At 71.5% G+C, this 57,671-nt stretch carries 46 protein-coding genes (2 of these 46 cut by a window edge); 32 read left to right on the forward strand and 14 right to left on the reverse strand.

Annotated elements, in window-relative coordinates:
- Positions 1-377: the 5' portion of a helix-turn-helix domain-containing protein gene (locus J5X86_RS51300; protein WP_308124857.1), read on the reverse strand. The gene continues 1,627 nt to the left of window position 1, outside the view; 377 of the gene's 2,004 nt are visible here — the first part of the coding sequence; the start codon lies at positions 375-377; the stop codon falls past the left edge of the window.
- A gap of 246 nt (positions 378-623) precedes the next feature.
- On the opposite strand from J5X86_RS51300, the gene J5X86_RS39775 reads away from it, so the two are divergent.
- Together J5X86_RS39775 and J5X86_RS39780 are read left to right on the forward strand one after the other, a co-directional pair.
- The gene (locus J5X86_RS39775; protein WP_208521516.1) at positions 624-1,286 is read left to right on the forward strand and encodes a hypothetical protein; all 663 of its coding nucleotides are present in this window, start codon (positions 624-626) and stop codon (positions 1,284-1,286) included.
- A 464-nt stretch (positions 1,287-1,750) separates the two neighbouring features.
- On the forward strand, positions 1,751-2,431 hold the full coding sequence (locus J5X86_RS39780; RefSeq protein WP_078640063.1) for a GPP34 family phosphoprotein: 681 nt from the start codon (positions 1,751-1,753) through the stop codon (positions 2,429-2,431).
- 226 nt (positions 2,432-2,657) lie between these two features.
- On the opposite strand, the gene J5X86_RS39785 is transcribed toward J5X86_RS39780, so the two are convergent.
- On the reverse strand, positions 2,658-3,071 hold the full coding sequence (locus J5X86_RS39785; protein ID WP_014056012.1) for an SsgA family sporulation/cell division regulator: 414 nt from the start codon (positions 3,069-3,071) through the stop codon (positions 2,658-2,660).
- 228 nt (positions 3,072-3,299) lie between these two features.
- On the opposite strand from J5X86_RS39785, the gene J5X86_RS39790 reads away from it, so the two are divergent.
- From J5X86_RS39790 to J5X86_RS39800, 3 genes are all read left to right on the forward strand, one after another.
- Positions 3,300-4,787: a hypothetical protein gene (locus tag J5X86_RS39790; RefSeq protein ID WP_208521517.1), complete on the forward strand. Its 1,488-nt coding sequence runs from the start codon at positions 3,300-3,302 to the stop codon at positions 4,785-4,787.
- A gap of 256 nt (positions 4,788-5,043) precedes the next feature.
- Entirely contained in the window at positions 5,044-5,892 is an 849-nt protein-coding gene (locus J5X86_RS39795) for a helix-turn-helix transcriptional regulator (RefSeq protein WP_208521518.1), read from the forward strand.
- Positions 5,871-6,068, forward strand: a complete 198-nt coding sequence (locus J5X86_RS39800; RefSeq protein ID WP_208521519.1) for a DUF397 domain-containing protein — start codon at positions 5,871-5,873, stop codon at positions 6,066-6,068. The genes J5X86_RS39795 and J5X86_RS39800 overlap by 22 nt, the downstream gene beginning before the upstream one ends.
- 34 nt (positions 6,069-6,102) lie before the next feature.
- Here J5X86_RS39800 and J5X86_RS39805 read toward each other — a convergent pair whose 3' ends face one another.
- Positions 6,103-6,399 carry a YciI family protein gene (locus tag J5X86_RS39805; RefSeq protein WP_208521520.1) on the reverse strand — a complete coding sequence of 99 codons (297 nt, stop codon included), beginning with the start codon at positions 6,397-6,399 and terminating at the stop codon, positions 6,103-6,105.
- Between the two features lie 30 nt (positions 6,400-6,429).
- On the opposite strand from J5X86_RS39805, the gene J5X86_RS39810 reads away from it, so the two are divergent.
- The gene (locus J5X86_RS39810; RefSeq protein WP_208521559.1) at positions 6,430-7,176 is read left to right on the forward strand and encodes an endonuclease V; all 747 of its coding nucleotides are present in this window, start codon (positions 6,430-6,432) and stop codon (positions 7,174-7,176) included.
- Between the two features lie 158 nt (positions 7,177-7,334).
- Here J5X86_RS39810 and J5X86_RS39815 read toward each other — a convergent pair whose 3' ends face one another.
- Positions 7,335-7,826, reverse strand: a complete 492-nt coding sequence (locus tag J5X86_RS39815; protein ID WP_208521521.1) for a DUF1203 domain-containing protein — start codon at positions 7,824-7,826, stop codon at positions 7,335-7,337.
- Between the two features lie 163 nt (positions 7,827-7,989).
- Between J5X86_RS39815 and J5X86_RS39820 the strand changes: the two genes are divergently transcribed.
- The 5 genes from J5X86_RS39820 (at position 7,990) to J5X86_RS39840 (ending at position 15,511) form a co-directional block, all read left to right on the forward strand.
- A complete protein-coding gene (locus J5X86_RS39820; RefSeq protein ID WP_208521522.1) occupies positions 7,990-8,928 on the forward strand; it encodes a dihydrodipicolinate synthase family protein in 939 nt (312 codons plus the stop codon).
- Positions 8,925-10,382, forward strand: a complete 1,458-nt coding sequence (locus tag J5X86_RS39825; RefSeq protein WP_208521523.1) for a sialate:H+ symport family MFS transporter — start codon at positions 8,925-8,927, stop codon at positions 10,380-10,382. The genes J5X86_RS39820 and J5X86_RS39825 overlap by 4 nt, the downstream gene beginning before the upstream one ends.
- A 175-nt stretch (positions 10,383-10,557) precedes the next feature.
- The gene (locus J5X86_RS39830; protein WP_208521524.1) at positions 10,558-11,709 is read left to right on the forward strand and encodes a CaiB/BaiF CoA-transferase family protein; all 1,152 of its coding nucleotides are present in this window, start codon (positions 10,558-10,560) and stop codon (positions 11,707-11,709) included.
- A gap of 87 nt (positions 11,710-11,796) precedes the next feature.
- On the forward strand, positions 11,797-13,011 hold the full coding sequence (locus J5X86_RS39835; RefSeq protein ID WP_208521525.1) for an acetyl-CoA C-acetyltransferase: 1,215 nt from the start codon (positions 11,797-11,799) through the stop codon (positions 13,009-13,011).
- Between the two features lie 247 nt (positions 13,012-13,258).
- The gene (locus tag J5X86_RS39840) at positions 13,259-15,511 is read left to right on the forward strand and encodes a 3-hydroxyacyl-CoA dehydrogenase NAD-binding domain-containing protein (RefSeq protein WP_208521526.1); all 2,253 of its coding nucleotides are present in this window, start codon (positions 13,259-13,261) and stop codon (positions 15,509-15,511) included.
- 531 nt (positions 15,512-16,042) lie between these two features.
- Here J5X86_RS39840 and J5X86_RS39845 read toward each other — a convergent pair.
- Positions 16,043-16,981, reverse strand: a complete 939-nt coding sequence (locus J5X86_RS39845) for a LysR family transcriptional regulator (protein WP_208521527.1) — start codon at positions 16,979-16,981, stop codon at positions 16,043-16,045.
- Positions 16,982-17,090: 109 nt separating this feature from the next.
- On the opposite strand from J5X86_RS39845, the gene J5X86_RS39850 reads away from it, so the two are divergent.
- Positions 17,091-17,993 (forward strand): alpha/beta hydrolase, encoded by a 903-nt coding sequence (locus J5X86_RS39850; RefSeq protein WP_208521528.1) that lies wholly within the window; start codon positions 17,091-17,093, stop codon positions 17,991-17,993.
- A 197-nt stretch (positions 17,994-18,190) separates the two neighbouring features.
- On the opposite strand, the gene J5X86_RS39855 is transcribed toward J5X86_RS39850, so the two are convergent.
- Complete coding sequence (locus J5X86_RS39855) at positions 18,191-18,946, reverse strand: MerR family transcriptional regulator (RefSeq protein WP_208521529.1); 756 nt, start codon at positions 18,944-18,946, stop codon at positions 18,191-18,193.
- A gap of 274 nt (positions 18,947-19,220) precedes the next feature.
- Between J5X86_RS39855 and J5X86_RS39860 the strand changes: the two genes are divergently transcribed.
- Together J5X86_RS39860 and J5X86_RS39865 are read left to right on the forward strand one after the other, a co-directional pair.
- Positions 19,221-22,964, forward strand: coding sequence for a glycoside hydrolase family 2 TIM barrel-domain containing protein (locus tag J5X86_RS39860; protein WP_208521530.1), 3,744 nt, complete (start codon positions 19,221-19,223; stop codon positions 22,962-22,964).
- A gap of 19 nt (positions 22,965-22,983) precedes the next feature.
- Complete coding sequence (locus J5X86_RS39865) at positions 22,984-23,844, forward strand: oxygenase MpaB family protein (RefSeq protein ID WP_208521531.1); 861 nt, start codon at positions 22,984-22,986, stop codon at positions 23,842-23,844.
- An 82-nt stretch (positions 23,845-23,926) separates the two neighbouring features.
- Here the strand turns inward: J5X86_RS39865 and J5X86_RS39870 are convergent, their stop codons facing one another.
- Positions 23,927-25,417, reverse strand: a complete 1,491-nt coding sequence (locus tag J5X86_RS39870; protein ID WP_208521532.1) for a M1 family metallopeptidase — start codon at positions 25,415-25,417, stop codon at positions 23,927-23,929.
- 186 nt (positions 25,418-25,603) lie between these two features.
- Between J5X86_RS39870 and J5X86_RS39875 the strand changes: the two genes are divergently transcribed.
- From J5X86_RS39875 to J5X86_RS39890, 4 genes are all read left to right on the forward strand, one after another.
- Positions 25,604-27,643: a Xaa-Pro dipeptidyl-peptidase gene (locus tag J5X86_RS39875; protein WP_308124858.1), complete on the forward strand. Its 2,040-nt coding sequence runs from the start codon at positions 25,604-25,606 to the stop codon at positions 27,641-27,643.
- Positions 27,644-27,768: 125 nt separating this feature from the next.
- Positions 27,769-29,091 carry a M14 family metallocarboxypeptidase gene (locus J5X86_RS39880; RefSeq protein ID WP_208521533.1) on the forward strand — a complete coding sequence of 441 codons (1,323 nt, stop codon included), beginning with the start codon at positions 27,769-27,771 and terminating at the stop codon, positions 29,089-29,091.
- A 168-nt stretch (positions 29,092-29,259) separates the two neighbouring features.
- Positions 29,260-31,002 (forward strand): BCCT family transporter, encoded by a 1,743-nt coding sequence (locus J5X86_RS39885; protein WP_208521561.1) that lies wholly within the window; start codon positions 29,260-29,262, stop codon positions 31,000-31,002.
- A gap of 200 nt (positions 31,003-31,202) precedes the next feature.
- Positions 31,203-32,246, forward strand: a complete 1,044-nt coding sequence (locus tag J5X86_RS39890) for an oxidoreductase (RefSeq protein WP_208521534.1) — start codon at positions 31,203-31,205, stop codon at positions 32,244-32,246.
- Between the two features lie 552 nt (positions 32,247-32,798).
- Here the strand turns inward: J5X86_RS39890 and J5X86_RS39895 are convergent.
- From J5X86_RS39895 to J5X86_RS39910, 4 genes are all read right to left on the reverse strand, one after another.
- Complete coding sequence (locus J5X86_RS39895) at positions 32,799-35,213, reverse strand: Tex family protein (protein WP_208521535.1); 2,415 nt, start codon at positions 35,211-35,213, stop codon at positions 32,799-32,801.
- A 141-nt stretch (positions 35,214-35,354) separates the two neighbouring features.
- Positions 35,355-35,495, reverse strand: a complete 141-nt coding sequence (locus J5X86_RS39900) for an LPFR motif small protein (protein ID WP_162953156.1) — start codon at positions 35,493-35,495, stop codon at positions 35,355-35,357.
- A 317-nt stretch (positions 35,496-35,812) separates the two neighbouring features.
- Positions 35,813-36,676: a hypothetical protein gene (locus tag J5X86_RS39905; protein WP_208521536.1), complete on the reverse strand. Its 864-nt coding sequence runs from the start codon at positions 36,674-36,676 to the stop codon at positions 35,813-35,815.
- Positions 36,677-36,823: 147 nt separating this feature from the next.
- Positions 36,824-37,582 carry an enoyl-CoA hydratase/isomerase family protein gene (locus J5X86_RS39910; protein WP_208521537.1) on the reverse strand — a complete coding sequence of 253 codons (759 nt, stop codon included), beginning with the start codon at positions 37,580-37,582 and terminating at the stop codon, positions 36,824-36,826.
- 296 nt (positions 37,583-37,878) lie between these two features.
- Here J5X86_RS39910 and J5X86_RS39915 point away from each other — a divergent pair, with 296 nt between their 5' ends.
- Positions 37,879-38,385, forward strand: coding sequence for an ATP-binding protein (locus J5X86_RS39915; protein WP_208521538.1), 507 nt, complete (start codon positions 37,879-37,881; stop codon positions 38,383-38,385).
- Here the strand turns inward: J5X86_RS39915 and idi are convergent.
- From idi to galE, 3 genes are all read right to left on the reverse strand, one after another.
- Complete coding sequence (gene idi, locus J5X86_RS39920; RefSeq protein ID WP_208521539.1) at positions 38,360-38,971, reverse strand: isopentenyl-diphosphate Delta-isomerase; 612 nt, start codon at positions 38,969-38,971, stop codon at positions 38,360-38,362. The genes J5X86_RS39915 and idi overlap by 26 nt on opposite strands.
- A gap of 64 nt (positions 38,972-39,035) precedes the next feature.
- Positions 39,036-39,959, reverse strand: coding sequence for a cation diffusion facilitator family transporter (locus J5X86_RS39925; protein ID WP_208521540.1), 924 nt, complete (start codon positions 39,957-39,959; stop codon positions 39,036-39,038).
- Positions 39,960-40,169: 210 nt separating this feature from the next.
- Complete coding sequence (gene galE / locus J5X86_RS39930) at positions 40,170-41,156, reverse strand: UDP-glucose 4-epimerase GalE (RefSeq protein ID WP_208521541.1); 987 nt, start codon at positions 41,154-41,156, stop codon at positions 40,170-40,172.
- Positions 41,157-41,502: 346 nt separating this feature from the next.
- Here galE and J5X86_RS39935 point away from each other — a divergent pair, with 346 nt between their 5' ends.
- The 13 genes from J5X86_RS39935 to J5X86_RS39995 form a co-directional block, all read left to right on the forward strand.
- Positions 41,503-43,446: a DUF5941 domain-containing protein gene (locus J5X86_RS39935; RefSeq protein ID WP_208521542.1), complete on the forward strand. Its 1,944-nt coding sequence runs from the start codon at positions 41,503-41,505 to the stop codon at positions 43,444-43,446.
- Complete coding sequence (locus tag J5X86_RS39940; protein ID WP_208521543.1) at positions 43,443-44,195, forward strand: sugar phosphate nucleotidyltransferase; 753 nt, start codon at positions 43,443-43,445, stop codon at positions 44,193-44,195. Before J5X86_RS39935 ends, J5X86_RS39940 begins: the two co-directional genes overlap by 4 nt.
- Positions 44,183-45,256 (forward strand): iron-containing alcohol dehydrogenase family protein, encoded by a 1,074-nt coding sequence (locus J5X86_RS39945; RefSeq protein WP_078640025.1) that lies wholly within the window; start codon positions 44,183-44,185, stop codon positions 45,254-45,256. The genes J5X86_RS39940 and J5X86_RS39945 overlap by 13 nt, the downstream gene beginning before the upstream one ends.
- Positions 45,222-46,013 carry a CDP-alcohol phosphatidyltransferase family protein gene (locus tag J5X86_RS39950; protein ID WP_208521544.1) on the forward strand — a complete coding sequence of 264 codons (792 nt, stop codon included), beginning with the start codon at positions 45,222-45,224 and terminating at the stop codon, positions 46,011-46,013. The genes J5X86_RS39945 and J5X86_RS39950 overlap by 35 nt, the downstream gene beginning before the upstream one ends.
- An 11-nt stretch (positions 46,014-46,024) precedes the next feature.
- A complete protein-coding gene (locus J5X86_RS39955) occupies positions 46,025-46,897 on the forward strand; it encodes a glycosyltransferase family 2 protein (protein ID WP_208521562.1) in 873 nt (290 codons plus the stop codon).
- A gap of 79 nt (positions 46,898-46,976) precedes the next feature.
- The gene (locus tag J5X86_RS39960) at positions 46,977-47,912 is read left to right on the forward strand and encodes an ABC transporter permease (RefSeq protein WP_208521545.1); all 936 of its coding nucleotides are present in this window, start codon (positions 46,977-46,979) and stop codon (positions 47,910-47,912) included.
- Positions 47,905-48,738 (forward strand): ABC transporter ATP-binding protein, encoded by an 834-nt coding sequence (locus J5X86_RS39965; protein ID WP_308124859.1) that lies wholly within the window; start codon positions 47,905-47,907, stop codon positions 48,736-48,738. Before J5X86_RS39960 ends, J5X86_RS39965 begins: the two co-directional genes overlap by 8 nt.
- 179 nt (positions 48,739-48,917) lie before the next feature.
- Positions 48,918-49,727, forward strand: a complete 810-nt coding sequence (locus J5X86_RS39970; RefSeq protein WP_308124860.1) for an IclR family transcriptional regulator C-terminal domain-containing protein — start codon at positions 48,918-48,920, stop codon at positions 49,725-49,727.
- A gap of 261 nt (positions 49,728-49,988) precedes the next feature.
- Complete coding sequence (locus tag J5X86_RS51305; protein ID WP_308124861.1) at positions 49,989-50,219, forward strand: helix-turn-helix transcriptional regulator; 231 nt, start codon at positions 49,989-49,991, stop codon at positions 50,217-50,219.
- Positions 50,220-50,311: 92 nt separating this feature from the next.
- Entirely contained in the window at positions 50,312-51,775 is a 1,464-nt protein-coding gene (locus tag J5X86_RS39980; protein ID WP_078640016.1) for an MFS transporter, read from the forward strand.
- An 81-nt stretch (positions 51,776-51,856) separates the two neighbouring features.
- Positions 51,857-53,230, forward strand: coding sequence for an NAD(P)/FAD-dependent oxidoreductase (locus J5X86_RS39985; protein ID WP_208521547.1), 1,374 nt, complete (start codon positions 51,857-51,859; stop codon positions 53,228-53,230).
- Positions 53,231-53,549: 319 nt separating this feature from the next.
- Positions 53,550-55,079, forward strand: coding sequence for an acyltransferase domain-containing protein (locus tag J5X86_RS39990; protein ID WP_208521548.1), 1,530 nt, complete (start codon positions 53,550-53,552; stop codon positions 55,077-55,079).
- A 38-nt stretch (positions 55,080-55,117) separates the two neighbouring features.
- On the forward strand, positions 55,118-57,671 hold the 5' portion of the coding sequence (locus J5X86_RS39995) for an SDR family oxidoreductase (RefSeq protein ID WP_208521549.1). Its footprint extends 3,446 nt past the window's final position; the window shows 2,554 of its 6,000 coding nt (coding positions 1-2,554); it begins with the start codon at positions 55,118-55,120; its stop codon lies beyond the right edge, outside the window.

Here is a 57,671-nt window from a genome sequence, read left to right on the forward strand (position 1 = left end):
GCCTCGGGTTCGGGCGCGGTGCCGTCCGCTGCCGGGCGGTCGGCCACGCCCCCGCGCGGGGCCGACGCCGTGCCGTCGGCCGCCGGTCGGCCGGTCGCGCTCTCGCGATCGGCCTCGCGTGCGCGGCGTCTGGAGGCGTCCGCGAGGATCCAGCGGCGGTGGAGGGCGAGCAGTTCCTCCGGGGTGGCGCCGCACAGCCGGGCGAAGCGCTCGACGGAGGCGTACTCCGCCGGGACCGCGTCGCCGTTGCAGTAGCGGTGCAGCGTGGACGTGCTGACGTGCAGTCGTGTGGCCAGTGAGCCGTAGCTGCGGCCCGAGCGCTCCTTCAGCGCCCGCAGTCTCTCGGCGAAGTCCTCAACCTCTTTGGCGTTCCCCACGCCACCACCCCCCCATATCGTCCCCGGCACCGCGACTTCGTCCCGTGGGCGTTCCACGGGCGCGTTCCAGGGTGTTGTCATACCCCCAAGTCAGCGTACGTGCAGGCATTCCAGCGTCCCGTATGCCCCGCCGGTCGTAGCGGCCACGGCCAGGTGGCGCACACGCTTGTCCTCCCGTCGCGACCTCCCGGTGCGGCGGCGGACCTGCACAGATCCTGAGATCGGGAAGAGACGAGGAAACACCTCATGCGCAAGCCCACGCACTCATTCCGCGGCGCCGCGCTCGGCGTGGTGGCCGCAGCCGCCGTCGTGGCCGTGGCCGGGACCGGGCCGGCCCAGGCCCACGCACCATCGGCCCGGGCGGAGGCGCAGGCGGCCGTAGCCCAGGGCACCCCCGGCCACCTCGTGCCGAGGGAGCTCCCGCCGCACCCGAGTTCGGACTGGTACGCGAGTGATGTCACTCGGGGCCTGCCCGAGACCGCTCCCTTCTGCGTGGAGAAGACCCTGCCGTCGGCCGGGGCGACCCATCGCACCTTCTGGACCGAGTACGACACCAGCGCCACCCAGATCGTGGTCAGGACCGGCACGGTGGAGGCGGCCCGCAAGCTCGCCGCCGCGGCCGAGAAGAAGATCCAGAACTGCGCCGCGGACTGGGTGCGCGACTATCCGGAGGGCACCGCCTCGGGGCGGGACTACGGCGCGCTGACGGCCGAGGACGGCGCCCATGTCTACGGCGTCCACACCTCGTACCCGGACTCGGAGCCCGGCATCCACCTCTTCGGGGTGGGGCGCGACGGCCGGACCGTCACCGTCGTGTCGTGGGGCGAGATGGGCGGCTACGACCAGGCGCCGGTGGCCGACTTCAAGCGGACCACCACGACCGCCGTGGTCAAGCTGTACCACCCGTGAGCAGGGCCTGACGGAGTCCTGACGGAGCCCTGACGGGGGCGGCGCGGGGGCCGAGGGGCCGAGGAGCCGAGGGCCGACGGGGGTGACAGGCCCGAGCGGGCCAACGGGGGGATGGGGCCGATGGCGGCTACGCGTACACACGGGGGTACGCGTGGCCGCCATCTCCGCGTGTCCCGGGCCCTGCCCAGCCCCGTACGGAGGCGACGGACCCTGGAGTGGCCGGGACCCAGTGGCGGGCCTGCCGTATCCCGTACGGAGGCGAAGAGCCCTGGAGTGGCCGAGACCCGGGGCCGGGTCTGCCGTGTCCCGTACGGAGGCGAGGGGGCCTGGGGCGGCCGAGCCCCGGGGAGGATGACGTGTCCGACGCCGCCGGAACCTCGTGGTGGAGGGTCGATCATGGGGGCGCGTGGCCGATATGGTCGAGGTACGCCGCCCCACCGGACGCCCGACCGTCGGAGGTTCCCATGCCGAACGGCTCGCTCTCCCTCGCCGCCTCCCTCTACCTGCTCTCCTACGATCCCGAGACCGGTCGGCCCACCGGTGCTCACACCGCCCTCCTCGTCCGCGCCGCCGCCCTTACCGAACTCGTTCAGCGGGGCATGCTCACCGACACCGACGGAAGCCCCTGTCCGGTGGCCGACGCCGCCACGGGAGACCGGGCGCTCGACGGGCTGCTGGAGCTGATCGGCGAATCCCGGCCGCGCAGTTGGCAGATCTGGGTGGGACATCAGCCGCGGCTGACCGAGCACGCGGTCCGCGACCAGATGGTGGCGGCCGGTTATGTGCGGGCGAAGGGGAGGCGGGTGCTGGGGCTCTTCCCGGCCAAGGAGTACACGCTGGAACGGCCCGATCAGGTGGCCGGGATGCGGGATGACGCGGTGCGCGTACTGCACGGCGAGCAGCCGGCGGCCGAAGTGTCCGAACGGGACGCGGCGTTGGTCACCCTGGCGGCGGCAGGCGAGCTGCGGGCCGTCGTGACGGCCACGGACGCCAAGGTCCGCAAGCACCGGATCCTCGAACTGGGCGAGCGCTGCGGTGGCATGGGGCCGGTACTGGAGAAGGTGATCGCCCAGGTGCGGACGGCACTCGCCGCCGCCGTCGCCACGGCCATGCTGGCGGCGACCACGGCCGCGACCGCCACCTGACCCCCTCACCGTAAGGGCGGGCTCAAGCGCTTGTACGGGCTCGCGGGTGTCCGCCGTACGGGCTTCACGGGTGTCCGCCGTACGGGCTCACGAGGTCCGTAAGGGCGGCTCACAGGTGTCCGTACGGACGGGCTCCAGGTTGTCCGTACGGGCGGTCTCACGGGTGTCCGCACGGACAGGCTCACTGGTCCGTACGGGCGGGCGGGCTACGGGTATCCGTACCGGCTCAGGCGTCTCTCAGCAGCGACGCCAGCCCCTGGTCCAGGTCGAGCTCCCCGGCCTCGCTGCCCTCGGGAACGATGGCGTACGAGCGGCCGAGGAATCTGCGGAGATCCGCGGTGTCGAACTGGACCATGGCCATGCCCTCGGGGGCATGGAACTCCAGGACCGTCCGCCGCGGTCCGCACGGCCACATCTGCACGTCTCCGCTCCCCGCCGGGCCGCGCAGCCCGGCCGAGAGCAGCTCCCGCCCGAACGTCCACTCCACGGCGGAGCCGTCGAGGGACGCGGAGGGCGGGAAGGAGACGCGGACGGCGAACGGGTCGTCCCGCTCATAGCGCAGGCACGCCGGAATCGCGCGTGACTCGGGCGTCGACGCGATGAGCTGTGCCTGGACGGCTTGATCGATGACAGTGGTCACGTCGGCTCCCTTGCGATAGGTGCGGGGCGCGTCGCCCTTTCGAGAGTTAAGACGTTTGGGCGATCAGGGCAGTGCACCCGCTTTCGACGTGACGTGCGTCACGAGTGTTTTTTCGAGGGGACATAGGGCATTTAGGCTTGCCAAACCATGCAAGGTCTCGGGGCGCCGTGCGGAGCTGTTACAGAACGGCGGCAATGACGAGGCACCCACCCCAGGGGTTGTTCCACCATGACCGAAGGTCACGCACCGCTCGACGCGGCCGCCTACACCCGTATCTACGAAGCCGAATATTCGCGTCTGCGCGGATATGCCCGAACTCTTACCGGTAACCCCTGGGTTGCCGGGGACCTGGTGGCCGAGGCGCACTACAGCGTGTGGCGCCGGCTGCGTGCCGGGCACCCGCTCGGTGCCGACGCCGTCCCCGCCGAGCTGACGAGCGCCGTAAGGGAGCTCTCGGCCGGGGCGGGGGGCTGGGGCCCGGCACAGCAGGCGTCGTACCTCGAACCGCTTGTGCAGGTCCTCCATGAGCTGCCGCAGCGCTGGGTGAAGGCGCTCTGGCTCGCCGAAGTGGACGGGCTGCCGCCGGAGGAGGTGGCGTGGCGGACCGGGGTCAGCCCGGACGGCGCGGCGGCCCTGGTGGAGCGGGTCCGTGGCAGCGTGCGCCAGGAGTTCCTGCGCGCCCAGCCCGGCTATCCGGCGAGCGCCGCGTGCGGTGAGCACTGGGAGCGGCTGCCCGGCCATGTGCAGGGCGCGGACTCCCCGGATCAGGCCGAGCGGATCGCCGTGCACATCGACGGCTGCCGGGACTGCCGGGGCCGGATGGAGCAGCTCGTGGCGGCCGACGACCGGCTGCCCGCGCTGACCGGCCCGGCGCTGCTGGCGCTGTACGACCGGGGTATGGCGCGCTTCCTGGCGCCGCTGGCGGCCGCCGCCGCGGTGGGGGCCGTAGGGGCGGCCGGAGTGGGTGCCATGGCATCCGGCGGTGCGCATGCGGCTCCCTCGAACGGGCCGCTGGTCTCGTCCCGCCGTTCCATGCACCACCTCGTCCGCGGACAGGTGCGCCAGGCGGGGCCGGTGGCGGCCGCGGCGGCCGCGGGCGGGGTGCTGCTGGTCGCGGGAGCGGCGGTCATGACGGGGCTCGCGCTGACGGACGGAGGCTCGGCGGAGGCCCAGCAACCGGCCGGGGTGTCGGCGCCGTCCATATCGGACACGTCCGACTCCTCTGATTCATCTGGCTCTTCCGCTTCATCCGGCTCGTCGTCGGCTTCGGGTACGTCCGCCACGTCCGGGGCCTCGCGGCACTCGGACGGGTCGCGGGCGGGCGCTCCGGGGGAGGCGTCCCGGAACCGGCCGTCCACGTCGAGCGTGCCCACGGGACACTCCCCGGCGGATGTGCCGTCCAGCGCCGTATCGCCCTCGCGGAAGGCGCCGTCGTCCTCTTCCTCCGCTTCGCCCTCGTCCCGGCCGTCTTCGTCCGACTCGCCCTCTTCGTCCGCTTCTTCCTCCCCGTCGGGCAGCCCGTCGCACCAGCCGACCGACGAACCGACCGGGAAGCCGACGGACGGCGGGACCAAGGACCCGGAGGGAACCCCGAGCGGGCAGCCCACGGATGAGTCGACGCAGCGGCCCACGGCCAAGCCGGCGGACCCCGGCTTCGGCTCCGGCGACTCCCGGGGCTGCGTCTCGCTCGTGGTCCGGCTCTGCGTCTCCCATTAGGCCCAGTGGGGGTGCCCGCCGGGTCTTGATGCCTGCGGCGGGCTGTTCCCCTCCCCGCCCCTTCCCTCAACTGGGGCTCCGCCCCAGACCCCGGAGTCTGGGGCGGAGCCGCCGCGTGGTCCACCGGACGCCCCGTAGCGCGTGCGGTCACCGGGGCTCAATTACGGAACGTGTCAAGTGTGTTGCCCTCCGGCGCGTAAGCTCGAAAGAGACCAATCGTCCCCGTGGGATCACCGGGGGCATGGAGGGATGACCCATGTCTTTTCGGTCACGCGAACTCTTCCCCGACCGCTCCGCACGCGATCTGTTCGGTGCGGAGATCCGCCGCCACCGCGAGAAGGCGGACATGTCGCTGCGGCGGCTGTCCGAGGTGCTGAACTACAGCAAGTCCCACCTCGCGCGGATCGAGGCGGCGGAGTCTCTGCCGTACGACGACCTACCGGCGAAGCTGGACGCGTGCTTCGGCACGGATGGGTTATTCGCGAGGCTGTACGCGCTCGCGAAGAACGAGCCGTTCCCGGGCAAGTACCGGCGAATGATCGAGTTGGAGAGCCAAGCGGTCATCATCGAGCAGTACGTGAGCGCACCGTTCCCCGGCCTTCTTCAGACACCCCAGCTCGCCGAACGCGCCCTGCGATGTGGGCACCCCCATGCTCAGGACGCGGAAATCCAGGCCATGGTGAAGGCCCGCCTAGATCGTCAGGCGGCGCTGGATCGACCCAAACCACCGCGCTGCTGGTTCATCCTCGACGAGGCCGTACTGCGCCGTCCCGTTGGCGGACATGAGGTGATGGGAGAGCAGTTGTTGTCTCTCATCAAGCGTGGGACACAGTCACACGTGACCATCCAAGTGCTGCCCTTCACCGCTGGAGACCATCCTGAGAGGGGCGGCTCTCTGACGCTGTTCACTATTCCTGGCGAGCCATTGATGGCGTACGACGAGGGCAGCCAATCCGGGATGATCATTGAGGAGCAAGAGGCTGTCGCACGACGCAGGGAGAACTACGATCTGCTCAGGGCCATGGCCCTCTCGCCTCTCGACTCGGGGGCGATGATCCGAGCCGTCATGAAGGACTGGACCCCATGCCAACCACCCCGGACCTGAGCTGCGCCGCTTGGCGTAAGAGCAGCTACAGCAACAACGACGGTGGCAATTGCGTCGAGATCGCCGACAACCTCCCGGGTCTCGTCCCGGTCCGTGACTCCAAGAACCCCGACGGCCCCGCCCTCCTGTTCCCCGCCGGATCGTGGGGCGCGTTCATAGCCTCGCTCAAGGCATAAGCTCAAACGGCTCCTTACGGTCGCCGCGCGGTCCTTACGGCCGCTGTTGGCGGTGTTCGGCCAGGGCCGGGGCCGTGCGGGTGGCCAGGAACTCGGTGATGGTGTACTCGCCGACCCCCGCGACGATGAAGGGGTCGCTCGCCACCATCTCCTCGATCCTCGCCCGGTCGTCGCCGAGCGTCAGGATGACCCCGCCGTCGCGGGGGTTCTTGGGGCCGGAGGCGAGGAAGGTTCCCTTCGCGAAGTGGTCGTCCACCCAGACGAGGTGTTCGGGGAGGGCGGCCTCGACGCGGTCGGCCGAGGCGGTGTATGTGATCTCCAGTACGAACATGACCCGCAGGCTAGTAACGTGAGTCACACGATGACCAGCGCCGTCGATCCACGATATGAGCTGCCCCGCGACTGGCCCACGACCGAGGCCGAGGCGATCGCCGTCCAGGAGCGGACGCGGGCGTCCGTGGTCGTCGGCGGGGAACTGCCCGAGCCGGGCACCGGCACCGGCACCGGCGTGGTCGTCGGGGTGGACGTGGCGTACGACGACGAGCGCGACCTGGTCGCGGCCGCCGCCGTGGCCCTGGACGCCGGTGGCCTCGCCGTCGTGGCGGAGGCGACCGCGGTCGGCCGGGTCACCTTCCCGTACGTCCCGGGGCTGCTGGCGTTCCGTGAGATCCCGGCCGTCCTCGACGCGCTCGGCGACCTCGACCGGCGGCTCGGCCGCCGCCCCGACCTGGTGGTGTGCGACGGCTACGGACTCGCCCACCCCCGCCGGTTCGGGCTGGCCAGCCATCTCGGGGTGCTCACCGGGCTGCCCACCATCGGCGTCGCCAAGAACCCCTTCGGCTTCCGCCACGCCGACCCGGGGCCGCGCCGCGGCGACTGGTCGCCCCTGCTCGACGGGGACGAGGAGGTCGGCCGGGCACTGCGCACCCGCGACGGTGTGAAGCCGCTCTTCGTCTCCGTCGGCCATCGGGTGACCATCGCCGACGCCTGCGCGTACACCTTGCATCTGGCCCGCGACTTCCGGCAGCCCGAAACGACACGGCGCGCGGACGCGTTGTGCCGCCGGGCCCTGAAAGCCGCCGGGGCCGAAGCCGCCGCGGAGATGTGAGGCGGCCCTCGGGGCCGAAGCAGCCCCGGGCGCGTGATGCAGCCCCCGGGGGCGTGATGCAGCGGCCGGGGCCTGAAGCAGCCCCGGGGGCGTGAAAGGAGCCGCCGGGCCTGAAGGGGCCTGGTCGGCCTCTCCGTCGGAGCGCCCCCAGAGCGTCGTCAGACCCGCCGCGTCTCGGCCAGGAAGCAGCCGAACTCGACGGCGCGCACATGCACCACCGCCACCTGCGGGTCCGCGTACAGCTCGGCCAGCCCCTCCTCGATCGTCGGTTCGCCGTTGTTCAGCAGTCGGCCGCGGAGGATGTTGCCCTCGGCGGAGTACGCCCGCAGCACCCGCAGCTCGCCCGGGATGCCTTCCGCGATCCCGGGGCCGGTCCAGCCGTCGCACTCCTCGGGGTGGATGAAGACCGGGCCGACCTCGTCGTACGGGCCGGGCGTGGCACCCGTCTCCTGGGCCCAGCGGCGCAGCGGGGCGTAGGAGACGAGCACGATGGTCTCGTGCGGCCGGCTCCGGCCCAGGCAGCAGCGCATCGGGTTGCCACCCTCCTCGTCCTCGACCACCACGCGCGGCGGGTTTCCCGCGTCGTCCGCGATCCGCAGTCGCTTCAGCACCTCGGGCGCGATGGCCCGCATCTCGTAGTTCTCGCTCATGCGTTCCAGACTGGCCGGTGGGCTCCTGGAGTGCTGGCGGGATTCGGACGAGGAGCTGAGGCGGGAAGGTACTTGACAGCGCGATGGCACTCCGTCAGATTCGGCCCCGAACATAGGACGTCCCACGTCCTAATTGCCCTGCTATCCAGAAGGCTGGGTGTTGATGAGTCTTCCGGCTCCCCTTACCGGTGTCGTTCCGCCCCTGTGCACCCCGCTCACGCCCGCGGGCGAGGTCGACACCTCTTCCCTCGCCGCGCTCGCCGAGCGGCTGATCGACGCGGGGGTGAGCGCGCTGTTCGCGCTCGGCTCCAGCGGAGAGGCCGCCTACCTGAACGACCGAAGCCGCCGTACGGCACTTAAGGCGGTCATCGAGGCCGCAGGCGGCCGGGTGCCCGTCCTCGCGGGGGCGATCGACATGACGACCGCGCGGGTCCTCGATCACGCCCGTACGGCGGCGGAGCTGGGCGCGGACGCGGTCGTGGCCACCGCGCCCTTCTACACCCGCACCCATCCCCTGGAGATCGCCGACCACTTCCGGCGGCTGCGCGACGGCGTGGACGTGCCGCTGTTCGCGTACGACATCCCGGTCTCCGTCCACTCCAAGCTGACGCCCTCGATCCTGCTTCCGCTGGCCGCCGACGCCACCCTGGCGGGGGTCAAGGACAGCAGCGGGGACGACGGGGCGCTGCGGCGGATGCTCGTCGAGGTCCGCCGTCGCGGCCTGGGCGACTCCTTCACCGTGCTCACCGGCTCCGAACTGTCGGTGGACGGCGCCCTGCTGGCGGGGGCCCATGGCGTCGTCCCGGGGCTGGCCAACGTCGATCCGGCCGGGTTCGTCCGGCTGTACGAGCACGCGCGCGCGGGGCGCTGGGAGCAGGCCGCCGCCGAACAGGACCGGCTGGCCGCGCTCTTCGCCATCACCGACGCCGGGGACCCGGCGCTGATGGGCGGCAGTTCGGCGGGGCTGGGCGGCTTCAAGGCCGCGCTGCGGCTGCTGGGCGTAATCGACTGCGCGGACACCGCCGTGCCCCAGGTGCCGCTGCGCGAGGCGGCCGTGAAGACCGTGCGTCAACTTCTGGAGGAGGGAGGGCTGTTGCCGTGACCGAAGCCACCACGGTGCCCTGGTACCGAGAGGTCTCGCGGGGCCAGTGGAAGTCCATGTTCGCCGCCTGGATCGGCTATCTGCTCGACGGTTTCGACTTCGTGCTGATCACGCTCGTCCTGACCGAGATAGCCGACGAATTCGACCTGAGCACGGCGTCGGCGGCGAGCCTGGTCTCGGGCGCCTTCATCACCCGCTGGCTCGGCGGGGCGGTGCTGGGCGCCCTGGGCGACCGCTACGGCCGTAAGGCCGCCATGATCGTCAGCATTCTGCTCTACTCGCTCGGCACCTTCGCCTGCGGGTTCGCCTGGAACTACATCAGCATGTTCACGGCCCGCCTAGTGATTGGCATGGGCATGGCTGGTGAGTACAGCGCCAGCGCCACCTATGTCCTGGAGAGCTGGCCCGCGCGGCTGCGCAACCGCGCCTCCGGCTTCCTCATCTCGGGCTACTCGGGCGGCACCATCATCGCCTCCGAGCTCTACAAGTGGGTGGTGCCCCACTGGGGCTGGCGCTGGATGTTCTGGATCGGCGTGCTGCCGGTGCTGGTCGCGCTGTGGGTGCGGCGCGCGCTTCCCGAGGCCGGGGACTGGCACGAGGAGGTGGCGACGGCGAAGGCGCGGCCGAACCCCTTCCGGCCGCTGTTCGCCGGAGGCTCCCGAGCAAGCGTCAACACGGCGCTGGCCGTGGCCGCGAGCGTCGCGCTGTTCCTGGTCTTCACCCCGATGGGCGCGGGCTGGCGCTGGCCGCTGTCGCTCCTGGCGGCGGGGTGTCTGGTCGCTTTCGCGGCCCAGCTCGGCGGACGGCGCCGCTGGCCGCTGTATGTGGCCCTGACCTGCACCGTCTTCTGCGCGTTCCTCTACAGCTGGCCGATCCAGGCGCTGCTGCCCACCTATCTGAAGGAGCAGCTCGGGTACACCCCGTCCGAGGTCACCGATGTGATGTTCTACGCCGGGTTCGGGACGATGGCCGGCTGCTGGCTGGCGGGGTTCGCGGGCGACTGGCTCGGCACCCGGCGTGCCTACGTCTACACCCTGCTCGCCTCGCTGGCCTTCGTCTTCCCGGTGTTCGCGGTGCAGGACACCCTGGTCGGGCTCGGAGTGCTGCTGTTCTTCCTGCTCGCGCTGAGCCAGGGGATCTCCGGCATCCTGCCGAAGTACATCGCGGGTCACTTCCCGACCCGGACCCGGGCGGCCTCGCTCGGCTTCGTCTACAACACCGGGGCGCTCGGCGGGGCGGTGGCGCCGGTGCTCGGCGCCCATCTGGCCGAGGGCATGTCCCTCGGGCGGGCGCTGGCGGTGCTCACCTTCGGGCTGACGCTGGTGGTGATCGTGCTGGTCGGCTCCGATCTGCCACGCCGACTGGGCCGGCTGACCGATCCGGCGGGCGACGAGGACCACCTGGTGCCCGAACAGCCGCTGTCGATGGCGGGGCCGGGTATGGAGAAGACCTGACCCGGAAGGCCGGTCGGCGCCACACCCGGCCCGCCGTGCTGCCGCAGGGGCCAAACCCGCTTGCCGGGCAAGGGGCTTGGTTGTCCACAGGCCCATGGGAGGGCTTGTGGAATGCGGGACGCGTTCTTAGCATCGGCGGTGTTACAGCGGTGGTGTCACACGATTGGGGGACGGCATGACGGTGGCGGCGGAGGACGGGGCGACGGCGGCCGGTCCGCTGGCCGGGGTGCGGGTGGTGGAGCTCGCGGGGATCGGGCCGGGTCCGTTCGCCGCCATGGTCCTCGCAGACCTCGGCGCCGATGTCGTCCGCGTCGACCGCCCCGGAGGCGCCGGCGGCCTGCGGATCGACCCGGACTACGACCTCACCAACCGCAACAAGCGCTCGGTGCTCCTCGACCTGAAGGCCGAGGGGAGCGTGGCCGCCGTGCTCGACCTCGTGGAGCGCGCCGACATCCTCATCGAGGGCTACCGCCCGGGGGTCACCGAGAAGCTGGGCCTCGGCCCGGAGGACTGCCTGGCCCGCAATCCCCGGCTGGTCTACGGCCGGATGACCGGCTGGGGGCAGGAGGGCCCGCTCGCCCGGACCGCCGGCCATGACATCGGCTATATCGCCGTCACCGGCGCCCTCAGCATGATCGGCGCCGCCGACGGCCCGCCCATCGCCCCCGCCAACCTCCTGGGGGACTACGCGGGAGGCTCGCTCTATCTCGTCATCGGCGTCCTGGCCGCCCTGCAGCACGCCCGCGCGGGCGGCCCCGGCCAGGTCGTGGACGCCGCGATCGTCGACGGCACCGCCCATCTGACCTCCGCCATCCACGGCATGATGGCCGCCGGGGGCTGGCGGGACCAGCGCGGCACCAATCTCCTCGACGGCGGCTGCCCCTTCTACGGCACCTATGAGACCGCCGATGGCGGCTATATGGCGGTCGGGCCCCTGGAGCGGAAGTTCTACGCGGAGTTCATCGAGCTGCTGGGGATCGCCGACCAGGCCCCGGCCCGCGATGACTTCGACAGCTGGGCCGCGCTGCGCACCGCCATCGCCGACCGCTTCAAGCAGCGCGACCGCGAGGAGTGGACCGCCGTCTTCAGCGCCTCGGACGCCTGCGTCGCCCCCGTGCTGTCGCTCCGGGAGGCCCCGGCCCATCCGCATCTCGCCGCCCGCTCCACCTTCGTCGACCACGGCGGGATCACCCAGCCCGCGCCCGCCCCGCGCTTCTCCGCCACCCCGGGCGCGGTGCGCCGCGCGCCCGTCCGGCCCGGGGCGGACACCGCCGAGGTGGCCCGCGACTGGGGAGTCACCTCGCTCGTCGAGGGAAACCCGTCATGAACGTCCTGAGCGCCATGAACCCCCGTCCGCTTCCCGCCGGTCCCCTGAGCCGTCTTCGCCCGACCCCTCCCCTGAAAGGCCGCTGAAGTGAGCACCGAAGCGTATGTGTACGACGCCATCCGCACCCCGCGCGGGCGCGGGAAGGCCGACGGTGCCCTGCACGGCACCAAGCCCGTCGACCTGGTGGTGGGCCTGATCCAGGAGATGCGGCGGCGGTTCCCCGAGCTGGACCCGGCGGCCATCGACGACGTGGTCCTCGGCGTCGTCAGCCCGCTCGGCGACCAGGGCTCCGACATCGCCAAGATCGCGGCCATCGCGGCCGGGCTCCCGGACACGGTCGCGGGCGTCCAGGAGAACCGCTTCTGTGCCTCGGGCCTGGAGGCCGTCAACCTGGCGGCGGCCAAGGTCCGTTCCGGCTGGGAGGACCTGGTGCTCGCGGGCGGCGTCGAGTCGATGTCGCGGGTGAAGATGGGCTCCGACGGCGGCGCCTGGTTCGCGGACCCGATGACCAACTACGAGACCGGTTTCGTACCGCAGGGCATCGGGGCCGACCTCATCGCCACCACCGGCGGCTACAGCCGCCATGACGTGGACAGCTTCGCCGCGCTCTCCCAGGAGCGGGCCGCGCGGGCCTGGAAGGAGGGGTACTTCGACCGCTCCGTGGTCCCGGTCCGCGACCGCAGCGGGCTGACCGTCCTCGACCGGGACGAGCACATCCGCCCCGGTACCACCGCCGAGACCCTGGCGGGCCTGAAGCCGTCGTTCGCCACCATCGGCGAGGCGGGCGGCTTCGACGCGGTGGCGCTGCAGAAGTACCACTGGATCGAGGCGATCGACCATGTCCACCACGCCGGCAACTCCTCGGGCATGGTGGACGGCGCCGCCCTGGTCGCCATCGGCAACCGCGAGGTCGGCGAGCGCTTCGGGCTGACCCCGCGCGCCCGGATCGTCTCCGCCGCCGTCTCCGGCGCCGACCCCACCATCATGCTCACCGGCCCGGCTCCCGCCACCCGTAAGGCGCTCACCAAGGCCGGGCTGACGATCGACGACATCGATCTGGTCGAGATCAACGAGGCGTTCGCGGCGGTGGTGCTGCGCTTCGTGGACGACATGGGGCTGAGCATGGACAAGGTCAACGTCAACGGCGGCGCGATCGCGATGGGCCATCCGCTGGGCGCGACCGGCGCGATGATCCTCGGCACGGTGATCGACGAGCTGGAGCGGCGCGACGGGCGGTTCGGGCTGGTGACGCTGTGCGTGGGAGGCGGAATGGGCATCGCGACGGTGGTCGAGCGGCTCTAGGGGGTGACCGACGGACTTTGACGCCTGCGGCGGGCTGTTCCCCTCCCCGCCCCTTCCCTCAACTGGGGCTCCGCCCCAGGCCCCAGGCCCCGGGGTTCAGGGGCGGGGAGGGGAAAGCGTCGATACGCGGCTCCGCCGCGTGGTCCGCCGGACGCCCCCGTAGCGCCGAGCGGCTCTCAGGACGCCGCCGTTCCCTCTCCTTCCCGCCCCCTCCCCGCGCCCTTCCCCTTCGCCCTGGAGACCTCAGATGAACCACCCCACCACCGCCTCGACCATCCGCTGGGAGCAGGACGACGAGGGCGTCGTCACCCTGGTGCTCGACGACCCCGACCAGTCCGCCAACACCATGAACGCCGCGTTCATCGACTCCCTCGACGCGATCGCCGACCGCGTCGAGGCCGAGCGGGACACCATCCGCGGCATCATCGTCACCTCCGCCAAGAAGACCTTCTTCGCCGGCGGCGACCTCAACGACCTCCTCCAGATCGGGCCCGACCAGGCCCAGGAGGTCTATGAGAAGAACCTCCGCATCAAGCGCGGGCTGCGCCGGATCGAGACCCTCGGCAAGCCCGTGGTCGCCGCGATCAACGGCGCGGCGCTCGGCGGCGGGCTGGAGATCGCGCTCTCCTGCCACCACCGCATCGCCCTCGACGCCCCCGGGTCCCGTATCGGCTTCCCCGAGGTCACCCTGGGCCTGCTCCCGGGCAGCGGGGGCGTCGCCCGTACCGTACGGCTGCTCGGCGTGACCGACGCGCTGCTCAAGTGGCTGCTCCAGGGGGCGCGGTACAGCGCCCGGCGCGCCCAGGAGGCGGGGCTGGTGCACGAGGTCGTGGCCACCCCTGAGGAGATGCTGGCCCAGGCTCGGGCCTTCATCGACGCCCACCCCGAGTCGGCACAGCCCTGGGACGACAAGGATTACCGGATCCCGGGCGGTACCCCGGCGCAGCCGAAGTTCGCCGTCAATCTGCCCGCCTTCCCCGCCAATCTGCGCAAGCAGCTCAACGGCGCGCCCTACCCGGCGCAGCGCAATATCCTGGCCGCCGCCGTCGAGGGGTCCCAGGTGGACTTCGAGACCGCGCAGACCATCGAGGCCCGGTACTTCACCGAGCTGGTTGTCGGTCAGACCGCCAAGAACATGATCCAGGCGTTCTTCTTCGATCTGCAGGCGGTCAACTCCGGGGCCAACCGGCCCCAGGGGATCGAGCCCGGTCAGGTCCGTAAGGTCGCTGTGCTGGGCGCCGGGATGATGGGCGCGGGCATCGCGTACGCGTGCGCCAAGGCGGGCATCGAGGTCGTCCTCAAGGACGTGTCCGTGGAGGCCGCGGCCAAGGGCAAGGCGTACGCCGAGGGACTGTTGGCCAAGGCGCTCACCAAGGGCCGGACCACCGAGGCCAAGCGGGACGAGCTGCTGGCCCGGATCACCCCGACCGGTGATCTCAGCGACCTCGAGGGGTGTGACGCGGTCATCGAGGCCGTGTTCGAGGACCCGGCGCTCAAGCACAAGGTGTTCCAGGAGATCGAGGCCGTCGTCGCCCCGGACGCCCTGCTGTGCTCCAACACCTCCACCCTCCCCATCACCCTGCTCGCCGAGGGGGTGCAGCGCGCCGACGACTTCATCGGACTGCACTTCTTCTCGCCCGTCGACAAGATGCCGCTGGTCGAGATCATCAAGGGCGAGCGCACCGGCGACAAGGCGCTGGCCCGCGCCTTCGATCTGGTGCGGCAGATCAACAAGACCCCGATCGTGGTCAATGACTCCCGCGGCTTCTTCACCTCCCGCGTCATCGGCCACTTCCTCAACGAGGGCGTGGCGATGGTGGGGGAGGGCGTCGACCCGGCCTCCGTGGAACAGGCCGCGGCGCAGGCCGGATATCCGGCCAAGGTGCTCTCCCTGATGGACGAGCTGACCCTGACCCTGCCGCGCAAGATCCGCGAGGAGACGCGCCGGGCGACCGAGGAGGCGGGCGGCCAGTGGCGGCCGCATCCGGCCGACGCGGTGATCGACCGCATGGTGGAGGAGTTCGGGCGCCCCGGCCGCAGCGGCGGCGCGGGCTTCTACGACTACGACGAGACGACCGGCAAGCGGACCCGGCTGTGGCCGGGACTGCGGGAGCATTTCGGGCGGGGCGGGTCCGGTGGCTCCGGCGGTTCCGGCGGTTCCGGTGGTTCCGGCGGTTCCGGTGGTTCCGGTGGCGAGGGCAATCGCATCCCCCTCGAGGACATGATCGAGCGGATGCTCTTCTGCGAGGCCATCGACACGGTGCGGCTGCTGGAGGAGGGCGTGCTGACCTCCGTCGCCGACGCCAACATCGGCTCCATCCTCGGCATCGGCTTCCCCGGCTGGACGGGCGGGGTGCTGCAGTACATCAACGGATACGAGGGCGGCGTGGCCGGTTTCGTGGCCCGTGCCCGGGAGCTGGAGGCGGCGTACGGGGAGCGGTTCGCCCCGACCGCGCTGCTGGTGGAGAAGGCCGAGCGCGGGGAGCGCTTCACGGACTAGGGGGTCGTACGGCGGGCCACGCGGCGGAGCCGCATGTCGACGCTTTCCCCTCCCCGCCCCTTCCCGCAACCGGGGCCCGGCCCCGGCCCCCGCCGGGGGCTCCGCCCCTGACCCCGCTCCTCAAGCGCCGGAGGGGCTGGATTGCGTTGCCCGGGGCTCCGGCCCCCGGCCCCCGCCGGGGGCTCGGCCCCTGGGCTCCGCTCTTCAAGCGCTGGAGGGGCTGGATTGTGTTGCGAGGGGCTCTGACCTCTGGCCCCCGGCGGGGCTGGGCCGCTGGGCTCCGCTCCTCAATCGCCGGAGGGGCTGGATTGCGTTGCCCGGGGCTCCGGCCCCCGGCCCCCGCCGGGGGCTCGGCCCCTGGGTCCGGCTCCTCAAGCGCCGGAGGGGCTGGATTGCGTTGCCAGGGGCGGAGTCCTGCCACGCGGCGCAGCCGCATAGCGATGCTGCGGGGCGGGGAGGGGAGCCGCCTTCCGTAGGCGTCACGATCCGCCTGGACATCCGCCAGGGGCCCTGCGGCTTCGGCTTCCTCCGTCAGCGTGTGCCCAGACGGCGTTCGAGCCGCTCGCCCACCCCCGGGCACCGTTCCCGGGTGATGTCCAGGAAGGCCGCCAGCACGGGGGAGCGGTCCTGGGCGCGGAACGACATCACCAGCTCCGGCAGTTCCACCCGAGGGCTCACCTCGCACACCCGGACGTCCGGCCGCGCCGCCACCCGCAGACACGCCGGGCCGAGCCCCACCCCGACCCCGCACGAGGCCAGCCCGATGATGGTGTGCGCATCCCACGCCTCGGTGAGCCCACCGGCCCGCGCGGGCGCCTCGGTGCCCTCGCCCAGCAGCGCGGTCAGCCAGGCCGCGACCACCGGTTCCTCGTCCGCGGGCGCCACGATCAGATGCTGCCCCCTGAGCTGCTCGACGCTCACCTTGGACTGCCCGGCGAACGGATGGGCGGCGCCGACGACCGCCACCAGATGGTCCCGGCCGACCGTGACCGACACCAGATCCTCGGCACCCGCGCCCCGGGGCGCACCGCGCCCTATGGCGATGTCCAGCTCGCCCGCGAGCAGCGCCGCCGTGGACCGGCGCGTCGACATCTCCTGCAGCCCCAGCCGTACTTCGGGGCGGTCCCGGATGAACTGGCCCAGCACGGATGGCAGCAGCTCCAGCAGCGCCGAGCCGATGAAGCCGAGCCGCAGCCGCCCCGTCTCGCCCCGGGCGGCCCGGCCCGCGTCCGATACGGCGGCCGACATCTCGGCCAGCGCCCGGCGCGCCCTGGCCAGGAACGCCTCGCCCGCGGCGGTCGGGAACACTCCACGCGCCGTACGGTCGAAGAGGCGCGCGCCCAGCTCCCGCTCCAGCGCCGCGATCTGCTGGGACAGCGGGGGCTGGGCGATCCCGAGGGCGGCGGCCGCCCGTCCGAAGTGCTGATGCTCGGCCACCGCCAGGGCGTACCGCAGATGTCGTGACTCCATCGGACCGAGGATATCCGAGCCGATATCCAGGAGATATCGGCGGCTGGGTTGTCAGATATGGCGGTGGATAATGCCGGGCCGTGGCGGTGGACTGTTCTCCATGAGTGCCATGAGCCCCAGAACGCCCTTGAGCGATGCCCACCCCTTGAGCGATATCCACCCTGCCCCCGCCCCCTCCGGCACCGTGTTCGTGCTGGTCCACGGCGCCTGGCACGCCTCCTGGCAGTGGGCGCCCACCCAGCGCGCCCTGGCCCGGCTCGGCGCGGCGAGCCTCGCCGTCGATCTGCCGGGGCACGGCTTCGAGGCGCCGCTGCCCTCGGGCCACCACCTCCCCGGCCAGCCGGGTTTCGCGACCGAGAAGTCGGCGCTGGCCGGGCTGACCCTGGAGGAGTGTGCCGGGGCCGTCGTCGCCGCGCTGCGATCGGTGCGCCGGTATCCGAAGGTCGCCCTGGTCTCGCACAGCGCCGGTGGCGCCTCGGCGTCCCTGGCCGCCGAGCGGGCCCCCGAGCTCGTCGACGAGCTGATCCATCTGTCGTCCTTCGTCCCTGCCGGGCGCCCCCGGTTCGCCGACTATCTGGCGGCTCCCGAGCAGACCGCGACCGTACGGGGGCAGGGGCTGATGCTGGGCGACCCGGAGGCGATCGGCGCGTTCCGGATCAATCCGTTCTCCGTCGATCCGGCGTACGTGGAGGAGCTGCGGCTGACCTACTACCACGACGTCCCGGCGGGGTCCTTCGCCCGCTGGTACCACGCCCTGAGCCCCGATCTGCCCTTCGCGGTGCCGACCACCCCGATCGCCCTGACCCGGGAGCGGTGGGGCCGGATTCCGCGCACCTTCATCCGGTGCGCCGAGGACTGGGCGTGCACCCCCGCGATGCAGGATCTGATGATCGCGGAGGCTGACGCGGCCATGCCGGACCAGCCCTTCAGCGTGCGGTCGCTGCCGGGCAGCCATTCGCCGTTCGCCGCCCGCCCCGACGAGCTCGCCGCGGCGCTCACCGGCGGCGAATGACCACCGCCCGTGCCCCGGGGCGGCCGGTCGCCGCGCCGTCCCGGGCCCGCTCAGCCCGCTTCACAGTCGCCCGCAGTCGGCGACCGAAGCCCGCGTCCGCAGTCCGCAGCTCGCTGCCCGCGCCCGCTGCCCAAAGCCCGCTGCCCGCGACCGAAGCCCGCTGCCCGCGACCGCAGCCTGCGCCCGCAGTCGGCGGCTCAGTCCGCTTCGCAGTCCGCGTCCTGCCCGTACCAGGCCCGCAGTTCGTGCTTCATCGACCGCTGGAACGCGATCACCAGCGCCTCCACCACCAGCGGCTGCATATCGGCCGACAGCGACTTCTTCGCCCGCACCCGCTCCGGTCCGCTCCCGGACTCGTGATCGCGCTCGGGCCCCCACACCTCGTCCCGGAACAGCCGGCCGAGCTCGCGCGCCGCGGAGCGGGTGTGTTCCAGGACGACCGTATGGGCCGTGCGTATCGTCTCTATCTCGATCGGCACGTCCAGCAGCCGCAGCCCCAGATGGAGCACCTTGGGGTCGATCCGGAAGCGATCCGGGTCGTCGGTGCGCTCCAAGGCGTCCAGTGCGGCCAGCCGGTCGATGTCCTCGTCCGTGAGCTCCCGCCCGGCCCGCCGGTCCAGCTGCTCGCGGGTCGTCTCCTCGGGGGTGTCCGGGCCCCAGGAGGCGACCAGGGCCCGGTGGAGCGCCAGATCGTCCTCGCTCAGATCCGGTGGCAATTGGCTCAGATAGCGCTCGATGGCGGACAGGGTCATGCCGTGGCGCTGCAACTGTTCGATCAGCGCGAGCCGGGAGAGGTGCTCGGGGCCGTAGTGGCCGACCCGGCGCGGGCCGATCACCGGCGGCGGAAGCAGCCCGCGGGTGCTGTAGAAGCGCACGGTGCGCACGGTCACCCCGGCGCGGGCCGCCAGTTCATCGACGGTGAGGGTGGGTTCCTCGGTGCCGGGGGTGGTCATCGGCCGTGCCTCGCTCTCCGCGTCGTCCTGCTCCGCCGGGCCGCTGCCCGATCGGGTTCATCAGTATTGCTGTCGCAGCACCGCTGTGAAACCTTCCGCCGCCACTGGCTCAACACCGGGATCAGCACGACCTGTTGACGATCTCTTTACCGATGAATAGCGTGCCTCGCTGTTCAGCTGTGTTGGTTTTCTTCCGAATCTGTGAGGTGGGGTCGGATTGAGCTCGGAACGCGGCAGATATGGGATACGGCGACTGATCGGGGCGGTGCTCGCCATGACCACCGCTGTCGGCCTCGGTCTCACGGCCGCGGACACGGCCGTCGGGAGGTCGTCGGACGCGGGCAAGTTCCCCGCCGATGTGCATACGTACCTCGAGGACCCGGAGCGGACCGGCGAGGGCCAGGAACCCCCGCACACCCGGCTGCGGCCGGACGGGCCCGACCGCAAGGCTTGGGAGCGCAGCCTGGACGGATCCTGGCGGTTCGCGATGGCCGACCGGCCGGAGGGCGCCCCGAGCGGCTTCTGGAAGGACGGCTACGACGCCTCGGCGTGGCAGCGCGTCCAGGTCCCGCACACCTGGCAGACCGACGATCTCGACCATCCGGTCTTCCGCAACGTCCAGAGCGAGGTGGCGCCGGACGATCCGCCCAAGGTGCCCCGTGACACCAATCCGACCGGGGCGTACGTCCGGGACGTCACGGTGCCCCGGAACTGGGACGGGCGCCGGCAGGTGATCCGCTTCGACGGGGTCACCTCCGGCTGGTTCCTGTGGATCAACGGCCACTACGTCGGCTACGACCAGGGCGGCTATGTGCCCGCCGAGTTCGATGTGACCGACTATCTGCGTCCCGGCGCCACCAACCGGATCGCCGTCCAGGTGCACCGCTGGAGCGCGGGATCGTATCTGGAGGACTACGACCAGTGGCGCTACGCGGGCATCTTCCGCTCCGTATCGCTGTACTCCACGCCCACGACCCGCATGGAGGACGCGTACGTCACCACCGATCTCGACGCCTCCTATCGGGACGCCACGCTGCGCACCGAAGTGGACATCGCGCGCACCGGAAGCGACAAGAGCGGACCCCATCAGGTCACCGGTGTGCTCTACGACCGCAAGGGGCGTGAGGTACGGCGGCTGACGGCCGAGGAGAAGTCCGGGAAGGCCGAGCTGACCGGGCAGATCGCCAACCCGGCCAAGTGGTCCGACGAGACGCCGAACCTCTATGCGCTGGTGCTCACCCTGCGCGATCCGGACGGCAAGGCGATCCAGACCGTGCGCCAGAGCGTCGGATTCCGTGAGATCGAGGTCAAGGACAAGCAGCTCACGCTCAACGGCAAGCGCATCCTGATCCGTGGCGTCAACCGCGCCGAGACCGACCCCACCACCGGACGCCATGCCACCCGCGCCCGGATGGAACAGGACGTCCGGCTGATGAAGCGGCTGAACGTCAACGCGATCCGCACCTCCCACTACCCCTCGGACCCGTATCTCTATGAACTCGCCGACCGCGAGGGCATCCTGATCGACGACGAGATGGAGGTCGAGACCCACAGCCACGAGAACTGCCCGGACGACTGCCTGGCCGAGCGCCCCGAATGGCAGAAGGCGTTCCTGGAGCGCCACCAGGGCATGGTGGAGCGCGACAAGAACCACCCCAGCGTCATCATGTGGGACACCGGAAACGAGGCCGGGCTGGGCAAGGCGCACTACGCGATGGCGAAGTGGACCCGGGCGAACGAGCCCACCCGCCCGCTCTACCACCAGTCCAACAGCCCCGACGGCGACGCGCCCTACGCGGACATCGCCGGACCCCGCTATCCGACCCCGGCCTCCCTCGAAGCCAAGGCCAAGACCTTCACCAAGCCCATCGTGATGGGCGAGTACGCCCACGCCATGGGCAACAGCCTCGGCAACTTCCGCGAGTTCTGGGAGGTGATGCGCGCCTACCCGAATGCCCAGGGCGGCTTCATCTGGGACTGGGCCGAGCAGAACATCCGCCGTCCGCTGATCACCACGCCCGACTCCTCCGGCAACGACATCGCCGCCTCCCTCTCCGGCAAGCCCAAGGTGGTCGACGGGTACGGCGGGAAGGGCAAGGCGCTGTATCTGTCCGGTCTTGACGACTTCGTCGAGATCTACCGCGATCCGAAGCTCGATCTCACCGGCACCGCCGTCACCCTCGACGCCCGCGTCAAACCGGCCGAGCCCTGGACCGGGGACTTCACCATCGTCAGCAAGGGCGACCAGTACGTCCTGCGGATGAAGGACAAGGACACCCTCGAATTCACGATCACCAGCGGCGGCAAGCCCCGTACCGTGACCGCCCCCGTGCCCGACGGGTGGACCGGCGCCTGGCACCGGGTCACCGGCACCTACGACGGCACCGCGCTGCGCCTCTATGCCGACGGTAAGGAGCTCGCCGAGACCGCGTGGAGCGGCCGTATCGACTACACCGGCTTCGACCTCGGCGTCGGCCGGAACAACGACACCATGGAGGACGGCTGGACCGGCCGGACCGCCAAGGGCACCATCGACCAGGTCCGGGTCTACGACACGGCGCTCGGCGCGGAGCGGCTCGCCCAGGACCAGGACCCCCGGAGCGACGCCCTGATCGCGCTCGACTTCGACGACTTCACCCGTAAGGGCAGCTACCTCTCCTACGGGCTCTATGAATCCGGCGTGGACGGCCTGGTCACCGCCGATCGCGACCCGGAGCCGGAGACCGCCCAGCTGGCCTGGGTGCAGGCCCCGATCCGGATCACCGACCCGGGCGGCGAGGGCGCCCGCACCGGCAAGGTGAAGGTCACCAATGAGCGCGCCTTCACCGGCACCGATGATCTCGCCCTGCGCTGGACGGTGACCGAGGGCGCGCGGACCGTCGCGAGCGGCACCCGCGCCCTGGACGTCGGGCCCGGCGAGAGCGCCACGGTCCAGCTCCCGGCCCCGCCCGCCAACCCCGGGGGCTATGAGCGCCATCTGACCGTGCGGGCCGTCACGGCACACTCCACCGACTGGGCAAAGGCCGGTCATGTGGTGTCCTTCGGCCAGTTCGCGGTCGGCGGCGACAAGGTGCCCGAGCCCGCCCCCGCCCCGGCCCCAGGCGGGCGAGCCAAGGCCGTCGAGCGCGGCGACACCGTGCGGGTCGGCGGCGAGGACTTCCAGTACACCTTCGGCAAGAAGGAGGGCACGCTCACCTCGATGCGCGTGGCGGGCCGCGAACTGCTCCGCTCCGGCCCCGAACTGGACGCCTGGCGCGCCCCGATCAGCAATGAGCGCTCCGACTGGGGCACCGCCGAGGGCAAGCGCTGGCGGACCCTGGGCCTTGACCGGCTGCGCACCACCGTCGACGGGGTCGAGGTGACCCCCGGCGACGACGACACGGTCACCGTCACCGTCCGTTCCACGGCCGCCGCGCCCGATGTGACCGGCGCGTCCTTCGGCCAGACCGTGGCCTACCGGATCGATGGCGCGGGCCAGGTCCGGATCCGGCATCAGGTCGAGGCGCGCGGCGACTTCCGCACCCTGTCCTATCTGCCCAGGATCGGTCTCCAGCTCAAGGTGCCCGAGCGGTACGGCACCTTCCGGTGGTACGGGCGCGGACCGGTGGAGAACTTCAACGACCGTAAGGACGGCACGCCCATGGGCGTCTGGTCCTCCTCGGTCGAGGACCAGTACGTCGAGTATCTGAAGCCCCAGGACCACGGCAACCACGACGATGTGCGCTGGGCGTCCCTCACCGACCGCGGCGGTGCCGGACTGCTGGTCTCCGGCGATCTGGAGGCGGGCGCCAGCGCGTACGACGAACTCGACCGCGCCGCCTATCCGCACTTCCTCAAGCGCAACGACGGCTGGAACACCCTGCACGCCGACCACGCGGTCACCGGCGCCGGCGACACCCCCAACCCGGTGCGCGACCAGTACCGGGTGAAGGCCGACAGCGCCTACGACTACACGCTCACCCTGCGCCCGCTCAGCGGCGGCGCGGGGGCGCACACTGGAACAGGAGGGAAGAAGTAACCGCACCACCGTTGGTCCCATGAGCACGCAGCGCCCCCGCCGCCCCACCGAAGGCCACGACCCGCCGCCCACCGGCGGCATCCTGTGGGCCGTGGCGGGGGAGCTGCGCAGCCTGCTCGCCCTGCCGGCCGCGATGACCATGCAGGTGGCGCATCCGGCCGTCGGGGCGGGCGTGGACCAGTACTCCGTCTTCCGCACCGACCCCTGGGGGCGCGGCGAGCGCTCCCTGCGGTCGGTGCAGCTATGGGTGTACGGCGGGGCACAGGCCCAGGCGGAGGGCCGCCGGCTGCGCAGGCTCCACGCGTCCATCCAGGGCGTCGACGCGCACGGCTGCCCGTACCGCGCGCTGGACCCGCCCGTCTACGCCTGGGTGCACGCCACCGGCTATCCGGTCTATCTGCGCGCCCAGCGCTATCTGGGCACTCGCCCCTTCACCGCCGCCGAGGAGCGGCAACTGTACGGGGAATGGCTGCGGATCGGACGGGTGCTGGGCATCGACGACCGCGAGATGCCGGGATCCGTCGAGGAGTTCTGGCCCTACTACCGCGCGATGGTGCGAGAACGGCTGGAGCCGACCGTCGTCGCCCGTGAACTGGCCGCGCCCGACGCGTCCGTCCCTCCGCCGGGCCCGCTGCCGCCGCGGCTGCTGTGGCCGCTGCTGCGCCCGCTGTTCACCCGCTTCCGCGCGTTCCTCACCGTCGGGCTGATGCCGCCGGACGCGCGGGAGGCGATCGGGCTGGGGTGGACGCGCGGGCAGGAGCGGCGGCTGTGGTGGTTCGGGAGGGTCGTCCGGGTCGTGGTCCCGCTGCTGCCCGAGCGGCTGCGCTATCTGCCCATCGCGCGTGAGGCCCGGCGCCGCGCCCGCGCCGGACGGCCGTGACCAGGGGATATGCCGAGCGCCATCGCATCACGGCGACGCCGGGCCCCGGCCGGGGTGGGCGACCCGGCCGGGGTTTCGGGGCTCAGCGGCCGTGGGTGCTGTGCGTGTCCTGGATCCGCTGCCACGACTTCGGCCGCACCGGCGCCTTGGCCGGGCTCAGCTCGGCCGCCCGCGCCTGCGCCGCGCCCGGCTTCGACGGGGTGAACAGCCAGGTGTCGAAGAGCGTGGCCAGCGGCCTGCCCGAGACCTTCTCCGCATAGGCCACGAAGTCCTTGACCGAGGCGTTTCCGTACCGGTTCTCCGTCGTCCAGCCCTTCAGGATCGCGAAGAAGTCCTTTTCGCCGATGTGGTTCCGCAGCGCCTGGAGGGCCAGCGCGCCCCGGTCGTACACCGCGTCATGGAACTGGTTCTCCGGCCCCGGGTTGCCCGGCTCGACCTTCCAGAAGGGGTCGTCGGCCGGGTAGGAGGCGTAGGTGTAGTCCGCCAGCTCCTGCGCGGTGCCCTCGCCCTCCTTCTCCGACCACAGCCACTGGGCGTAGCTGGCGAAGCCCTCGTTGACCCAGATGTCGCGCCAGTCCTTCAGCGAGACGCTGTCGCCGAACCACTGATGGGCCAGCTCATGCACGATCAGCGAGGTGTTCGCGCCCTTGGCGAACCCCTTCGGGCTGTAGAACGGCCGGGTCTGGGTCTCCAGCGCGTAGCCCGTGGGCACATTGGGCACATAGCCGCCCAGCGCGTCGAAGGGGTACGGGCCGAAGACGGTGGACTCCCAGTCCACGATCTCCGCCGACCGCTCCACGCTCGCCCGCGCCGCCCCGGCGTTGTCCCCGAGGTCCTTGCTGTAGGCGTTGATCACCGGCAGACCGTTCGCGGTCGTGTCCGTCGTGATGTCGAACTTGCCGACCGCCAGCGTGGTCAGATACGTGGCCTGCGGCTTGCTGGAGCGCCAGTTGTAGCGGGTCCAGCCCAGCTGGGAGCTGGTCGACTGCAGGGTGCCGTTGCTGATCGCCTGCGTTCCGTCCGGCACCGCCACCGACACGTCGTAGGTGGCCTTGTCGAGCGGATGGTCATTGCTCGGGAACCACCACCACGCCGACTCCGGCTCGTTGGCCGCGATCCCGCCGTCCGGGGTGCGCAGCCATGAGGTGAACCCGCTCGCCACCACCTTCGAGGGGGTACCGCTGTAGCGCACGACCACGGTGAAGGGGCGGTCGGAGGTCAGCGGCGCGGCCGGGGTGATCTCCAGCTCATGGTCGCCGGTCTTGGTGAAGGCGGCCTTCTTCCCGCCCACCAGCACCTCGCTCACATCGAGCGCGAAGTCCAGGTTGAACCGGGACAGATCCTGCCGGGCGTCGGCCACGATCGTCGCCGTGCCCTCCAGCCGGTCCGTCGTCGGCTGGTACTTCAGCCGAAGGTCGTAATGGGATACGTCGTACCCGCCGTTTCCGTACGAGGGGTAGTAGGAGTCCCCGATACCGGGGGCGCCCGGCGTGGCGTCGGCCGCCGACGCCGGGATCGCCAGCAGCAGGCAGGCCGCGGCCGCGCCCGGGACGAGAAGTCTGTGGTGACGCACGAGTCCTCCAACTCGTAGGGGAGAACGATCACTCGTGACCTTATGTACTCCTCACACGCACCTCACGTCCATCACGCCGTCCGACATCCAATCGACATCCGGCCGCAACGCGGATCGACCCGGACACGATCACGACACGTATCGCCCTCTTCTGTACGGGAGTTGACTCGCGCTACCGTCCGGCCCGTGCTGCTACAGACGCGGACACCCCGCATCCCCTGGACCACGCTCGTGCTGTCGGCGGTCACCGCGCTGGTCGCGGCCGCCATATCCCTGCTGCCACCGCTCGGCGCCCCGGCCGCCCACGCCGCTTCCGCCGCGCCGAGCGCACCGGACAGCAGATCCGAAAGCAGACCCGTCTACTCCTACGAGAACGCCATCCGGGAATCCGTATGGGTGGACACCACGATCGACGGCGACGCGGACGGAGAGACCGACCGGGTCGCCGTCGACATCGTGCGGCCACGCGAACCCGCCGCGCAGGGCCGCCGCATCCCCGTCATCATGGACGCCAGCCCGTACTACTCCTGCTGCGGACGCGGCAACGAGAGCCAGACCAAGACCTATGACGCCGCCGGGAATCCGGTCCTCTTCCCGCTCTTCTACGACAACTACTTCGTACCGCGCGGCTACGCCACCGTCCTGGTCGACCTCGCCGGAACCAACCGCTCCGACGGCTGTGTGGACGTCGGCGGCCGCTCCGACATCCTGTCCGCCAAGGCCGTGGTCGACTGGCTGAACGGCCGCGCCACCGCGTACTCCACCCGCACCGGCGGGCAGCCGGTCAAGGCGAACTGGTCCAACGGCGCCACCGGCATGATCGGCAAGAGCTACGACGGCACCGTCGCCAACGGGGTCGCCGCCACCGGCGTCAAGGGGCTCAAGACCATCGTGCCCATCGGCGCCATCTCCTCCTGGTACGACTACTACTTCGCCAAGGGCGCCGCGCTCTACGACTCCGGCCCCGACGGACTCTCGGACGCCGTCGAGAGCGATGACGCCCACGCCCGCTGCGCCGCCGTACAGAAACGTCTCGTCGAGGGCGCCCCGCGCAGCGGCGACTGGACCGGTCTGTGGAGCGAGCGCGACTATGTGCCGGCCGCGGACAAGGTGCGGGCCAGCGTCTTCGCCGTCCACGGCGCGCAGGACCTCAACGTCCGCACCAAGCACCTCGGACAGTGGTGGAACGCGCTCGCCGACGCGGGCGTCGAGCGCAAGATCTGGCTCTCGCAGACCGGGCATGTCGACCCGTTCGACTTCCGGCGCGGAGAGTGGGTGCGCACTCTGCACCGCTGGTTCGACCACTACCTGCTCGGTATCGACAACGGCATCGAGCGCGAGCCGATGGCCGATGTCGAGCGCGCCCCCGACCAGTGGTCCACCGACCGGGTCTGGCCCCCGTCCGGCACCCGGCAGACCACGTTGCGTCCGCGCGGCGGCGCCACGGCCGGAGTGGGCGTGCTCGGCACCGAGCGGGCCGAGCCCGGCGCGACGGAGACCTTCACCGACGATCCCGCGCTGAGCGAGGCCGACTGGTCCGCGGCCATCGACACCTCGACGCCCGGCAAGGCGGGCTTCACCACCGGTGCGCTGACGAAGGACCTGCGGCTGTCCGGCTCCGGCACGGTCACCGTCACCGCCACGCCCTCCACCACGAGCGCCCACCTCTCCGCGGTCCTGGTCGACCTCGGCCCGGCCACCATCCGGAACTACACGGCGAGCGGGGAGGGCATCACCACCCTCGACCGGCGGACCTGCTGGGGCAGCAGCACGGCGGGCGACAGCGCCTGCTTCAAGGAGACCGCCGCCGACAAGGAGGACGTGGATTACACGGTCTTCAGCCGGGGCTGGGCCGATCTCGGCAACTTCGCGGACGACGGCAAGGGCCGCCCGCTGACCCCGGGCAAGGCGTACACCATCACCCTGGACCTCGCGGCCACCGACCATGTCGTCCCGGCCGGTCACCGCCTCGGCCTGATCATCGCCGGCACCGACGCGGGCCTTCTCGAACCGCCGTCCACCACCCCGCGGCTGACCCTTGACCTGCCCCGCACCTCGGCCCGCCTGCCGCTGGTCGGCGGCGCCCCCAAGGCCTCGGCCGCTCCCTCGCGCACGGCGGCCACACCGCCCCTGAAGGGCGTACGGGCCCCGCAGCACCGCACCCCGCTCCCGTTCATGTCCACGCCGACGTCCACTTCGACGTTCACCCACTCCACCCTCGACTGAGCCTCGCGCCGGTGGGTGCCGCGCCGCCACAGCCAGTGGTGGCGCGGCACCCACCGGCGGCGGGCCGTGGCAGGACGCCGGCACCGACATCACCCTCGTATCCCTCTCACCCCAGGAGGTCCTTCGTGTTCTCGCGGTCACCCCTCATCCGCAGCGCCGCCTGCGGCGCGATCGGTGCGCTGCTGACCGGGTCGTTCCTCAGCGCGCCCGCGCGGGCCGAGCAGCGTCCGCCGCGTACGGGGTTCGAGATCAGCCATGGCGCACGGTGGACCACCCAGGCCGAGGAGGCGGACTTCCTCGCGGCCGTCGACAAGTCCGCCCCGCGCGTGGCCGTCGACCGGATCGGCGCCACCGCGCAGGGGCGGCCGCTGCGGCTGGTGCGGATCGGCGCCCCGGCCGCACCCGCCGACCCGGGCAAAGCGGCACGCGGCAACGTCCTGCTGCTGATCTGCTCCCAGCACGGCGACGAGCCCTCCGGCCGCGAGGCATGTCTGTCCACCGTCCGCGACCTCGCCTACGCCGAGGACCGCCGGACGCGACGCTTCCTGGAGCGCACCCAGGTGCTCGTCGTCCCGACCGCCAACCCCGACGGCCGCGCCGCCGACACCCGCGGCAACTCCGACGGCGTGGACATCAACCGCGACCATGTCGCCCTCACCACCGCCGAGTCCCGCGCGATGGCGGGCGTCATCCGCGACTGGCGCCCGGACACCGTCTACGACCTGCATGAGTACGGCGCGAACGTCCCGTACTACGTCAAGGACCTGCTGGCGCTGTGGCCGCGCAACCTCAACACCCAGGACCCGGTGCACCACGAGGCGCGGACCCTGTCGGACACCTATGTGCGCCCCGGCGTGGAGGCCGCGGGCCACACCACCGGCGTCTACGGCATCTGGACCGACCCCGAGACCGGGGAGCCGGTCAAGCAGGTGGCGGGCGACGGACAGGAGCGGATCCTGCGGAACACCGCGGGCGTCAAGCACTCCGTAGGGCTGCTGGTCGAGACCCGGGTCGACCCGCTCACCGACGCCGAGAAGGCCGACCCCGCGGTCAACAACCGCCGCCGGGTGGGCTCCCATCTGGCCGCCCTGAACGGCGCCTTCGACTTCATCACCGAGCGGCGCGGCCGGATCGAGGCGGCCACGACGGCGGCGCGGCTGGCCGGCTACGCGGACCGGGGCCCGGTCTACCTCGGCGGCGCGGACAACGAACCGCCGGAGGAGGGCACGGTTCTGCAGGATCCGCCGTGCGGCTACCGGCTGGACGCCGCCCAATACGGCGAGGTGCGGGACGAACTGGCCCTGCACGGGGTGACGGTCAAGCCCGCCAAGGGCGACGCAGGTGCCTTCGTACCGCTGCGCCAGTCGGCCCGCGCGCTCGTGCCGCTGCTGCTGGACGGCCGCGCCGCGTACCATCTCACCGCCGGGCAGCCGGTGGACAAATGCTGACATGACGCATTGATGGCATACTAAAATGCCGACCCCGTGGCCGGTTGGCATGCATCTCAGAGTCCTGGGTAGCCGGAAATCCGTCAGCCAAACCCCCAGTGAAAGGTTTTTTGCGTGCCGCAGACAGGTACAAGCGCGGGGGACGTCGGCGGCGATCCCCCGGCCACCGTGGATACTCCCGGCGCCGACTCCACCGGGCCCCATGCGGCCCCCCGGACGGACCGCGTGGTGTTCGGCGTTTCCGCCGCGCTCACGCTGGCCTTCGTCATCTGGGGGTCCGTTGCCAGCGACACCCTGGAAAGAGTCTCGGACAGCATGCTCTCCGGGCTCATACACAACGGCGGATGGGCCTTCGTCCTGGCCGCGTCGGGATTTGTGATCTTCGCCCTCTGGCTGGCCATGAGCCGCTACGGCAAGATCACCCTCGGACAGGAGGGCGAGGAACCCGAATTCCGCACCGTCTCATGGGTCGCGATGATGTTCAGCGCGGGCATGGGCATCGGTCTGATGTTCTACGGCGTGAGTGAGCCGCTGTCGCACTTCGTCTCCCCGCCGCCCGGGACCGACCCCAGCAGCGCGGCCGAGAAGATGCAGACCGCGATGTCCACCACGCTCTTCCACTGGACACTGCACCCCTGGGCCATCTACGCGGTCGTCGGCCTGGCCATCGCGTACAGCACCTTCCGCCGTGGCCGCCGGCAGACGATCAGCGCGGTCTTCACACCGCTCATCGGCTCGAAGAACGCCAACGGCTGGGCCGGCCGGGTCATCGACATCCTGGCCATCTTCGCCACGCTCTTCGGCTCCGCCGCATCGCTCGGCCTCGGCGCGCTGCAGATCGGCAGTGGTATCGAGGTGCTGGGCTGGAAGAGCGACGTGGGCACCGGGCTGCTGGTCGCCGTCATCGCGATCCTGACCGTCGCCTTCATCGCGTCCGCCGTCTCGGGTGTCGCCAAGGGCATCCAGTGGCTGTCCAACATCAATATGGTGCTGGCGCTCTTCCTCGCGGTCTTCGTCTTCGTGGCCGGCCCGACCATCATCATCCTCGACCTGCTGCCGACCTCGATCGGCTCGTACATCGGCGATCTGCCGCAGTTGGTGGGCCGTACCGAGGCCACCGGCGGCAAGTCGGTCGCGGACTGGCTGGGCAGCTGGACGGTCTTCTACTGGGCCTGGTGGATCTCCTGGACGCCGTTCGTGGGCATGTTCATCGCCCGGATCAGCCGCGGCCGCACCATCCGGCAGTTCGTCGGCGGTGTGATCCTGGTCCCGAGCAGCGTCAGCCTGCTCTGGTTCGCCATCTTCGGCGGCTCGTCGATGAAGCTCCAGGCCGCGGGCCGGCTGGGGAAGGAATCCACCCCCGAGGGGCAGTTGTTCGGAGTGCTGGACCAGTACCCGATCGCCGGTGTGATGAGCGTGCTGGTGATGGTCCTGGTCGGCATCTTCTTCGTCTCCGGCGCCGACGCGGCGTCCATCGTGATGGGCACGCTCTCGCAGAAGGGCGCCTTCGAGCCGACCCGCTTCGTCGTGATCTTCTGGGGCGTGATCACGGGCGCGGTGGCGGCCGTGATGCTGCTGATCGGCGGTGGCGGGGGCGATGCCCTCACCGGGTTGCAGAACCTGACGATCCTGGTGGCCGCGCCGTTCACGCTGGTGATGGTGGGGTTGTGCTGGGCGCTGCTGAAGGATCTGCGCCGCGACCCGCTGATCGTGCGGGGGGAGCGGGGCGAGGAGGCCGTCGAGATGGCGGTCATCGCCGGTCATGAGAAGTACGACGGCGAGTTCGAGATCCGCATCGGTCCGGCGACCCCGTCCGACTCCGACTCCGACTCCGACGCCTCGTCCGAGGACGGGGACGGGGACGGCGCGGACGGATCGGGCGATCGGGCCTCCGCCGCCAAGAGCCGCTAGCCGCCCCGGCCGCCCCCGCAGGGCGCGGCTGTGATACCTGCCGCCCGGACCCGATCGGTCCGGGCGGCGCGTCGTATCCGCACGTTGTGTCGGTCCGGCAACGGGTCATGGCGTCCGCCACGGCGTAAGCGGCGACCCGGGCTGCCCGGCGCACCGCCGGTTTCCCCCTGATACCGCCCCGTAACGGGAATACTTGGGGCATGACCTCCGAGTACGTGACGTTCGGGCTGGCGCCGGCGATGCGCGCGGGCGGTGTGCTGGCCGATGGCGCGTACCAAACCCACCGCGACTTCCTGGACTTCGTGGTGGACGGCAGGCCCCTGCTGGCGCGCCTCGCCGACCTCGACGCGGTCTCACCGCTCGCCGCCGACATCGGGCCCTCCGCCCTCGCCGAGCAGGTGCGCAGGCTGCTGCTGGAGGCGGAGGCGCCGCTGGAGGGAAGCCGGTGCGTCATCTACGGCTGCCCGGAGTGCGAGGGGCTGGAGTGCGGGGCCGTCACCGCCGTCGTCGAGCGGGACGGCCCGGACGTCGTCTGGCGTGACTTCGTCTGGCAGACCGGCGACACCCCGGACGTCGAGCGCGACGGCTACCACGACATCGGCCCCTACCGCTTCCACGGCGAGCAGTACCGGACCGCGCTGAAGCGGCTGCTGACCGCCGACGGCGCGCCCGCGCCCGAGGTCCCGACGGGCCCGAGGGCGCTGCTGATCGGACAGCGCGCCGCCGTCCTCGCCAAGCTGGCCGCCGCGCTGCGCAACATCGGCATCGGCGCCGAGATCACCCTGGACGCGGTGGGCGCCCACACGGATGAGCTGCGCAAATACGGTGCGGTGGTCTTCGGCCCGACGGTGGGCCCGGGCGAGCGTGACGCGATCCGGGACGCCTTCGCGGCGGCGCGCTCCGACGCGGTGTGCGTCACCGCGCTCGCCCCGATCGTCCCCCTGCTCGTGGCCCAGGTCGAACAGGCCCTGGACCGCACCCCGCACGACCGCCGCCGCCTCCTCGGCCTGACGGCGGTGGCGGGCGGCGCCGAGGCGGTGGTCGAGGTCGGGTCCGCCTGCCGGGTGAGGCTGATGGCCCACCGCCTCGACCGGCTGTCCCGGCCCCATGCGCGCGAACTCTTCGACGCCGTCCTGGACCCGGGCACCCACCGCATCCCCCTGGACCCCCGCGCCATCCGCGGCCGGTCCTTCCTGACGGCCCGCACAAGCGATGCGGTACGGGTCACGCCCGTGGAACGGTAGCGGCGCCGCGCGCCCGACCCCACGCGCTCTCACCAGGCGCCCCGAGGCTCCCGCCCGCCCGGGCGCCGCGATGCTGGAGAAATCGCCCGCCAGGGCCTCGCCCGGCTCGCATCCCACTGCCTGCCGTCGCCGCGAGCGGGCCGCACCCGCCCTGACCGGCCCGACCGGCGTGGGCGCTCCGGCCCCTGGCACGGCCCGCGCCCCGCCGCCACCCGGCTGACCGCGCAGGAGCGCCGGGCCCCTGACGCGGCAGCCCGCGCCTGCACTCGCGCGATCGCTTTGGGCACCTCCACGGGCCCCAGGGGAGCCCGATCGGCAGCCCACCGCCCCCTGGCCTGGCCGGACGCCCTTCGGGCGTGTCCTCAATCGCCGGACGGGCTGTTATTCAGCCCGTCCGGCGATTGAGGACCGGGGTCCGGGGCGGAGCCCCACGCGCGGCGGAGCCGCATATCGACAGGAGCCGGGAAGGGGCGGGTAGGGGAAAGCAGCCTCGGCCCGGCCTCGCCGTCATGGCGAGGCCGGGCCGAGGCGAACCGGGTGTTGCCCGGAGGGCTAGCGCTTCTTCGGGTCGAGCAGGCCCGCCCGCCGGAGGGCGTCGGCCATCGCGCCGTTCACCGGGGCCGCGTCGCGGCCTCCGCCTCCGCCGCGCTGGCCGCGCCCACCGCCGCCGCCCTGACGCTGCTGAGGCGCACCGCCCTGGCGCTGCTGGGGCGCGCCGCGACGGCCCCCGCCGCGCTGGCCGCGGGTGTCCTCGGAGCGGTTGCGGTCCCGGCCGCCGCCGGACGCGGCGCCCGCCTCGTCGTCGAGCCGGAGCGTCAGCGAGATCCGCTTGCGCGGGATGTCGATGTCGAGGACCTTCACCCGGACGATGTCGCCGGGCTTGACCACATCCCGCGGATCCTTGACGAACGTCTTGGACATCGCGGAGACGTGCACCAGGCCGTCCTGGTGCACACCGACGTCGACGAACGCCCCGAACGCCGCGACATTGGTGACGACGCCTTCCAGGATCATCCCGGCCGACAGGTCGCCGATCTTCTCGACGCCCTCCTTGAAGGTCGCGGTCTTGAAGGCGGGACGCGGGTCGCGGCCCGGCTTCTCCAGCTCCTTGAGGATGTCGGTGACCGTCGGCAGACCGAAGGCGTCGTCCACGAACTCGTCCGGCCGCAGGTCCCGCAGCACCGCCGTGTTCCCCATGAGGGTGGACACGTCGCCGCCCGCCTTGGTGACCATCCGGCGCACCACCGGATACGCCTCGGGGTGCACGCTCGACCCGTCCAGCGGGTCGTCGCCGCCCCGGATGCGCAGGAAGCCCGCGCACTGCTCATACGCCTTGGGGCCAAGCCGGGCCACGTCCTTGAGCGCCTTACGGTTGACGAACGGGCCGTTGGCGTCGCGGTGGGAGACGATGTTCTCCGCGAGGCCGGTGCCGATGCCCGAGACCCGGCTGAGCAGCGGGGTGGAGGCCGTGTTGACGTCCACCCCGACACCGTTCACACAGTCCTCGACGACCGCGTCGAGGGAACGGGAGAGCTTCACCTCGGACAGGTCGTGCTGGTACTGGCCGACGCCGATCGACTTCGGATCGATCTTGACCAGCTCGGCCAGCGGATCCTGGAGCCGGCGCGCGATGGAGACGGCGCCGCGCAGCGAGACATCGAGCTCCGGCAGCTCCTGTGAGGCGAAGGCGGAGGCCGAGTACACCGAGGCGCCCGCCTCCGAGACCATCACCTTGGTGAGCTTCAGCTCGGGATGCCTGCCGCACAGCTCGCCCGCCAGCTTGTCGGTCTCGCGGGACGCCGTGCCGTTGCCGATAGCGATGAGCTCCACGTTGTGCTCACGCGCCAGCCCGGCCAGCTTGTCGAGGGCCTGGTCCCACTGGTTGCGGGGGACATGAGGATAGATCGTGTCCGTGGCCGCCACCTTGCCGGTCGCGTCGACCACGGCCACCTTCACCCCCGTACGGAAGCCGGGGTCGAGGCCCATCGTGGCGCGCGTCCCCGCCGGGGCGGCGAGCAGCAGATCACGGAGGTTGGCGGCGAAGACCCGGACGGCCTCGTCCTCGGCGGCCTGCCGCAGCCGCAGCCGCAGATCGATGCCGAGGTGGACCAGGACGCGGGTGCGCCAGGCCCAGCGCACCGTGTCGGCCAGCCACTTGTCGCCGGGGCGGCCACGGTCCGCGATGTCGAAGCGATGGGCGATGGAGCGCTCGTAGGAGGTGGGGCCGGTCTCCTCGGAGGGCTCCTCCGGCTCCAGGGTGAGGTCGAGGACCTCCTCCTTCTCCCCGCGGAACATCGCCAGCACCCGGTGCGAGGGCAGCTCGGTGAACGGCTCGGCGAAGTCGAAGTAGTCGGCGAACTTGGCGCCCGCCTCCTCCTTGCCCTCGCGCACCTTGGTGGCCGCCCGGCCGCGCTCCCACATCCGCTCACGCAGCTCGCCGATGAGGTCCGCGTCCTCGCTGAACCGCTCGGTGAGGATGGCGCGCGCCCCGTCCAGCGCGGCGGCGGCGTCCGCGACGCCCTTCTCGGCGTCCACGAAGGCCGCCGCGGCGGCCGTGGGCTCCACGGTCGGGTCGCCCAGCAGCCCGTCCGCGAGCGGCTCCAGCCCGGCCTCGCGGGCGATCTGCGCCTTCGTACGCCGCTTGGGCTTGTAGGGGAGGTAGATGTCCTCCAGCCGGGCCTTGGAGTCCGCGGCGAGGATCTGCGCCTCCAGTGCCTCGTCCAGCTTGCCCTGGGAGCGGATCGACTCGAGGATCGCGGCGCGCCGCTCCTCCAGCTCCCGCAGATAGCGCAGCCGCTCCTCCAGGGAGCGAAGCTGCGCGTCGTCGAGCATTTCCGTCGCTTCCTTGCGGTAGCGCGCGATGAACGGCACGGTGGAGCCGCCGTCGAGCAGCTCGACGGCGGCCTTGACCTGCCGTTCCCGTACGCCGAGTTCCTCGGCGATCCTGCCTTCGATGGACGTCGTCACGATCACGCTCCGCTTTCGGTATGCACTGCTCCTGCATTGTGGCAGGTGGCACTGACGAAGCGGTCGCGGCCGACGCTTTCGGCGGGCCGGGAGGGTCGGGATACGGATCGGGCGGACACCGGTATCAGCCGGAAACGGTCATCACACCCGCCTGCGGCGCGGCCCGCTCGCCACGTCGGAGGCACCGCCGAAAAGGCGGGCCAGGGCGCGGAAGGGGAGCGTCACCACGGTCGCGATGGCGGCACCGATGGCACGGAGCACGTCGGCGATGGCACGGAACACGGTGGATACCTCCTGTCGGTCGGTGGCGGCTCGGCGGCGGCCGCCGGGCACCGTTCGCTACGCGGCGCACGGGCTGGTGCCGGCGTACGCGGCGCGCGGTGTGGGCGCCCGGTTGTCAGACGGCCGATCGCGCACGACAAGCGGGTATCCCGATGTGCTCCCGCCAAACTCCGCCCGGTACGGGCGGTCCCGTGCCGGGCCGATGGCCGGACGGGTCGCGCCCGTGCCGCGCCTCCCCTGAATGGCCTTTTGGGAAGGCCCCCTGGGGGCGCGGCACGGGCGCGTGGCGGGCCCGTCGGCGGCCCGTCGGCCGACCGTCAGCTCTTGCCGCGGAGGTCCGCCGGGAAGGCGCCGTTCTCGCGGGCGGTGGTGGAGAAGGCGGTGGCCAGCTCGGTCAGCCGGGCCACGCCCTCGGCGCCCAGGTGCTCGTACGGCGCCGCGTCCAGGCGGTCGGTCTCCTTCTCGAGGTGCTGGCGCAGCCGCTCACCGGCCTCCGTCAGCTCGTTGTCGGCGTTGAGCACTCCCCGGTCGCGCAGCCGCTGCCGGCCCGCCTCCCACTCCTCGGCGCTCCAGCCGCGGGTCCGCAGGATCCACTTGGTGGACATGCCCTGCCCGGTCGCGGTGTGGGAGGCCAGCGCCTCGACCGCGTCGAGCTCGGCGCTGACCAGGGTCATCAGATGGCCGTCGCCGCGGTGTTCGCGCAGCAGCGAGGCGGCGTGCCACAGCGCCAGATGGGGGGCGTCCGGGACGGGCAGATCGGCGTGGGCGGCGTACAGGGGGCGCGCCGGGCGTGAACACGCCTCCGTGGCGCGCAGCGCCAGCTCCGCGGCCTCGGTCATTTCCTTGGAGGCGATGACGTCCTCGCCCAGCACCCGCCGCAGCACCGAGTCGGCGGCCCGCAGCCGGGCCTCAAGGGCGGCCTCGGGGGAGACCACGTCCCACGCGGCCGGAATGTGGCGGGCGATCAGGTCATGGCTGAAATTGAAGAAGGTCGCGGTGATGGTGCCCGCGCCCGCCCGGCCCATCGGCGCCGCCCGCCCGACGAAGTAGGCGGCCGCACTGTCCTCCAGGCCCAGCTTGGCAAGCTCCTGGCCGAAGTCGGGGGCGAAGTAGATGGCGGAGTGGAGCGGGTTGACGACGCTGTAACAGCGACGGGCGGCAAGCTCGGGAAGTGTGGTCATGGCCGCACGCTACCGACAGGTAGTGACCCCCGACAGCCCGGGTATCCCCAAGATCCATCGGGCCCGCGGGATCCGGCCACCCTTACGCCGTCGCGATCCCCTCCAAACCCCATCAGCCCGCTCGATCCGGCCATCTTCCGGCCGCGGTCATCCGGCCGGTGGGGCCCAGCGGAAGCGCGGGGTGCGGCGTTCGAGGAAGGCGGCGATGCCCTCGCCGGCCTCCTCGCTGTGCCGCGCCTGTTCCCGCCAGTACGCTGCCCGGTCCGGCTCGACGGGCTCGGCCGCGAACTCCTTGGCCGCCGCCTGGGTGAGCTGTGACCGGGAGACCAGCGACCGCGTGAACTCCGCCACCCGCTTGTCGAGTGCGCCCGAAGGCAGCACCTCGTCCACCAGCCCGGTGCGCAGCGCCCGTTCGGCGTCGATCAGCTCGCCCGAGAACAGCAGGAACTTGGCGGTGGCCGGTCCCACCAGCTCGACCAGCCGGCGGGTCGAGCTGGGGGCGTAGACGATGCCCAGCTTGGCCGGGGTGATCCCGAAGCGGGCGTCCTCCTCGGCGAACCGCAGATCGCAGGCGGCCGCGAGCTGGCAGCCGCCGCCCACGCAGTAGCCGCGCACCGCGGCCAGGGTCGGCTTGGGGAAGGCGGCCAGCGCCTCCTCGGCGGGCAGCGCGAGCCCGGTGGACTCCTCGTACGTGGCGCTCAGCGAGCCGATGTCGGCGCCCGCGCAGAAGGTGTCGCCCTCACCGGTGAGCACCAGCGCCCGGACGGCGGGGTCGGCGGCGAGCCGGGTCAGCAGCGGGGGCAGCGCGCGCCACATCCCGGGGGTCATCGCATTGCGCTTGGCGGGATGGCGGATGACGACGGTCGCTATGCCGTCGGCGACCTCGTGCTCCAGACAGGGCTCCATGTGCCGGATCGTATCCGGACCGCGTGGGGGCGCCTTCGACGGCATCCGGGCCGGAGCGGAGCCGGGGCGGGGCCGGGGTGGGACAGGGGCGGGGCCGGGGCATTCGGGCCGGTCACGGCAGAGTCACCATGGTCGGAACCCTGGCGAGCAGGAACAGTCGAGCGCGTGACCGTGGCATACGCCAACGATCAAAAACGCTCGATAAGCGTCAAGTTGTGCGTACTCCATCGGTCCGTACCAGAGCTTCTCAACACTCGGTATGAGTGGTCGGGCACGGCGAGGGGTGGGTATCGGACATGGAGATCCTCGGGAGAGTCCCCTCCGAAGCGGGACACGGCCCGCCCCCGCACTCGCCACCGGTCGCCTACGAGGGGACGTGGCGGTTCACCGCACCGGCCCTGGACTCCTCCGTGCCCCAGGCCCGGCACGCGGTGCGCGATCTGCTGGCCCATCAGCGCGTGCCGGTCGATGACGAACTGGTGGAGAGTCTGCTTCTGATCGTCTCCGAGCTGGTCACCAACGCCGTACGGCACGCCGCGCTGCTCTCCCCCGAGCTCGCCGTCGAGGTCTCCCTGAGCCGGGACTGGGTCCGGATCGCCGTCGAGGACAACCACCCCTACCGGCCCGTCGCGCTGATGGCGGACCAGGGCGGGACCGGCGGGCGTGGACTGCTGCTGGTGACGGCGATCACGGAGGCGGCGGGCGGGGTCTACGACGTCGACCACACGGCGAGCGGCGGCAAGATCGTCTGGGCCGCCCTTCCGCTGCCCGGCGCGGCTACCAGCCGGCCGCCGTCCCGGTGAGCTCCCGGACCGCCGGGCGGGCCGCGTCCAGCACGGTCATGAACCACGCCGAGAACGGTCCCTCGTCGCGCAGCTTCGCCAGCTCATCCGGGGTGACGAAGGCGATCTCGCCGATCTCCTCGGGATCCGGGCGCGGGGTCGCCCGCACCAGCCCGGCGAAGAGGTGGTTGTACTCCTGCTCCACCAGGCCCGAGGCGGGGTCGGGGTGGTTGTAGCGGACGGTGCCTGCCTCCCGCAGCAGCGCGGGCGCCACGCCCAGCTCCTCACCGGTGCGCCGGGCGGCGGCCACGAACGGCGGCTCACCGGGGTAGGGGTGGCCGCAGCAGGTGTTGGACCAGACCCCGGGGGAGTGGTATTTGCCCAGCGCACGGCGCTGCAGCAGCAGCCGCCCCCGGTCGTCGAAGAGGAAGACGGAGAACGCCCGGTGCAGCCTGCCGGGCGCGAGATGCGCGGAGAGCTTCTCCGCGGTGCCGATCGTCGTACCGTCCTCGTCGACCAGCTCGAGCATGATCGGGTCTGCGGAACCGCTCGGCGCGGAGGGCGCGGCGGTCTCGGCGGAGGCGCCGTTGGCAGGTGTGATCGGCATGACCATCCTCATAGTTCCGACTCGTGAACATCCAAGTCTGCCGCACATGTGCCCCCTGTCTGTGTCAGTGGCACAGCTTGGCTTCGTGATCAGCATGCCCACCCGGTTCGAGCTGGAACGTGCAGTGCCCGACGTCGAAGTGCTCCCCCAGACATCCCTGCAAGGCGTGCAGCATCCGCTCGTGGCCCATCGCGTTCAGAGCCCCGGGGGCGACCACCACATGCGCGGAGAGCACCGGCATTCCCGAGGTGATGGTCCACACGTGGAGATCGTGCAGCCCCTCCACCCCGGGCAGGCCCAGGATGTGGGCGCGTACGGCCGCCATGTCGACATTTCGCGGCGCCGCCTCCAGGAGCACGTTCAGCGTCTCGCGCAGCAGCTTGTACGTCCGCGGGACGATCATGAGGCCGATCACCAGGGAGGCGACGGGGTCGGCCGTCTGCCAGCCGGTCGCGAGGATGATCCCGGCGGACACCAGCACCGCGACCGAGCCCAGCGCGTCCGCCGCGACCTCCAGGAAGGCGCCCCGGACGTTCAGGCTCGTGTGCTGGCCGCCCCTGAGCAGGGCCAGCGACACCAGGTTCGCCGCCAGGCCGACGGCGCCGAAGACGATGGTCAGCCCGCCCTCGGTGGCGGCCGGGGTGAGGAACCGCAGCACCGCCTCGGAGAGGATGTAGCCGCCGACGCCGAACAGCAGCAGACAGTTGCCGAGGGCCGCCAGGATCTCGGCGCGGGCATAGCCGTAGGTGCGGTGCGGGCTCGGGGGACGGCCCGCGAAGTGGATCGCCAGCAGCGCCATCGCGAGCCCGAGCGCGTCCGTCGCCATATGGCCGGCGTCCGCGAGCAGGGCGAGGGAGCCGGCGAGCAGACCGCCGATGATCTCCACGGCCATCACCGTGAGCGTGATGGCCAGGGCGATCCGCAGCCGCCACCGGTGGGCGGCGCCGGCGGTGGTGTGGCCGCGCGCGTGGTCATGACCTGCGCCCATGTGCGTAGGGCCCTCCTCCCGGCGGCGCGGTCCCCTGCTCACCAGTGAACAACGGCGCCGGGCGCGGCCGGATCAGCCGCGCCGGTGCCTGGTCGGCCGGGCGGACACCCGAGCGGCGGCACCAGCGCCCGGCCGGCGCCGCCGGTGTGGTCGGCCGAGGCGGTGCCCGGGCAGCCGCTCCAGAGTCCGGTCAGCGCCGCCGGTGCCCCGTCAGCCGCGTCGGGCCCCGGGGTGGTGCAGGCACCAGCCCTCCCAGGCCGACTCCACCATCGCGCGCACATCGTGCCGGGCGCTCCAGCCCAGCTCCTTGGCGATCAGTTCGGTGGATCCGACGACCCGGGCCGGATCGCCCGCCCGGCGCGGCCCGACCACGGGGGTGAGCTCCGGGCGGCCGGTGACCTCCCCGATCAGATCGGACATCTCACGCACCGAGACGCCCTGACCGGTGCCGATGTTCACCGTGAGATCGCCCGGCGCCCGCTGCGTGGCCAGCCGGCGGGCCACGGCCAGATGGGCCGAGGCCAGATCCTCGACATGGATGTAGTCGCGGACACAGGTGCCGTCGGGGGTGTCGTAGTCCTCACCGAAGATCCGGGGCGGCTCTCCCTCGGTGATCCGCTCGAACATCATCGGGATGATGTTGAACACTCCGGTGTCGGCCAGCTCGGGGCGCGTGGCACCCGCCACATTGAAGTAGCGCAGACAGGCCGTGGAGAGGGAGTGGGCCGCGCCCGTCGCTCTGACCAGCCATTCTCCGGCCAGCTTGGTCTCCCCGTACGGATTGATCGGCAGGCACGGGGTGTCCTCGGTGACGAGTTCCACATCGGGCATGCCGTAGACGGCCGCGGAGGAGGAGAAGAGGAAGCGGCTGACCCCGGCCGCGACCGCCGCCTCCAGCAGCACCGTGAGCCCGTGCACATTCTCGCGGTAGTAGCGCAGCGGCTGCTCCACGGACTCCCCGACCTGCTTCTTCGCCGCGAGATGCACCACACCGGTCACCCGCAGGTCGGCGAGGGTGCGGTCCAGCAGCTCACGGTCCAGGATGGAGCCGCTCACCAGCGGTACGTCCTCGGGCAGCCGCGCCCGGACCCCGCTGGACAGGTCGTCGAGCACGGCCACGGACTCGCCCGCCTCGGCCATGGCCCGCACGACATGCGACCCGATATATCCGGCACCACCTGTGATCAGCCATGTCATGCCCCGCACCCTATCCGTGGCGGGGCGGTCGCCGTTTGTGGAGGACAGCAGCCATCCACCATGATGATCCGCGGCACGCGGAAGTGGTCGTTCCCCCGATCGTGTGGTGAATGCGCGGTGAACGGCGGCTTCCATCCATCCGATAGCCTCTGCCGGACGTGCCGCCGGCCCCGCGGGGTGAGGGCGTGCGATGCCCATGGCCCGGAGGGCCCAGGCCAGTGCCATCAGCGGCGCGGCCACCATGTCAGCTGCCAAGGAGTGAGTTCGTCTGTCGACCGCGATTCTCACCGGTGCGCCGGTCGCCGGCTCGTCCCTCGAGGACGGCCTGCGATCGCTGGGCTTCGACGTGCGTACGGCGACCGACGCCGCCGCGGTCACGGCGGAGCTCACCACCGTCCCGGCGCATGAGCGGGTGGCCCTCGTGGACCCCCGCTTCGTCGGCCATGTCCATGCCCTGCGGCTGGCCCTCACCGACCCCCGCTTCACCGCGGCCGCGGTGCGTGGCGCGCTCAGCGTCCAGCCGGAGGCTCGTACGGCGCTGGTCCGCGCGGTGACGGCTACGGCCGCCACGGCGCGGACCCTGGGGCATGGCAGTGGGGCGCCCGCCGCCGCGCCGGGCACGGGCGCCGTACCCGCCGTCGGCAACCCGGGCCAGGCGGTCCGCGTCGGCGCCACGGAGGTGGCCGAGACGGACGCAAGCGCGCGCGGCGCCGCCGGGGCCGCCACCGCCGGTGCTGTCGGGACGGCCGCGCCGGACCGCGTCGCCGACGCGCCCACCGCCGACGGTGTCACCGCCGCCCACTCCCGTGTGGACGACCTCGCCGCCGCCCTCGACGCCGAAGGCGTCACCGTCCACCGCCCCGAGCTCGGTGTGCTCGTGGCCGACGTACCCGCGGACGCCGAGGCGCGGGCCGCGGCGCGCGACGCGGTGGCCGCGGTGGACGACGAGCGGGTGCGGCTGCGGTCCGCCGTGAAGGCGCGGGACGGCTTCTTCACGACCTACTGCATCAGCCCGTACTCGCGCTACATCGCCCGCTGGTGCGCCCGGCGCGGGCTGACCCCCAATCAGGTCACCACCGCCTCCCTCCTCACCGCCCTGATCGCGGCGGCCTGCGCCGCCACCGGCACCCGGCCCGGGTTCGTCTCGGCCGGTGTGCTGCTGATCGCCTCGTTCGTGCTCGACTGCACCGACGGACAGCTGGCCCGCTACTCGCTGCAGTACTCCACGCTCGGCGCCTGGCTGGACGCCACCTTCGACCGGGCCAAGGAGTACGCCTACTACGCGGGCCTCGCCCTCGGCGCCGCCCGCGCCGACGGCGGTGGTGACGATGTATGGGCGCTCGCGCTCGGCGCGATGGTGCTCCAGACCTGCCGCCATGTCGTGGACTTCGCCTTCAACGAGGCCAACCACGACGCCACCGGCAACACCAGCCCCACCGCCGCCCTCTCCGGCCGCCTCGACAGCGTCGGCTGGACGGTCTGGGTGCGCCGCATGATCGTGCTGCCGATCGGTGAGCGCTGGGCGATGATCGCCGTGCTGACGGCGGTCACCACGCCCCGTATCACCTTCTATGTGCTGCTCATCGGCTGTGCGCTGGCCGCCTGCTACACCACCTCCGGCCGGGTGCTGCGCTCGCTGACCCGCCGCGCGAAGCGCACGGACCGGGCCGCCCACGCCCTCGCCGAGCTCGCGGACTCCGGTCCGCTGGCCGAGCTGGTCGCCAAGGCCGCCCCCCGCAAGGCGAGTTCGTACCTCGCCCCGCTCTCGGCCGCCCTCGGTGCCGCGGCCGTCCTGGCCGGCACCGCCGCCGCCGGTTTCGGCTCCTGGGTGCCCGTCGGATGCGCCGTGCTCTACGCGGTCCTCGCGGGCGTCGCCGTCGCCGCGCCCCTCAAGGGCCCCCTCGACTGGCTGGTGCCGCCGCTCTTCCGCGCCGCCGAATACGGGACCATCCTGGTTCTGGCGGCTTACGCGGAGGTGAACGGCGCCTTGCCCGCTGCTTTCGGGCTGGTTGCGGCGGTCGCCTACCATCACTACGACACGGTGTACCGCATCCGCGGCGGCACGGGGGCGCCCCCGCGCCGGCTGGTGCGGGCGATCGGCGGGCACGAGGGGCGGACGGTGGTGGTCACGGCCGCCGCTGCCCTGCTGCACCACCAGAACCAAGGTTTCACCATCGCGTTGACCGCTTTGGCGGCGGTCCTCGCGCTGGCGGTGCTCATCGAGAGCATCCGCTTCTGGGTGTCCTCAGGAGCACCCGCCGTACACGACGAAACAGGAGAACCCGCATGATCGGCCTCGTGCTCGCGGCCGGCGCCGGACGGCGTCTGCGCCCCTACACCGACACGCTTCCCAAGGCCCTGGTGCCAGTGGGACCCGAGGGGAAGGAAGGCGAGCCCACCGTCCTGGACCTGACCCTCGGCAACTTCGCGGAGATCGGTCTGACCGAGGTCGCCATCGTCGTCGGCTACCGCAAGGAGGCCGTGTACGAGCGCAAGGAGGCCCTGGAGCAGAAGTACGGCCTCAAGCTCACGCTGATCGACAACGACAAGGCCGAGGAGTGGAACAACGCCTACTCCCTCTGGTGCGCCCGTGACGCGATCAAGCACACCGTGATCCTCGCCAACGGCGACACCGTGCACCCGGTCTCCGTCGAGAAGACCCTGCTGGCCGCGCGCGGCAACGGCCAGAAGATCATCCTGGCCCTGGACACGGTCAAGCAGCTCGCCGACGAGGAGATGAAGGTCGTCGCCGACCCCGACAAGGGCGTCCAGAAGATCACCAAGCTGATGGACCCGGCCGAGGCGACCGGTGAGTACATCGGCGTCACCCTCATCGAGGGCGAGGCCGCCGCCGATCTCGCGGACGCGCTGAAGGCCACCTTCGAGCGCGACCCCGACCTCTACTACGAGGACGGCTACCAGGAGCTGGTCAACCGCGGCTTCAAGGTCGACGTGGCCCCGATCGGCGACGTCAAGTGGGTCGAGATCGACAACCACGACGATCTGGCGAAGGGCCGTGACATCGCGTGCCAGTACTGACGAGGCTCATCCCCTCGCCGCTCGTCGTCGACATCCGCGCGGGCGCCCTGGACGATCTCGCGGGGGTCCTCGCCGACCAGCGGATCTCCGCCTCCGGCAAGCTGGCCATCGCCATCAGCGGCGGCTCCGGCGCCCTGCTGCGCGAGCGGCTGTCACCGGCGCTGCCGGGCGCGAGCTGGTACGAGGTCGGCGGCGGCACGCTGGATGACGCGATCAAGCTCGCCGACGCCATGAAGTCGGGGCACTACGACGCGGTCGTGGGGCTGGGCGGCGGAAAGATCATCGATTGTGCGAAGTTCGCCGCGGCGCGCATCGGCCTTCCGCTGGTCGCCGTCGCCACCAACCTCTCGCACGACGGTCTGTGCTCCCCGGTCGCGACCCTCGACAACGACGCCGGACGCGGCTCGTACGGGGTGCCCAACCCGATCGCGGTGGTCATCGACCTCGATGTGATCCGTGAGGCGCCGGTGCGCTTCGTCCGCTCCGGTATCGGCGACGCCCTGTCCAATATCTCCGCGGTCGCCGACTGGGAGCTGTCCCACCGCGAGACCGGCGAGCAGATCGACGGCCTCGCGGCCGCGATCGCGCGCCAGGCGGGCGAGGCCGTGCTGCGCCACCCCGGCGGGGTCGGCGACGACGGCTTCCTCCAGGTGCTGGCCGAGGGGCTGGTACTCACCGGCATCTCCATGTCGGTCGCGGGGGACTCCCGCCCGGCCTCCGGTGCCTGCCACGAGATCAACCACGCCTTCGACCTCCTCTTCCCCAAGCGCGCCGCCAGCCATGGCGAGCAGTGCGGCCTGGCCGCCGCCTTCGCGATGCGGCTGCGCGGGGCGCATGAGGAGTCGGCGCACATGGCCGAGGTGCTGCACCGGCACGGTCTGCCCGTGCTGCCCGAGGAGATCGGCTTCACCGTGGACGAGTTCGTCCAGGTCGTGGAGTTCGCTCCGAAGACGCGCCCCGGCCGCTACACGATCCTCGAGCACCTCGACCTCTCAACCGACGCGATCAGGGACGCATACGCCGACTATGCCAAAGCAGTCAGTCAAGCCATCAGTGGCTGAACTCCGCCCGGTCGTCCACCCCGCAGGGGTCAAGGACCGGCGGAGCGGTGAGCACTGGGCCGGGCGCCTCTACATGCGGGAAATCTCGCTGCGCTGCGACCGGCACCTGGTGAACACCCGGGTCACGCCCAACCAGCTGACGTATCTGATGACCGTCTTCGGCGCCCTCGCCGCCCCGGCCCTGCTGGTGCCGGGGATCGCGGGCGCCGTGCTCGGGGTGTTGATGGTCCAGCTCTACCTGCTGCTGGACTGCGTCGACGGCGAGATAGCCCGCTGGAAGAAGCAGTTCTCGCTGAGCGGTGTGTATCTGGACCGGGTCGGCGCCTACCTGTGCGACGCCGCGGTGCTCGTCGGCTTCGGTCTGCGCGCCGCCGACCTGTGGGGCTCCGGGCGGATCGACTGGCTGTGGGCGTTCCTCGGCACCCTCGCCGCGCTCGGTGCCATTCTGATCAAGGCCGAGACCGACCTCGTCGGGGTCGCCCGGCACCAGGGCGGTCTGCCGCCGGTCAAGGAGGCGGCCGCCGAGCCGCGCTCGTCCGGTGTGGCGCTGGCCCGCAGGGCGGCCTCGGCGCTGCAGTTCCACCGGCTGGTCCTCGGGGTCGAGGCGTCGCTGCTCATCCTCGTGCTGGCGATCGTGGACCAGGTGCGCGGGGATCTGTTCTTCACCCGGCTGGGCGTTGCCGTACTGGCTGGTATCGCCCTGCTGCAAACCCTTCTTCACCTCGTGTCCATCCTCGCGTCGAGCAGGCTCAAGTGAGCATGAGCGCCATGAAGGTCGGAGCGGTCGTCCTCACGATGGGCAATCGCCCCGAGGAGCTGCGCGAACTCCTCGACTCGGTCGCCAAGCAGGACGGCGACCCGGTCGAGGTGGTCGTCGTGGGCAACGGTTCGCCGCTGCCCGCGCTCCCCGAGGGCGTACGGACCGTCGAGCTGCCCGAGAACGTGGGCATCCCGGCGGGCCGCAATGTCGGCATCGAGGCGTTCGGACCCGGCGGCTCGGACGCCGACGTACTGCTCTTCCTCGACGACGACGGGCTGCTGCCGGGCACCGACACGGCCGAGCTGTGCCGCCAGGCGTTCGCCGACGACCCGGAGCTGGGCATCATCTCGTTCCGCATCGCCGACCCCGACACCGGCGTCACCCAGCGTCGCCATGTGCCCCGGCTGCGCGCCTCCGACCCGCTGCGGTCCTCCCGGGTGACCACCTTCCTGGGCGGGGCCAACGCGGTCCGTACCACGGTGTTCCAGCAGGTCGGAGGGTTGCCGGACGACTTCTTCTACGCGCATGAGGAGACCGATCTGGCCTGGCGGGCGCTGGACGCCGGCTGGATGATCGATTACCGGTCGGACATGGTGCTGCACCATCCGACCACCGCACCGAGCAGGCACGCGGTCTACCACCGGATGGTGGCCCGCAACCGGGTCTGGCTGGCCCGGCGTAACCTTCCTGCGCTGCTCGTGCCCGTCTATCTGGGCGTCTGGCTGCTGCTCACGCTGGCCAGGCGTCCGTCGAAAACCGCACTTCGGGCCTGGTTCGGGGGCTTCAGGGAGGGCTGGAAGACACCGTGTGGTCCACGCCGACCCATGAAGTGGCGTACGGTATGGCGCCTGACCCGACTGGGCCGACCTCCTGTCATCTGACAAGCTCGTATCGAAGAGCATCGGGCGCGACCCGGGGCGCGGCCCCGCTCAGCGCACCCTGAAGACGAAAGTGTCAACTGTGAGCGAGACTACGCACGACGGTGCGGTAGCCGTGAGTGCCCCGCCGTCAGCCGACGACGGCCTGTCCCCGGGCGAGCTGGCAGCGAAGTACGAGCTGTCGGTGAGCGGCGCCCGGGTGGGCCTCGGCGATTACATCCGCCAGATGTGGGGCAGGCGTCACTTCATCCTGGCCTTTTCGCAGGCCAAGCTCACCGCGCAGTACAGCCAGGCCAAGCTGGGCCAGCTGTGGCAGGTGGTGACCCCGCTGCTCAACGCCGCGGTGTACTTCTTCATCTTCGGCCTCCTGCTGGGTGGCCGGGGCGGTATGCCGAACGACATGTACATCCCGTTCCTGGTGACGGGTGTGTTCGTCTTCACTTTCTCGCAGAACTCCGCGATGGCCGGGGTGCGCGCCATCTCCGGGAACCTGGGCCTGGTGCGGGCCCTGCACTTCCCGCGCGCCTCGCTCCCCATCTCGTTCGCGCTTCAGCAGCTCCAGCAGCTGCTCTTCTCGATGATCGTGCTGGTCGTCGTGTTGCTGGGTTTCGGACACTTCCCGGCCTTCGCGTGGATCCTGGTCATCCCGGCCCTGGCGCTGCAGTTCGTCTTCAACACCGGTCTGGCCCTGGTCCTGGCCCGGATGGGGGCCAAGACTCCCGACCTGGCGCAGCTGCTGCCGTTCATCCTGCGTACGTGGATGTACGCCTCCGGTGTGATGTATCCGCTGGAGCACATGCTCCAGAAGGCGGGGGCGCACTCCTGGGTCTCCGACCTTCTGCTGGCCAACCCGGCGGCGGTCTACATGGACCTGATGCGGTACGCCCTGATCAGCGACTACCCCTCGTCGAGCCTGCCGCCGCATGTCTGGGCGCTGGCAGTGGGGTGGGCGGTGCTGCTGGGCGCCGGGGGATTCGTGTACTTCTGGAAGGCAGAGGAGCAGTACGGCCGTGGCTGAGCAAATCCTGGACAAGACTGCCGAGGCTGCCAAGGCGGAGCAGACCGCCCAGGCGGCTCCCGTACCGTCGCGGGTGCCGACCGTCATCGCCGACGACGTCCACATCGTCTACCGGGTCAACGGCGGCCCCAAGGGGAAGGGCAGCGCCACCGCGGCCCTCAGCCGCTTGCTCGGCCGGAAGAACGCCCCGGGTATGCGTGAGGTGCACGCCGTGCGCGGGGTCACCTTCGTGGCGTACAAGGGCGAGTCGATCGGTCTGATCGGGTCCAATGGCTCCGGTAAGTCGACCCTGCTCAAGGCCGTCGCGGGGCTGCTGCCCACCGAGCGCGGCAAGGTCTACACCAACGGCCAGCCGTCGCTGCTCGGTGTGAACGCGGCGCTGATGAACGACCTCACCGGTGAGCGGAACGTCATCCTCGGTGGTCTGGCCATGGGCATGTCGCGTGAGCAGGTCCGGGAGCGCTACCAGGGCATCGTGGACTTCTCGGGCATCAATGAGAAGGGTGACTTCATCACCCTGCCGATGCGCACGTACTCCTCCGGTATGGCGGCCCGGCTGCGCTTCTCCATCGCCGCGGCCAAGGACCACGACGTGCTGATGATCGACGAGGCGCTGGCCACCGGCGACAGGAAGTTCCAGAAGCGCTCCGAGGCCCGTATCCGCGAGCTCCGCCAGGAGGCCGGCACGGTCTTCCTCGTCAGCCACAACAACAAGTCGATCCGGGACACCTGTGACCGGGTGCTGTGGCTGGAGAAGGGTGAGCTGCTGATGGACGGCCCGACCGACGAGGTCATCAAGGCGTACGAGAAGGAGACCGGCAAGTAGCCGCTCCGCGAACGCCAACTCCATAAGCTATCAGGCCCCGCCGGGCAACCCGGCGGGGCCTTGTTGTCCACTAGCGGACCAGGTACCCGGATGGGGAATGGGTAGGGAAGCATGGCACGTTGGGCAGGGCAACGGGGGAATCTGCACGGGGGGCTGACGGGGTGGCCAAGAATGGGGCCGTGGGCGGAAGCAGCCATGCCGAGAGGGTGTTCCGCGTGCAGCGGGCCTTCACCCAGCTCGGCGGACGGGCCCATGGGCCCGGGGCGCTGGCCAGAGCGGCGGAGCTGGACGATTCGACCGTCTACCGGATTCTGCAGTCCGGGGTGCACCAGGGCATCTTCGTCCGCGAGGGCCGGGGGCTGTACCGGCTGGGCTCGGCGGCCCCGCAGCTCGGTCTGAAGGCGCTGGCCCACTCGCCCGCGCCGGACGCCGCCCATGCCCTGCTGGAGGCGCTGCGCCGGGCCACCGGGGGGCTGGCCTTCCTCTACCTGCTGGCGCCGTTCGGCGGCGCCCACCGGCAGTGCGCCGATATGGCCGTGGGCGACTCCGATCTGACGGAGCTGGGGATGACGCCCCGTGCGGTGCAGACCGTCGAGCACTCGCTGCGGGTGGGCGCCGCGGGGCGGGCGATCCTGGCGTATCTGCCGGAGACGATCCAGTCGGAGGTGCTGGACCGGCCGGTGCCCGCCGAGGCCGGCCCCGGGGCGTTCCGGGACGATGTGCGGCTTCTCGCCTCGCTGGACCGGATCAGGGCGCGGGGCTACGCGCTGGGTCATGAGGAGTGCGCGGCGGGGTGGAACGAGTGTGCGGCGCCGGTCACTTGGGACGGGCTGGTGATGGGCTCGGTGCTGGTGATGAAGCCCAAACAGGTCATGACGCGGTGTCCGGTGACCGTCATCGGGGCGGTGGAGCAGGCGGCGGCGGCGCTGGCCGATCTGGGGCGTGGCCATCCGGCCGAGTCGGATGAAAATGATTCGAGACTGAAGTAAATTTACGGTAACACGAGTAAACGTGAAGCGCATTCCCCCCGCTTCACCAGCCCTTTCTCGCGAGGCGAGAAAGGGTCGGAAATCCTTGACTCGTACGGGTGTACGGCCGCAATAATCAAGAGCGCAATCCAGTCTGATTCTTGCATGAGCGGCGGCTCTACGCGCCGCACACTAGGGGGAAATGTCACCGTGTCCGACAGGGGCGGTCTTGCCGTCGTGCCCGATATTCCCGCACCGAACTGGACGCGGGAGCTTGAGCGTGTGCCGTTGTTATCGGCCAGGGAGGCCCAGGCGTTTGCGCTGCTCGGCGCGGGGTGGTCCAACCGCCGTATCGCACTGCGGCTCCAGGTGACCGAGCGCACGGTGAAGGCGCATGTGGCGTCAATACTCGCGAAACTGCAGGTGGAATCGCGGCTGCAGGCCGGTCTCGTCGCCCTCAGCTACCGGCACCTGTACCAAAGTACAGTTCCCGGGAGGATCGTGGCCGGATAGCGTTGCCTGTGTCTGCCCGTTTATCCCTCGGCCGGATATCGACTTGAACGAACCCGTCGCACAGCAAACGCGCCGTCATAGGAAAGGTATTCATGTCTGACCGTTCCGGCCCGAGCGGAATGAACCCCGTGTGGACGCTGGTGGTGTCCGGACTCACCGTCTTCATGGCCGCCTTGGACAACCTCGTCGTCATCACCGCGCTGCCCGCCATCCAGAAGGACCTGGGCACCAGCCTCCAGGACCTGGAGTGGACGGTGAACGGCTACACCCTCACCTTCTCGGTCTTCCTGATGGCCGGTGCGGCCGCCGGGGACCGGTTCGGGCGCCGCCGGGTCTTCCTGGCCGGCCTCGTCGTCTTCACCGGGGCCTCCGCCGCCGCGGCGCTGTCCGGCAGCGCGGACGCCCTGATCGCCGCCCGGGCCGTACAGGGCCTCGGGGCGGCCGTGGTGATGCCGCTGACGCTGACGCTGCTGACCGTCGCCGTCCCCGAGCGCCGGCGCGGTCTCGCGCTGGGTGTCTGGGGCGCCCTCAGCGGGCTCGCGGTCGCGCTCGGCCCGCTGATCGGCGGGGCCGTGGTGGAGAAGATCTCCTGGGAGTGGATCTTCTGGGTCAATGTGCCGATCGGCGTGCTGGTGCTGGTGCTGGGCCTCTGGAAGCTGGCCGAGTCCACCCGCCCGGACACCTCGCTCGACCCGGTGGGCACCGTCCTGGTCAGCCTCGGGGTGTTCGGTGTGGTCTACGCGCTGGTGTCCACCACCGAACACGGCTGGTCCAGCGGCCGGGTGATCGGCTTCCTGGCCGGCGGCCTCGTGGTCCTCGCGCTTTTCGTGGCCTGGGAGCTGCGCACCGCCGAACCCATGCTGCCGATGCGGCTGTTCCGCAACCGCGCGTTCAGCGCGGTCAACGCGGCCAGCCTGCTGATGTTCGCGGCCATGTTCGGACTGGTCTTCCTGCTCACCCAGTTCATGCAGAACATCCAGGGCTTCTCGCCGCTGGAGGCGGGCGTGAAGATGCTGCCGTGGACGGCGATGCCGGTCCTCGTCGCCCCGCTGGCGGCGCTGCTGACCGCCCGGCTCGGCAACCGTCTGGTGGTCGCCGCTGGTCTGCTGTTCGAGGCCGTGGGGCTGGGCTGGCTGGCGTCCGTGGTGAGCGCGGACACCGCCTACGCCGACCAGGTGCCCGGTCTGGTGCTCGGCGGAATCGGCCTCGGGCTGTTCTTCTCGCCCGTCGCGGAAATGGCGATGAGTATCGTCGCACCCCGCGACCAGGGAATCGCCTCGGGCGCCAACAACACCTTCCGGGAGCTCGGCGGCGCACTCGGTGTCGCGGTGCTCACCTCCGTATTCACCACGCTGGGCGGATACGGCTCGCCCCAGGAATTCGTGGACGGGCTGCGGCCCGCCGCCTGGATCGGCGCCGGAATCGCCGCCCTTGGCTGTCTGGCCATTCTCACGGCACCGCGCGGCCGTACCGTACCCGGCGAAACGAAGGTGATTTCTTCGGGAGCCGCCGAGGATTCATACACGGGAAACCTCCCGAGTCGGTCGCGCAACTAAATTCGACAGAGCGAAGACAGAGCGAAAAAGATGATCCACCGGTCCCCGGACCCCGGGTGACCGTTGGGTATGGGGGTCGCTATGTACGACGTCATTGTGGTAGGAGCGCGCATCAGTGGGGCATCGACGGCGATGCTCCTGGCAAGAGCGGGATACCGGGTCCTTCTCCTGGACCGGGCCAAATTCCCCGGCGGCAAGGGGGCCGCCACAAATCTGGTCCACCCCCCGGGAATTCTCCGGCTGAAGCGCTGGGGACTGCTGGACGAGGTGGCGGCCACCGGCTGCCCGCCCATTCACTCCTACGGTCTGCAGAGCGGCCCCGTCGAGCTGATGGCCAAGCTGCCCGCCGTCGAGGGCGTGGCCGAGGCGTACTCCCCGGAGCGCGCCAAGCTGGACGAGATCCTGCTCGAGGCCGCCGTCAAGGCCGGGGCGGAGCTGCGGGAACAGGTCGCGCTGCGCGAACTGCTGACGGACGCCCAGGGCACCGTCATCGGCGTCCGGGCCGAGACCGAGGACCGCACTCCCCTCGTCGAGCACGCCCGGCTGGTGGTGGGCGCCGACGGCTCGAACTCCACCGTCGCCCGGCTGGTGGGCGCCGAGAAGTACGACTCCCACCCGGTGCTCAACAAGAGCCACTGGTCGTACTGGGCCGATCTGCCGCACGACGGCAAGGTGCGCACCTACCGCCACCGCCATCAGCACGCCTTCACCTGGCCCACCCACGACGGCCTCACCATCGTCGGAGTGGCCCTGCCGGTCAAGGACTTCAAGGCGTCCCCCGACCAGGACCGCGATGCCACGGTCATCGCCGCCTTCGAGGACGTCGACCCCGAGTTCGCGGCGCGGCTGCGGGAGACCCGGCGCGTCGACAAGTGGATGACCGGCGCGGTCCCCAACTTCCTGCGCCACTGCCACGGCCCCGGCTGGGCCCTCGTCGGCGACGCGGGCTACACCCGCGACCCCATCACCGCCGCCGGTATCACCGACTCCCTGCGCGGTGCCGAACTGCTCGTGGAGGCCGTGGAGCCCGCCCTGTCCGGCGCCCGTGACCTCGCCGCCGCGCTCGCCGACTACGCCCGGCGCCGCGACGCCCTGGTGGGCGGCCACTTCCGGTACACCCGCGACCATGCCGCGCTCGCCGACTACAACCGCGAGGAGCTGGAGTTCATCCGGGCGATGGCACGCAGCCCGCACCACGGCAGCGGCATGGTCGGGATGTTCGCCACGATCGTCCCGCCCGCCGAGTTCTACTCCCCGGCCAATATCCACGCCCTCTTCGAGCACATCCCGCCGGGCCCCGATCCGGGCTGGAAGATCCGGATGGTGCGCTGGCTCGTCCGCGGCGCCCCCAGGCATCTGCCCCCGGCGACCCGGCTCGCCGACCGGCTGATCGCCGCCAACCTCGGGAGCATGGGCACCTTCCTGCTCGACTCCCCGGTCGCCGGCGCGGCCTAGGGGGTGTCCGACGGATCGTGACGCCTGCGGCGGGCTGCTCCCCTCCCCGCCCCTTCCCGCAGCATCGATATGCGGCTCCGCCGCGTGGTGGGGCTTCCCCTCAGACCCCTGGTAACGGGAAGGGGCGGGAGGGAGAAAGCACCGATATGCGGCTCCGCCGCGTGGTCCGCCAAACACCCCCCAGCCCGGCTCTTCCGCGGCCCGCCCACACGGCACGGCCGCGACCTCACAACGGCCATCGGCCGCCCACAGCGCCGCGTCACCCGCGCGGGTGACGCACCTCACTCACCGTCACCACCCCACTCATGGAGGCATCGGCATGTCCAGCAATCCGTCCACAGGCGTCACGACGGCCTTTCTCTTCCCCGGACAAGGCGGCTTCGACGGCGAGGCGCTCCGCCGGGCCAAGGAGCGCCATCCCCAGATCGGCCGGGTCTTCGAGCGGCTCGACGCCGTGACCGAGGAGCTCTACGCCAGCCGCATCTCCGAGGTGCTCTTCGGCGAGCGCAAGGCCGATCTGCGCGATCTGCTCGACAACGACCCCTGGGCCTCCCAGGTCGCCATCTACGGCGCGGGCCTGGCCGCCTACGAGATCCTCGCCGCCCAGGGCGCCACCCCCGACGTCCTGGCCGGGCACAGCCTCGGCGAGATCACCGCCCTGGTGGCGGCCGGGGCCTTCTCGGTCGAGGACGGGGTCCGGATCGTCGCCCAGCGCGTCGCCGTGATCGAGCGGCAGGGCGGTGTCGACGGCCGCATGGTGGCCCTGGCCGCGAGCGCCGAGCGCACCCGCAAGCTGCTGGAGCTGGTGGACGAGCCGCTGCTGGCCGTGGCCACCGAGAACCACGACGAGCAGACCGTGGTCAGCGGCCCCGCCGGAATCCTGGACCGGGTCGTGGCGATCGCCGGACAGCTGGACGTGGGCGCCATCGAGATCGACACCCCCTTCCCCTTCCACACCCCGGCGCTCGCCCCCGCCGCCCCCGAGTTCGCCGCCTACGTACGGAAGCTGGACCAGCATCCGCTGAACCGCCCGGTCTACTCGCCGATCCTGCAGCGCTACTACGAGCCGGGCGATGTGCTCGCCGATCTGCTGGCCGAGCACTTCACCCGGCCGGTGCGGTTCGCCGCGGCCGTACGGCATCTGCGGGAGAGCGGCGCCGAGGTGTTCGTGGAGGCGGGCGGGCGCGCCGCGCTCTCCAAGCTGGTCGCCAAGGTGACCGATGGCTCCGAGGTGCGGTCGCTGCCCACGCTGGCCCTGACCGGCGGACGGCTCGCGCTCGACGGAACCCTCGAGGCGCTGCGCGAGGCCGGTCTGGCCGCGCCCGAGCGCGGCGGGCTCGCCGAGCTGCTGGCCCCCTCGGTGCCCTCCGACGTCTTCGCGGCGTACTGGAGCGAGCACGGCCACATGGTGCTGGAGCTGGTCCGCACCGAGCTGGACGCCTTCCGCAAGTCCGCCGAGGCCGGGCGCCCCGAGCCCGAGCCCGCCGTCGGGGCCGCTCCCGAGGCCGCTCCCGAGACCGCCCCCGCGGCCCCGTCGGCCTCGTCCGAGCCGCGGCCGGAGGAGTACGACCGCGAGCGGCTCTTCGATGAGCTGCGGACCCTCTACGCCGAGGCGCTCGAATACCCCGAGGACGTCTTCGAGGACGAGGTGCAGCTGGAGGCCGAGCTGGGAGTCGACTCCGTCAAGCAGGTCGAACTCCTGTCGAGGGTCTCCAGTCGTTACGGGCTGCCCCCGCGCGAGTCCGGCTTCCGGCTGGCCACCTACAACACCATGGGCAAGATCACCGACTTTGTGCTGCAGCAGATGAACGACCAGGGGGCCCATGCGCCCGCCTCCGCCACGGGCTGAAGCGCCCACCCCTCGTCGCAGAAGGAGTCAGTCGTTCCATGAAAGACCTCACGGGGAAGGTGGCCCTGGTCACCGGAGGTTCCAAGGGCGTGGGAAAGGCGATCGCGCGCACCCTCGCGGCCCGCGGCGCCGACATCGTCCTCAACTATTTCCACTCGCACGACCAGGCCAAGCGCACCAGGGACGAACTGGTGGCAACCGGCGCCCGGGTCGAGCTCGCACGGGCCTCGGTGGCCCGGCAGGAGCAGGTCGACCGGATGTTCGCCGAGATCGAGGAGCGCCACGGGCGGCTGGACATCCTGGTCAACAGCGCCGCCAACGGGGCCCTGCTGCCCCTGGCCGAGGTGACCGACGAGGACATCGCCAAGGCCATCGACACCAACTACAAGGGGGGACTGCGCTGCGCTCGCGGCGCGGCCCCGCTGATGGCGCGCACCGGCGGCGGGTCGATCGTCACCGTCTCGGCGCTCGGCGGCTCGCAGATGGTGATGGCCAACTACTCGGCCTGCGCCCCCGCCAAGGCGGCCGCCGAGGCGGCGACCCGCTATCTCGCCGTGGAATTCGCCCCGCTCGGCATCCGGGTGAACACCGCCTCGGCCGCCATGCTCGAAAGCGATGTCGCGGACAAGTTCCCCCGGGCCCGGGAGATGCAGGAGGTGATCGCCAGGGCGACGCCCTTCGGACGGCTGGGCACCGCTGAGGAGTTCGCCGACGTCGTCGCCTTCCTGGCCTCCGACGCCTCGCGGTGGATCACCGGACAGGTGGTGCTCGCGGATGGGGGACTGACGCTGGGCGCCGCCCTTCTGTCCCCGCCCGCCGCCGCCCCCGTACGGGAAGAGGCCGCACCGGAGCCCGAGTCCGTCGTGGCCCCAGCGCCCGAGGCCGAACCCGTCGTGGCCCCCGAGCCCGTACGCCCCCAGGCCGTCGCCCCCGAGGCGGCCGTCGCCGAGGCCGTGGACGCGCCCGGCCCCGACCTGCCCCCCGATGTCCCCGACGACGCGATCGCCGTCGTCGGCATGGGCCTGGCGGTCGCCGGGGCGAACAGCCCCGAGGAGTTCTGGAAGCTCCGTACGACCGGTGACGAGCTGTTCGTCAAGATCCCCCGGGACCGCTGGCGGCATGAGAACTTCCACGCCGTCGACACCGCCGCCGAGGACAAGGCGTACGCCGACCGCTGCGTCTTCATCACGGACTTCGAGGCGGCCCCCGGCTCCGTCGACAGCATGGCCGACGGCACGGACGACCATGAGCTGACCACCATGTGGCTGCGCCACAGCCTGGTCCAGGCCCTGGACGGGGTGCGCCACCAGGACACCGACCGCTGCTCCTTCGTCGTCGGCTACACCCCCGACGGCAGCCAGCACCTCGAAGAGGCCGGGGTGCTGGACAGCGTCACCCGGATGACGCAGGACATCCTCCGGGACCTGCCGCTGGAGGACGGCGAGCGCACCACCCTCGGCGGCGACATCGAAGCGGCCCTGGCCCGCCGCTACTGGCGCGCCGGCCAGGACCGCTCGCGCTTTCTGCCGCACCGCGTCGGCGAGCTGGCGATGCGCGGGCTGCTGCCGCCCTCCACCGAGCTGCACATGGTGGACACCGCCTGCTCCTCCTCCCTGTACGCGATCGACATCGCCGCCAAGGGCCTGCTCATGGGCAAGCAGGACATCGCGGTCTGCGGTGGCGCCTTCGCGCTCGCGCCGCGCGGCACCGTGCTCTTCTCCAAGCTCCAGGGGCTCTCCAAGCGCGGTGAGGTGCACGCGCTGGACGAGGACGCCGATGGGGTGATCTTCGCCGACGGCGCCGCGCTGGTCGTCCTCAAGCGGCTGAGCCGGGCGCGGGCCGACGGGGACGAGGTGCTCGGGGTGCTCCGGGCGTTCGGCTCGTCCTCCGACGGCAAGGGCAAGGCCATCTACGCGCCCAACGCCGCAGGTCAGAGCCTGGCGGTGCGGCGCGCCCTGGAGGCGGGCGAGGTCGAGGGCTCCGCGGTGAGCTGGGTCAACGCCCACGCCACCGGCACCCCGGCCGGTGACCTCGCCGAGTTCACCACGCTGCGGGAGTACTACGGCACCGCGGGACCGGCCGCGGTCACCTCCAACAAGTCCCTGATCGGCCACACCGGCTGGGCGGCGGGCGTGGTCTCGCTCATCGAGAACCTGCTGGGCCTGGCCGAGCACACCATCCCCGGTCAGTTCCGCTTCTCCCGGCCCCGCGAGGACTTCCGGCTCGCCGAGACCGGACTGGAGATCACCCCCGAGCACAAGGAGTGGCCGGGGAAGCCGGACGGCCCGCGGCTGGCCGCGGTGTCCGGGTTCGGCTTCGGCGGCACCAACGCCCATCTGATCGTCTCCGAGCACCGGCCGCGCCCCGCCGCCGCGAACGCCACCACCGACCGGGCCCCCGCGACCGTCACCAAGGTCCCCGACCCCGGCAGCCGGGTGGCGATCGTCGGCTGGTCGGCCCATCTGCCGGGGCTGGAGGGCCGCGCGGAGGTCACCCGCTGGCTGGACGGCGGTCCGCGCCCCCGCGACAGCTTCGGCCAGGAGTACCCGGCGCCGCCGTTCAACAAGGTGCGGCTGCCTCCAAAGACCATCC

The sequence above is a fragment of the Streptomyces sp. NEAU-YJ-81 genome, from assembly GCF_017592595.1.
GTDB lineage: Bacteria > Actinomycetota > Actinomycetes > Streptomycetales > Streptomycetaceae > Streptomyces > Streptomyces hygroscopicus_B.

Coding starts and splice junctions, on each gene's coding strand:
- J5X86_RS39955 (WP_208521562.1), top strand. CDS start 46,025: ATGAAGGTCGGAGCGGTCGTCCTCACGATGGGCAATCGCCCCGAGGAG.
- J5X86_RS39910 (WP_208521537.1), bottom strand. CDS start 37,582: ATGGAGCCCTGTCTGGAGCACGAGGTCGCCGACGGCATAGCGACCGTC.
- J5X86_RS39985 (WP_208521547.1), top strand. CDS start 51,857: ATGTACGACGTCATTGTGGTAGGAGCGCGCATCAGTGGGGCATCGACG.
- idi (WP_208521539.1), bottom strand. CDS start 38,971: ATGCCGATCACACCTGCCAACGGCGCCTCCGCCGAGACCGCCGCGCCC.
- J5X86_RS39865 (WP_208521531.1), top strand. CDS start 22,984: ATGAGCACGCAGCGCCCCCGCCGCCCCACCGAAGGCCACGACCCGCCG.
- galE (WP_208521541.1), bottom strand. CDS start 41,156: ATGACATGGCTGATCACAGGTGGTGCCGGATATATCGGGTCGCATGTC.
- J5X86_RS39795 (WP_208521518.1), top strand. CDS start 5,044: ATGTCTTTTCGGTCACGCGAACTCTTCCCCGACCGCTCCGCACGCGAT.
- J5X86_RS39940 (WP_208521543.1), top strand. CDS start 43,443: ATGATCGGCCTCGTGCTCGCGGCCGGCGCCGGACGGCGTCTGCGCCCC.
- J5X86_RS39925 (WP_208521540.1), bottom strand. CDS start 39,959: ATGGGCGCAGGTCATGACCACGCGCGCGGCCACACCACCGCCGGCGCC.
- J5X86_RS39990 (WP_208521548.1), top strand. CDS start 53,550: ATGTCCAGCAATCCGTCCACAGGCGTCACGACGGCCTTTCTCTTCCCC.
- J5X86_RS39855 (WP_208521529.1), bottom strand. CDS start 18,946: ATGACCACCCCCGGCACCGAGGAACCCACCCTCACCGTCGATGAACTG.
- J5X86_RS39830 (WP_208521524.1), top strand. CDS start 10,558: ATGACGGTGGCGGCGGAGGACGGGGCGACGGCGGCCGGTCCGCTGGCC.
- J5X86_RS39815 (WP_208521521.1), bottom strand. CDS start 7,826: ATGAGCGAGAACTACGAGATGCGGGCCATCGCGCCCGAGGTGCTGAAG.
- J5X86_RS39890 (WP_208521534.1), top strand. CDS start 31,203: ATGACCTCCGAGTACGTGACGTTCGGGCTGGCGCCGGCGATGCGCGCG.
- J5X86_RS39915 (WP_208521538.1), top strand. CDS start 37,879: ATGGAGATCCTCGGGAGAGTCCCCTCCGAAGCGGGACACGGCCCGCCC.
- J5X86_RS39775 (WP_208521516.1), top strand. CDS start 624: ATGCGCAAGCCCACGCACTCATTCCGCGGCGCCGCGCTCGGCGTGGTG.
- J5X86_RS39800 (WP_208521519.1), top strand. CDS start 5,871: ATGCCAACCACCCCGGACCTGAGCTGCGCCGCTTGGCGTAAGAGCAGC.
- J5X86_RS39805 (WP_208521520.1), bottom strand. CDS start 6,399: ATGTTCGTACTGGAGATCACATACACCGCCTCGGCCGACCGCGTCGAG.
- J5X86_RS39905 (WP_208521536.1), bottom strand. CDS start 36,676: ATGACCACACTTCCCGAGCTTGCCGCCCGTCGCTGTTACAGCGTCGTC.
- J5X86_RS39845 (WP_208521527.1), bottom strand. CDS start 16,981: ATGGAGTCACGACATCTGCGGTACGCCCTGGCGGTGGCCGAGCATCAG.
- J5X86_RS39980 (WP_078640016.1), top strand. CDS start 50,312: ATGTCTGACCGTTCCGGCCCGAGCGGAATGAACCCCGTGTGGACGCTG.
- J5X86_RS39790 (WP_208521517.1), top strand. CDS start 3,300: ATGACCGAAGGTCACGCACCGCTCGACGCGGCCGCCTACACCCGTATC.
- J5X86_RS39860 (WP_208521530.1), top strand. CDS start 19,221: ATGACCACCGCTGTCGGCCTCGGTCTCACGGCCGCGGACACGGCCGTC.
- J5X86_RS39810 (WP_208521559.1), top strand. CDS start 6,430: ATGACCAGCGCCGTCGATCCACGATATGAGCTGCCCCGCGACTGGCCC.
- J5X86_RS39950 (WP_208521544.1), top strand. CDS start 45,222: ATGCCAAAGCAGTCAGTCAAGCCATCAGTGGCTGAACTCCGCCCGGTC.
- J5X86_RS39850 (WP_208521528.1), top strand. CDS start 17,091: ATGAGCCCCAGAACGCCCTTGAGCGATGCCCACCCCTTGAGCGATATC.
- J5X86_RS39820 (WP_208521522.1), top strand. CDS start 7,990: ATGAGTCTTCCGGCTCCCCTTACCGGTGTCGTTCCGCCCCTGTGCACC.
- J5X86_RS39840 (WP_208521526.1), top strand. CDS start 13,259: ATGAACCACCCCACCACCGCCTCGACCATCCGCTGGGAGCAGGACGAC.
- J5X86_RS39780 (WP_078640063.1), top strand. CDS start 1,751: ATGCCGAACGGCTCGCTCTCCCTCGCCGCCTCCCTCTACCTGCTCTCC.